Origin of the sequence: Nitrosomonas oligotropha, assembly GCF_900106555.1 — a bacterium.
GTDB classification, from domain to species: Bacteria; Pseudomonadota; Gammaproteobacteria; order Burkholderiales; family Nitrosomonadaceae; genus Nitrosomonas; species Nitrosomonas oligotropha_A.
Genome location: NZ_FNOE01000019.1, coordinates 1 through 57,671, shown reverse-complemented (window position 1 = coordinate 57,671; position 57,671 = coordinate 1). Strand labels below are relative to the sequence as shown.

The window sequence follows — 57,671 nt, the reverse complement described above, 5'->3', positions numbered from 1 at the left end:
GCAAGCACGAGTAGAGACCGGGCAAAAAATCAAGAAAGCAGCGCGGAGCTGTTGGATGTCGGTAAACTTGGACAGCGGAAATTCAATCCATTGGCGGGAGAATTGTTTGTATCCACGACATGGGCGCCTAAACAACCGCCAGTCAGCTTCGAACAGCAGGCTGCGCTGGCTGAACAAATAAAAAAAGCCACGCCTCCCCCCGCACCCACAGCACCGCCGCTACAGTTCAAATATAGCGGCAAGGCTGTTACGGACGACGAAACTTGGGTTTTTCTTTCGCAATCGGGAGAAAATTTCATTACCAAGATCGGTGGAAAAATTAATGACAAATACCGGTTGGATTCCATCAATGACAGTACAATTGCCGTCACTTATCTACCGCTCAATATAAAGCAGACGCTCACTATTAACAATAAAATCGCAGGAACGTTCCGATGAAAAGCTGGAGAATTTATATCCTCATTATTTTGCTCGCGACTACTGCAGGGTGCGCAATCAATAACCAAACATTCTTTACCCGGAACAAAGCATTTGACGAGGGGAAAAAGCTGGTAGCGCAGGGCCAATTTGAAAATGGCATGGCAAAATTGGAACAAGCGCAACGTGAGGAACCTGCGAATCAAGAAATACAGACAGTATCAATACGCCTGCGCGAAGAAGTGATAGGTAAACTTCAGTTTGAGGCCGAGAGCTTGCGCTTATCCGGTGATCTGGAGCGTGCAGAACAAGCATTTCAACGCATTTTAAATCTGTATCCATTCAATGAGCGCGCTAAGGAAGGCCTCGAATTGATTGCATTGGAACGCCGCCACATTGCCAGAGTTGATTCCGCTAAAGCCCTATTGGCACGCGGTGAACTTGCGCAAGCTGAAATACTCGTGCGAGCTATCTTACAAGAGAATCCGCAGCAATTACATGCGCGTCAATTGATTTCAGAAATCAATTTGCGGCTGACACGGCCTGAGGTCACTGATTTGGCATTGGAATCCGCTTTCAAGAAAGCGGTGACGATGGAATTCAAAGGCACTGATTTGAAAACTGTATTTGAACTGATGTCGCGGACTGCGGGTATCAATTTTGTTTTTGATAAAGACATCAGGCAAGATACCAAAATATCCATATTTGTCCGGCAAAATACGATCGAAGATATATTGAAGTTGATTCTTGCGACCAATCAATTAGCATACAAAGTGCTCAATAGTAATTCGTTATTGATTTATCCTAATACACCGGCGAAATTAAAAGATTACCAAGAATTGGTTGTGCGCAGCTTTCAAGTGGCGCATACCGATGTCAAACAGATGGTTGCGATGGTCAGAGGTATCGTTAAAGCCAAAGATATCTATGTCAATGAACAACTTAATCTGTTTATCATGCGTGATACACTGGAAGCTATTCGTTTAACCGAACGATTGGTGAGCCTGAATGATTATGCCGAACCCGAAGTTATGCTCGAAGTCATGATTTTGGATGTTTCGCGCACTAATAAATTTGTATTGGGACCCAATTTTCCTCAGTCGATGCAATTTAATTATGCTGGACAAGCAGTTCTTGGTGCTCCGGCGGCTCTACTCAGTAACTTTGGCTTTTCTGGACTTAAGAGTTTCGGTATGACTAGTCAAGCAAAAATTGATTTTTTGCAGAACCTTTCGACGGGAGATATATTGGCAAATCCCAGGGTGCGAGTAAATAACCGGGAGAAAGCAAAAATTCATGTAGGTACCAAGCAGCCTTTTTTCTCCGCTAACGTACAGCCTGGGGTGACCGCGATCGTTACTGCAACACCAACATTTATCGATGTGGGGGTTAAGTTGGATGTTGAGCCGCGTATTGGATTAAACGACGATGTAACACTCAAGGTTACTTTGGAGGTGAGTTCAGTTCTAGAAACGATACCAGGGCCTAATGGTGCAACCGCTCCTCGGGTCGGAACGCGCAATGCTGAAACTATCCTAACAATCAAAGATGGAGAAACGCAAGTTATAGCGGGACTGATTGATAATCGGGAAACAAGAAAGATTGGTGGTCTGATGGGATTATTAAATATTCCTGGATTGGATCGCTTAACGTCTAATCAAGATATTGAGAGAACAAAAAATGAAGTGGTATTACTGATTACGCCTCGTATTGTTCGCAATATCCCAAGACCAATCAATCTGGAAAACGAATATCATTTTGGTACGGCCAGCGAAGCGGGTAAATTGCCCATTACCATCAAGAAAACAGCGGCACAATCTCTATCCATCGCACCGGCTGGATCTGGCCGCGGTGTTGCGGCTGCGCTTCAGGATGCTTTTTCTCCGCCAGCCGAAGGTCAAGAACCGCCACCGAATCCATTTGCCAGTGTTGCAGCTTCCGCGTCCGGAACGCCTACGCTTACCCTTCAATCACCGACCAATGTAGGGCTGGGTAAGGAATTTTCTGTCAGTGTGCGACTGGTTGGCGCAAAAGCAACGGTTAATTCCGACTTAGTGTTGAATTATGAAGCGAGTTCGCTGGAAGCCCTGGATGGTGGGGATAAGTCAGGTACACGCGTGATCAAATTAGGTAAGGATCAGCCTTCCGGTCTGGCGGCGCAGCTTCGTTTCAAGGTGATCGCAGCTAACCCAGGTACAACGGAAATCAATATCCAGAATGTAAACGCGGAAGATATGGAAAATGGTCAAGCGGTCGAAGTGACGCCGCCGCCGCCAGTTAGTGTCAATATCAAATAATCGGCTTATGGCTGCATCCAGAGTTTCCGTGAAGCACAGAGGATTTACGCTGATTGAATTAATGATCGTGGTGGCAATCATGGCTATTTTAGCGACAGCCGCGTTGCCATTGCGGGAGCTCATGGTGAAACGCGAGAAGGAGCAGGAGTTGCGCGTTGCATTGCGCCAGATACGAACGGCCATTGATGCCTACAAGCAGGCTTCGGATGAGGGGCGTATCACCAAGAAGGCCGATGAATCGGGTTATCCACCCCGGCTGGAGGAATTATTCATGGGCGTGCCGGATATCAAGAGTCCGGACAAGAAGATTATTTATTTCCTGCGCCGCTTGCCCCCTGACCCGCTGTTTGTCGAACTGGATGTTGCCGGTGTTTCGGCGACTCCGGCTGCAGATACCTGGGGGAAGCGCAGTTACGAAAGCCCCTGGGATAGTCCCAAGGAGGGTGACGATGTTTATGATGTTTATTCACGTTCGGAAGCCATAGGCCTGAACGGTATTCCTTACCGGGAGTGGTGATGATAAACCTATCTGGGACCCGGAAATCCAGAGGATTTACCTTAATCGAACTGCTGGTGGTTATGGCGATTATCGCGACATTGTTGAGTATTGTCGCGCCGAAGTATTTTAATTCTATCGATAAAGCCAAAGAAGCCGTGTTGCGGCAGGACTTGGGTATTATGCGCAACGCCATCGATCAGTTCTATTCGGACTTTGGTAAATATCCTATTGACCTGGCCGAGCTGGTCGACAAACGCTATATGCGCAGCGTGCCGAAAGATCCCTTTACCGAAAGTGATAAAACCTGGGTCGAGGTTCCTCCCAAGAACGAAACGGAATCAGGCGTCTATGATGTTTATAGCGGCTACTCAGGAAGAGCCCTGGATGGATCGTACTATCAAGAATGGTAAATGACCGGGGCTTGCTCGAATTCTTGCGGTGCACATGATATGCCACGGCGGGCAAGCGGTTTTGTTTATCTTTGGGCTTTGTTCGGAGTCACTCTGGCGGGGATTGTCATGGCCGGGGTAGGTCAGGTGTGGCAGGTAAAAGCGCAGCGTGAGAAAGAGGCCGAATTGCTTTACGTAGGCGAACAATTTCGCAAAGCGATTATGTCCTACTACAACACTGGTACTAAACAATTTCCCGAAACTTTGGAGGAGTTGCTGGAGGATAAACGCACACCGGCCATCAAACGCCATTTGCGTAAAATCTATATGGACCCGATCACCAATACAGCGGAGTGGGGCACCATTGAAGAACCTCCGCCCGGCGGTAATACAGTGTCCGGTAACAGTCCGGCTGCCAGCCAGAATTCAACCGCGGGTAATACTGCAGTGCCGGGCGGTAACCCAGCATCGGGCAGTAACCAGCCCTCGGGCAATAGCCTGGTGCCCAATACTGGCCAGACATCCGGTAACGCAACGCCAAATCAGGCATCGAATAGCGCGACACCGAACAGCAGTCCTGGTATAGGTTCCAATCTCACTAAGAGAATCACCGGCGTATACAGCCTATCGGAAAAGAAACCCATCAAGAAAGATAAATTTCCCGAGCAATATGCTAAATTCTCAGAAGCATTAACTTACCGGGATTGGAAATTTACGTATAAACCCGGTGAGGGCGGCAGCTCATCGAAACCGGCCTCCAATCAATCCAAGCCGAACACGGCACCGGGAGCTTCACCGTCCAATTCCCCTTTTGCGCCGCAATCTTCCTCAGGCGCAGCTTCACCTTCTTCGCGTTCTTCGTCAGCGGGTAATGCTTCACCGTTTGCACCACAATCCGGTGCGCCATCAAACTCATCCGGATTTCCGATGGATTAATAACCGCAATTACCTAGTACAATTGTTCTGGCTTCTTAAGATGAAATATAGTGCAGTTGCACTAGGGAAGCGCCGATCAATGTCAACATCCTATTCTTAACGCAAGAAGAACTGGGGTGAGAAAGCTAAGAAAGCAGTGGAAGTAATTGCCTTTTCATTGAAACAGCCTGACGTGGTCAGTCCTGTCTCTTTCAAGTGCGTGCTTAAACAAGTCACTGCACAGTCAGGGCTAAAAGAAAGTGCTACGTCAAGCTTGCATTTAAAAAACTCATATATGAAAATTCTTGGATATAAATCCCCTTCGTTTTTTTGCATCCTAGTTTCTGCCCGCGGCCACAAGAGCTGTGGACATTTTCAATGACACAAAATGCAAGGAGATAAAAATGAGAAAGATATGTATTCTGGCTTTCGCCACAAGCATCGCATGGAGCGGTATTACTTTCGCTCAAGACCATGTTTCATGGGATTTATCGAATCAATCAAATAATCAGCCAATACAACCTGAAACCAAGGCCGAAGGGCCGCATTCGGTTTCAATTGAACTTGAATCGCCCTATAAGTTAATGCGCGATGGCAGTCAAGCCGATTTCTGGACGCCGGATCGCTATAGAAATGCCAAACCGATTCCTTAGGCCCAAAGCAACTGAAACTGATGCGATCAGCGAATACATGGAGTTTTCTGATCACGCTGAGCAGGTTAGCGAGCCTGGGTGTCCACCCGAAATCAAAGTGAAACGCAGTAAAGCTAAAATCTTTGAGCCAATAATCGAGCAAGACAACGATCATGAGGCTCAGATCTATAACGCTTTGGAATAAGATACTTATGCTTCAGGAGCAGTGAATGCCTATTTCACCAGTTCACGTGTAAGTCCTGCACCATCCGTTCAAAATTCCTATCCCTATCGGGCTAGTGGGAAGCTATTCTTTAGTGACAGTGTTGGCAATACCTATCAATGCTCAGCATCTGTTATTAGACCAAGGTTGGTTTTAACCGCTGGACACTGTGTACTTGACCCTGTTAAGAAGCAAAGGTATGTAAATTTCAAGTTTATTCCCGCGTATCACTCCGGTAGTGCACCTTATGGTCAATTTACCGCTACCTGGATTGTTACTGGGCTAACAATATTACTGGGAAATTGCCTAATTCTGGGGATTATGCCTTGCTTGAAATGCAAGATAATAGTCTAGGGCAAAAAATTGGGTCAGTTGTTGGTTACTTGGGCTATAGAACAAATGCGCTTGCTGGAAATCATGTAACCATGCTGGGATTTCCTTCATCCTTTGATTCAGGCAATGTTCTCCATCGAGTCGACTCTCAGAGTTTTAAATCCACCACTACTAATACGGTAGAATTTGGAAGTGACCTCACTCAGGAGTCTTCGGGAGGGCCATACATAGAAAATTTTGGCGAACTTTCCTCCGGACAATTCGTGTCAGGAATCGTGAATGCCATAGTTGGTGTAATGTCGTATGGCCCGACAGATACAAGTCAAAAGATTGCTGGATCGAGTAACTTGGATTCTCAATTTACCAATTCTTCTAAAACAGGCATTTTAGACGCTGCCTGCACTCATAAATCCGGAAATTGCTAATTTATCCAATCACCGGCAGTACTACAACTGCCGGTGGCTGAATAATTCTACGGGAAATGCCATGAAAAACTTACTAATCAGATCAGCGACATCGGCTGGCGGCCCCGCTGCCCGGCCTTAGGAAAATGCGGCTCAATGTGCGCTAGCAAAACTAGCTACTGTATTACCCATTCCATTTCGCTTAAAAAAGCCTCCCGACGCGCCCGGTGTTTCTTGCTACTGTAATCAAGATCTGCAAAGCTCGTTTGGTGTGACATGGCGTATTTAGTAAGTTATCAGGAAAAACTTTTATCCCAGACTTCAGGATTTGTTCAGCGTTTCCCAAAACATAACCAATCAATTATTTGAATGGGCTGCTATTTTTCAGCTTGCAATATTCCAGAATGCGCTGCAACACACCTTCCCAGAGATTTTAGCGCATACTCCCCGCTTCCAGCGCCGAGACGATGAGGTCTTCTGACTCAAACCAAAAAATCTCTGGAATAACCGGAGCGGCTCAGAATTCGCTGCCCCGGCTGTTATCGACGTCTTCCGGACTTACCAGACTGCCGCGATTTCCCCATGCGTTCCTGATATAAGACACTACTTGGGCAATCTCAGTATCGCGAATGAAATGCTGATACGGTGGCATGCCATGAGGTCTCGGATTACCAGCTGTGGCAGGAGGATACCCGCCATACAGCACGTTGCGGATGGTGTTCAGCGGGGGGCTCATGGTCACATTGCGGTTTCCAGCCAGCGGAGGATATATTTTCGGTATGCCTTCGCCTGATTGGCCGTGACAGTCCTGACAGTGTTTTTCATATACTTCTTGCCCGAGTGCTAGATACTGGCGCACCTGTTCCGGCATTTTGCGAGCTTTCCGGGGTGCTTTGGCGTCGCCTTTCTTCTCGCCCAGGGATTGAAGGTAAACCGCTATCGAACGGATATCATAGTCCGATAGATATTGCAGACTTTGCCGGACAATCGTGGCCATAGAGCCGGAAGTTACAGCATGGCTGTTTATCCCGGTGGACAGCAGTTCGACAATATCCTCGACCGGCCATTCACTCACCCCGGCTTCCAGCGGGGATATCAACGAGGGCGCATACCAGTAGGAGCCCATGATTTTACCGCCCGTCAGCTGATCGTCCTGGCTTGCTCCCCATACATTACGCGGAGTATGGCAGGCGTTGCAGTGTCCGAGCCCCTGAACCAGATAATTACCTCGGTTCCACTCATCGCTTTTCGATTTGTCCGGCTGATAGACGCCTTCATTGAAATACCACTTCCGCCAAAGATACAGGAGTGCCTGATTATCGTAAGGTGGATTGATCTTGTGCGGAGGATTGGTTTGTGCGATAGGCGGCAGCGAACGCAAATAGGCGAAGATTGCATCGGCGTCCGGCCGGGTAACCTTGGTATATTCGGTATACGGAAAAGCCGGGTACAAATTACGGCCATCCTTCGACTTTCCGTAATGCAGCGCCTGCCAGAAATCCTCGCCGCTCCAGCTGCCGATCCCTGTTTCTTTATCCGGCGTGATATTCGGTGTGACGAATTGACCGAAAGGCGTATTCAGCTTGCGCCCGCCCGCGTAAGGCTCGCCACCGCGCGTGGTATGGCACCCCATGCAGTTGCCTGCCCGGGCGAGATATTCTCCGCGCCGGACCTGTTCCGTATCGGAGTCAGTCAGCGGCTGAGCCGATGCCATTTGCACCAGGGACAGCAAACCGCCTGCAACGCAAACAATGATCCGCCATATGCTCGTTAATCTTGCTTCGCTTAAATTTCTCATCGTGTCACTTCCTTTCCGGACAAAATAGTCCGGCAACGCTGCGCCAATTCCGGAGTAAGTGCATCCGCTCCGGTGGATTGTCCCGATACCGGCAGCCCGGGCAGCCACTGCACCAGCGCATTAACTTCTTCCTGAGTCAGTTTCTTGGCTATTTCCGACATGCAATCCGGTATCTGGCCGCGCATGATTCCGCCATTGCGCCAGCCGCCGAATTGCGCCGCCAGATAGGCATGCGGCAAGCCCAGCAGGCCGGGAATGGTCGGTTGCACGCCCATCAGTTTTTCGCCATGACAAGCACTGCATGCCGGAAGATCGCGTTCGGGATCGCCGGAATACATCAGTGTTTCCACGGATTTGATTTCATCCGGTGTCAGTGCTGGTACTACCGGCTCCAGATAAGCGTAGGGCTGGGCAGCAAAATACTCTGCGATTTCCCGCATGTATTCATCCGACATGTTTTCGAGCAAAATGGCCATCGGCTGATAATAGCGCCGCCCATCACGAAAATTACGCAACTGATTAAAGAGATAACCGGCCGGTTTGCCCGCAATACGCGGGAAATAGGCATCCCGGTCTATCCGGTCAGCATCTCTGTGGCAGATGATGCAGGGTTTTACCCGCTCTTCCAGGGTATCGGATAGTCCGGATGATGACGGCTCGGCAGCACTTGCCAAGCCGGAGATCATCGCTAAAAAGATAAAAGCAAAAAACTTCATTGACATGGGTCCATGAAAAAAATTAAAACACCGGTAAATCTTCAGAATGCTTTCCTGAAGTTCCGTATTGGCGTCAAACTGTCTTGTGGAACGAGCGGTAAAACTGTCAACCATTCCAGCAGTTGACGTGCAGAATTGCGGTACAGTATTGCAGTGTATATCACTACCTGCAATCCAGACAACCGGGTGATATCCCTCCAGAAAACCTGGGGATACGCTGAGAAACTGCTATGTCCGCGGATGCTGCTTTGAAATCAAATTCAAAACATTTATTGATCACTCGCAAACGGTATGCTTTTTCTTCTGATTTTGCCTTGCCTGATCATCGCGCTACCTTTGCGGTTTGAGGTGACCGAGCGCCACCTCTTGCTGCACTTGTCATCCGGCTGAGAACGCGTTCTTAACGCTATTGGGGGTTCTGTAAGCGGAAGTTAAGGGCATTTTTCATTCCTTGGTTGCAGGAATTTCCTGAACATCAATCAGTTCAAATTTGTTATCGCCGAGATGTTTGAGTTTTGCTTGGTAATATGAGCCCAGTGCTTTGACTCGTTGGATAGTTAACATTCCTGTTTCCGCGACGAAAACTGAGTTGTCTTTCAGGTCTGCAGCTGCCGAGACTGTCAATTCAAACTTATCTTGCGCAAGCCCGCGATTAAAAACGATTGCGATAGGGGATGCGGCAATAGCAACTGAAGTATCGCTGTCGGCTTTGGACTCGAATAATTTGAGTTCGATGCGATATGCGCCGGTACTGCGGCCCAACGTATTGGATGCATTGAAAATAGACATTTCCAAATGATCGTGCAATCCGCCGTCGCTGCCGAATCCCCAACTACTTGTTCTGCTATTACTTCGTCCATTGCACTCATCGTCATTGCCAAAATCATGCTGACCGCTATTTGCCGCGCGGAATGGAACATACTGGACTGTCTGTTGGCATTTGAAGCATTTTTACGATTAACCACTCGTTATTCAACCCGCTTAATTTTTGCGAATGCATGCTGGTCACTGTAATTTTTAATGGATTCATCGATTATTAATTTCAGTAATCTGTTCAATTTTGTAAAAGCGCACTTCAACCAAACCTTAAAAAAAGGCCGTTGCAAGTTACTGCTATGGCACCAATTCCTGATTGAGTCGTGCCGGAAATTGACGGATCCTTAATGGCTAGGAAAAGATTATATTGTGTTACATTTTGATATGTTATATCATAACAAATATCAATTCTACTAATTTAAATCAAACTGATGCCAACTAATCGATTACCGGTGACTGTGCTTTCCGGGTTTCTAGGTGCGGGTAAAACGACCGTATTGAGTCATATTCTGAATAACCGGCAAAAACTGCGTGTTGCGGTTATTGTGAATGATATGAGTGAAATCAATATTGACGCTTCCATCATCGAGAAAGAAATTTCATTTAACCGCGCAGAAGAAAAACTCATTGAGATGAGCAATGGCTGCATTTGCTGTACGTTGCGCGAAGACTTGCTCATCGAAGTACGGCGGCTAGCCATCGAGAAAAAGTTCGATTATCTGGTCATTGAATCTACAGGTATATCCGAACCGTTACCGATTGCGGAAACATTTACATTCGCTGACGAAAAGGGAATCAGTCTGTCCGATATCGCCCGGCTCGATACGATGGTAACGGTTGTAGATGCGGTAAATTTCATGAAGGATTTTGAAGAAGCGAAAATGCTGCAGGAGACAGGGGAAAGCCTGGGAGAAGATGATGAGCGCAGTGTCGCTGATCTCCTGATTGATCAAGTGGAATTCTGTGATGTCATTTTGATCAATAAAATTGACTTGATCAGTCCGGGTGAATTAATTCAACTCCAAGGTATCTTGCGCAGTTTGAATACTGAAGCTGAAATGATTGCCATCCAAGATGGCCGAGTTGAATTGCGCAAGCTTTTAAACACCGGAAAATTCAGTTTTGAGCATGCCCAACAAGCGCCCGGCTGGTTAAAGGAGATGCGCGGCGAACATATACCTGAAACGGAAGAGTACGGCATCAGTAGTTTTGTTTATACAGCCAGGAAACCATTCCATCCACAACGATTCTACGATTTTATCCATCAACCTTGGTCAGAAGGAAAATTACTCCGGTCGAAGGGATATTTCTGGCTGGCAACCCGGCCGGACTATGCGGGACAGTGGAATCAAGCTGGTGGCATCGCGCACTATGGCTATGCCGGTATGTTTTGGAAAGCTGTACCTAGAAATGAATGGCCGCACGATGAAGATTATTTGAAATCGATACTGGAGAAATGGGAAGAGCCGCATGGAGACCGGCGGCAAGAATTGGTTTTTATCGGTCAGAATATTGATCAACAAGGAATATGCCAATGGCTGGATGAATGTTTAGTGACCGATGAAGAATCACAAGCAGGAGAGAAATATTGGTTAACCTTGGAAGATCCATTTCCCGCGTGGGATGATCAATAAGAATGGCTATGATTTTCAACTGAATTTATGGATCTGCACATAGAATTTCTCTAGCATGATATGCTTTTACCGGTTAATCACTAGCAGTATTTCTGAGCATTCCGAATACTGAAATTTTTAAAAATGTCAGTCGATATCGAACAAATCATCAAGAAATCACGGGAAGTTTGTGCGTCGGCAGGAACAAAATTAACGCACAAACGAAAGAATGTACTCATGGTGTTGTTGGCTTCTGCTACGCCACTTTCGGCTTATGAGATCGTGGATCGATACAAAGCGCAATTCCAGGAATCGTTACCGGTGATGTCCGTTTATCGCATGCTGGATTTCCTGATTCAGGAAAAACTGGTTCATAAACTGGAAACCGCCGGGCAGTATATGTCGTGTGCGCACATTGCATGTGATCATCAGCATGAGACACCGCAGTTTCTGATCTGTGACCGCTGTGGCAGTGTCAAGGAAGTCGGTATCAAGAAGCGCATCATCGAGGAGCTTGAGCGTAGCATTCAAAGTACCGGTTTTATGTTGGCACAAAAACAGCTGGAACTGCATGGAGTTTGTGAGCATTGCCAAAGCCATCCAGCGTGAACGGTGCCTCGTGGCTTGCTACTCAGCTTGTTGAAGGACTGTGGATACTGTAAAAAAATCATCGCCGATTCCGGTTTCCCTGCTGACTGGTTTTTTAGGCAGCGGCAAAACTACGGTGTTAAATCATTTGGTTCAGCAACCACTTTTCAGACGAACCCTGGTTGTGATTAACGAATTTGGTGCAATCAGTCTGGACCATTTGTTGGTTGCGCATAGCAATGAAACGTTGGTCATGGAAGTGGGGGATGGTTGTATCTGCTGCGCGATGCGCGGCGATTTGGCCAAGGTGCTGAAAGATATCACCTGGCGCTTTTCCCGCAATGGGGTACGCAACTACGACAGGGTGATCATCGAAGCCACCGGATTGGCTGATCCGGCTCCGATTTTACATACCTTAATGACGGACAAAAACATTACCGCGCATTATCGCTTGGATGCGGTTGTCACTACCGTTGATTGTATCCACGCGATGGATACACTGGATCATCATCCCGAAGCCGTAAAGCAGGCTGCAGTAGCAGACCGGATTATTTTGACCAAAAGTGATTTAATCGATGAACAGCAACGCCGTACGTTGCAACAGCGCTTGGCGATTCTGAATCCCGCCGCTACACAATTACTGGCTGTAAACGGTCAGGTGGATGGGCCATCGGTATTCAGTGCTAACTTATTTTCGATAGATCAAAAAACGCCGGATGTTGTCAGGTGGCTGAATGCGGAAGCGTATGCCGGAAATCCTTCAAGCCGATACAAATCTGTGCGGCATGATGCAGCGCAAACTTTGTATTCTTCCAAGAGATCCATCGTTAAACAACCGGATATTAACCGCCATGATGATCATATCCCGTCTTATTGTTTTACTTTTGACGAGCCGATCGATCCCGAATTGTTTGAGGGTTGGCTGGATTTGCTGATGACGGTCAAAGGCGCGGATATTTTGCGCATCAAAGGGATAGTGAATATGAGGAATCGTACGGGTCCGGTAGTTATTCATGGGGTTCAGCATATTTTTCATCCTCCGGTGGAATTGACCGGATGGCCATCGGATGACCGGCGCACCCGCATTGTATTCATCACCCGGAATGTCCCTCGTTCCGGGATCGAGGATACATTTTCCGCGTTGACCGGATGCGCGGCATTACCTACAAACACCCATTAGCGGTTTGCGCTAACGGAAGGGGTATTTTTTGCTTGTAATGCCTGAATATGCGCGACCGCGCAACGTGCTAATGCCTTTAGATCGTACCCGCCTTCCAACGCCGAAACAATGCGGCCGTGTGTATATTGATCAGCGATGACTTTGATCTGCCGCGTGATCCAGACATAGTCTTCGTCTTCAAGTTGCAGTTGCGCCATATCGTCGTCGCGATGCGCATCGAATCCGGCGGAGACGAAAATCATCTCCGGTTTGAAGCGGTCGAGTGCCGGTAACCAGTGATCGGTGACGGCTTGACGGAATGCCGCGCCGTTGCAGCCGCGCGGCAGCGGTACGTTGATCATGCGCTCGGTGGCGCTGTTTGCGCCGCTGTAGGGATAAAAGGGGTGCTGAAACGTCGAGCACAGCATGACGTGCGGGTTGTCGCGGAAAATCTCCTCGCTGCCGTTGCCGTGGTGCACGTCAAAATCCAAAATCGCAACGCGCTGCAAATGATGCTGTGCAATGGAATGCGCCACCCCGACCGCGATATTGTTGAACAGGCAGAATCCCATGGCACGATCCGATTCCGCATGATGACCGGGCGGGCGGACGGCGCAGAATGCATTATTGACAGTACCGGCCAGAACCAGATCGGTGGCCAGTACAACCGCCCCCGCTGCGTGTAACGCGGCACTGAGAGAAAAAGGATTCATCGCGGTATCCGCATCCAAGGCAATCAAACCGGCTGCCGGAGCAGCCTGACGGATGCTTTCAATATATTCCTGAGTATGCACGCGCGCCAATTGTTCCGTTGTGGCCAGCGGAGCCTCGTAGCGCTGCAATTGCGCCAGCAACCCGGTGGCTTTCAGCCCATTTTCAATGACGATTAAGCGCTGCGGGCACTCCGGATGGGCCATGCCCATGTCATGCTTGAGACAATCCGGATGTGTAATATATGCTGTTTGCACGCTATTCCCTGTTACGTTGAAATTCGATGTCGAGCGGAATCCTGGGTCATGCCGGCAGGTGCTGAAAGCCAAAGTTTATACAATCAAATGGCTATACCATGATAAATTATCACTATCCTGAATAATAGCTGTTATCTGTTACATTTAATTGCATTTTTTCGTCATATGAGGAGTCGTTGATGAATGAGTTTATTGCCAAAATATTGAAGTTTGTTTCGTTTGAATCACTGATGGAAAGAGGCTGGCTGGAAATTGCGCAAATTTTAATGCCGATTTTCCTTTTGGCTCTGGTATTTCTCGGATTGAGTTTCTATATCCAGCACAAACGCTGGAAAACGGCGGCGTCTATTGTGTGCGCTCTTCTAGCCCTGGTTTATTTGCCGTACGAGTTTTATCGTCAGTCGATGGTATCCGCGAGAGCGAATGCCAATGTCAGCGAGATTCAGGGCAATTTGCAGAGTTATTTGGATTCGGCCAGCTTATCGCACGCCAAGGGAATAGCGGATAAGGAAGCGGCTGCAAGTATTCTGGATGAGATGATTCATGGCCTGAATCAGGAGAAGAAAAAAGAGCTGGTGTTGATTTCCTGGCTGGTTGCGGAAAATGAAAAGTATGCGCTCAATCAGATTGACAGCAAGCAGAAATCGCTCGGCGATGACATAAAATCCAACTTGGCTGCGGCAAAAGTGGAAATTATCGACTCACGTCCCCCGGTTGATAAAATTTCCGACTCTATCGTTAAAAAACTGGATGATGACGTCAAAGTTTTAATTGAAAGAAAAATGCTGGGATTCAAGCAGGAAATCGATAGTTCACTGGATGGCTTTAAGGAAAGCATCAATACCTTCGTGCAGGGAGAGCTCAATAATTATCAAACAAGGTTAGCAGGCATTACGCAACAGAATGTCGATGAATTAAAAAATTATTCCAGCAGAGCCAATCAGGCGTTTGCTGAACAAGTCAATAAAATTAATCAGGTTTCGTTGAAAAAACTGGATGCAACCAAAGAAAGCATAGAGGGTGTTGGCGCTGCTTCGGATACAAATTTGAAGCATATCGCGCAGCAGGTCAAGCAGCTGTCGGCTTCGCTCGAGACCGCGCAGAAAAAGAACGATATTTTGTTTGAATATAACGAATGCATGCGAACGAAGGGGGTGTTGGATTTGGGTGGAAAAGGCGAGCAATGCAAATCAAAGTATCAGCAGGATTTATCTGGTTTGAAATAGTCAATTGCTGCCGGTCTGATGGCAGTTATTTGAGATAACCATCAGACCGTGTCGGCCATCGTCATGTGCGCAGCATGACCAGCATGGTCAGATAGAAGATGTACGCAGTTACAAAAACAATCCCTTCATTGCGCGATACCATCCGCTCGCTGCGGAATACCGGCAGGCAAGCAACGGCGACGATTGCCGCTAGCGGCAAATCGATCCATAAAATATCATCCTCAACGCCGATTCCACTAGGGGCGGCCAGCGTAGTCAAACCCAGGATCACCAGAATGTTGTAGATACTACTGCCGATCAAGTTGCCAACCGCCACGTCCCGGTCATTCCGGTAAGTGGCTACGAGTGTCGTTACCAGTTCCGGCGCGGATGTGCCGATGGCAACGATTGTCAATCCGATGAAAGCATCGGAGACGCCGTAAGTCTTGGCAATGTTCACCGCCCCCGCAACCAGCAAATCCGCACCCAATACTGTTAGCGCCATACCTGTGAACAATAGCAATGACTGTAGAGCATATTGCGGATACCGATGTGCTTTGGGAATGGGCTTCTCACCAAATTCCTCCGAAAATTCCTTCTTGGTTGCGGCACTTTCCTTGCGGCTTTCTTTGATCAGCAAGATTGTATAAAACACCGCCGCAAATACCAGCAACATACCTTCGATCCGGGACAGAACGCCGTCAAGCGACAGCAGAATCAAAATGAAAGCCGAGCCGATCATCACCGGCACATCGAGTTTGATACTCAGAAGCCGGATTGGCAGCGGGCGGATAACCGCACTCAGGCCCAGGATAAACAAAATGTTGAGGATATTGGTGCCAGCGATATTGCCGACCGCCAGCGAACCTTTATCCTCCGCGACCGCCGTGATGCCGACCGCCAGCTCGGGGGTGCTGGTTCCGATCGAAACGATGGTTAAGCCGATAACGATCGGACTGATACCGAGCATTGCCGCCACCCGGGTAGCGCTGCGCAGCAGCATCTCGGCTCCCAGGACGATGATTGTCAAGCCGCCGAGGAAGATGATGACCGGATGTAATTGGATCATCCGCTTTGCTTATCCGCTGCGGGAACCACGAGTACATCCGAAGAAATCCATTGCAAAACCCGGTTAAGGGAATTTTTGAACAGTGTATCGAACAAACCGGTGTTTTCACTGGAACCCATCACGACCAGATCAATCGCGTGCCGGCGGACATACCGGGTGAGTGAAGTTTCCAATGCTTCATCCACCGGTACGATGTGCCTGATTCGTAACCGGGGGATGCCGCTGCCGGTGACGAACCGCTCACAACGTTCATGAACTGCGGAACTGGCAAGTTTTAACGCTGCGCTTTCCGGCGCGGAACCCATCGCTTTGGGACGCTCATGTGCGTAAAACACATCCACGGCGGATTGCGGGAACCACTGCGCGGCGGCAAGCAACGCGGCACTGGAATTCCGGGATAAGTCGGTGACGGCGACAATATTGCGATACGGCCCATGGACACGATTGCGGACGATCAGCAGCGGCTGCTCCAATGTCTGCGACAATTTCTCGACAGTGGATCCTAGCAGAAAACGCCCGAGCGGTTCGTCCCGCGCTACGCCGGTTATCACTAATCCCGCGCCGGTTTGCCTGGCAACGAGGGTGATCGAATCCGCAGGCGCGGCTGAGCGGACCAACCGGATGTCGGTGCGCGATCCCATGTTCGCCAGATCCTGGTTTAACTGATGACGCGCATCGTGTTGCAAATCAAACGATTGATCGCCTGCGGCCCATGCCAGGATTTGATCCGGCGCGTCGGGAACATCGAAGACATTGAGCGCTGTCAGATGCGACTGCCAAGCCTGCGCCAGCTGGATAGACCGGTCGAGCGCGCGGTCGCAGCGCGGGCTTAGATCGGTTGCCAGCAGCAAATGCGCTGGCGGCGGGAAGGACGGTGAGGGGGGCGCATCTTTTTCCGTGCCCGGTTCGCCGGAAATGCGGCCGCCGGTTTGTATTCCGCCGAGCGTTGCCAATTCCGGAGAACGTGCATCGACGATTACCAAGAGATCCGTTGGCGCTTCGTCCAACACTCGTTTTGTGACGCTTCCCAGCAATAATTCTTCGGTAACGTGCGTGCCATGCTTGCCCATAACGATCAGATCGCAATCTTGACGTTCGGCTTGATTGAGGATGGCGCGCGTGGCGTCGCCGCACTCCACCTGCGCGTGATACTGAACTTCCGTCAAGCCTGCATTCCGGGCCAGCTCGTGCAGTAAATGCAACGCTTTCCTGCAGGCTTCGTGCCGGTAGCGTTTAATGTCATCTTGGGTGACGCCGGCGTAATTCAACAACCCTTCGAACGGCACGTCGAAGGCATGGAACAGCACGATACCGGCATCGGGAGCGATCTCACGGGTTATCCGGAGAGCAAGTTCCGAGGCCGGCGAAAAATCGATCGCCAGTAAAGCTTTCTTGTACGAGCCGTGGACGCCGGTTTTCACAATCAATACCGGGCAATGGCATTTGCGCAGCAGATGCGAGGCGGTCGAGCCAATTAGAAGCCGGCGCAATGCGTTATCCCCGCGGGAACCGGCAATGACAAGATCCGCGCTCGTTGAGGCGGCGCAAGTCGGAATCGCCGCAGTGGGCAATCCCTCCTCGACTAGAATTTCAGCAGTTACTCCGCGGTTGCGGGAAGTATCGGAAATGATCGAGTGCAATTCATTACGCTGCTTATCGACCAGTTTGCTCGTGACGGTGGCAGCCTGGTCTCCGATAAGATCCTGCAGCGAACCCAAAGCGTTCAGTCCGAGAGCATGCATGACCGTGCAGCGGGCTGAAGTTATCCGGGAAATATCGAAGCCTCGCTCGATGGCTTGCAAGGATGGGGATGACAAATCCGTTGCAACAAAGACATGGTTAATCAGTTTCATTAATAGCGCTCCTTTGCGTATGGAATATATGCAACCGGCTTTTCACAAACGGTCGATTCTGGCGATACGCAGGAAAGTTTTTTCCGCTTCAACGCACAGGAACAATAGTAAGCCCAAGCTGAGTATAGCCGCCCAGGAATGAATATCGAGCGCGACACTTTTGAAAAGATGATGCATCGGTGCTGTGTAGGTAAAGGCGAGTTGCAGTACGATCAGAATGCCGGATACCAGTAGAACCGCCGGGCTGCCGCGTAGCGTTTCCAGTCTGAATGCGTGCGCCGTAAAATGACGGACATTGAATAGGTAAAACAGTTCGCACACCACAATCATATTGACTGCGGCGGTGCGTGCCGTCTCGAGGCTGCTGCCGCGTTGCAATTCCCAATTGAAGATGGCGAATGTCGCGGCTACCATCAAAACGATCACAAACAGAATCCGCAACCCGAGTGCTTGCGTGATCAAAGGCTCGCCGGGCGGGCGTGGCGCAAGCGTCATGACACCCCGCTCCGCCGGTTCAAATGCCAAAGCCAATGCCAGCGTGACCGACGTGACCGTGTTTACCCATAGGATCTGACCGGCGGTTACCGGTAGCGGCAAACCAGCAAAGATCGCCAGCAGAATGACACCGGCTTCGCCGCCATTGGTAGGCAACATGTGCATCAGCGATTTCTTTATATTGTCGTAAACCACGCGGCCTTCGCGGATAGCGCTGGCAATCGTGGCGAAGTTGTCATCCGTCAAAACCAGATCGGATGCTTCGCGGGCAGCATCGGTGCCTTTTTGACCCATGGCGACTCCTATGTCAGCCGCCTTCAATGCCGGCGCGTCGTTTACACCGTCTCCGGTCATTGCCACGAGATGGCCTTGCGACTGCAAGGCGGTGATCAGCCGCAGTTTATGCTCCGGTGTGGCGCGGGCAAAGATGTCGGTGGTGAGCGCATGTTCACGTAACGCGCTGTCATCCAGGTTTTCGATCGCATCACCCGTCAGGGTTCGTCCGGAAACCAGGCCGAGCTGGCTGCCGATCGCCGCCGCCGTGATCGCATGATCGCCAGTCACCATCTTGACCCTCACACCCGCCGAGTGGCATTCGGCGACTGCTGCAATCGCTTCTTCCCGGGGCGGATCAATGATGCCCACCAACCCCAACAACTCAAAGCGAGGCGCGATGTCGCTAACTTCAATGTCTTGCCGGTTCTCTGTCCAGTGCGCTTGGGCGAGCGCTAATACCCGTTCACCTGCTTGAGCGGCGCGGGTGACGGCGGCTTCCCAGTAATCGCGATCGATAGCAGTGCCGCCGGATTGCGTTTTACAGAGCGAGAAGACGCGTTCCGGCGCGCCTTTCAAAAACAATAGGTGGCGTCCGCCGTGATCGTGATTCAACGTGACCATGTACTGACGCTCGGATTCGAACGGAATCGCGTCGACGCGAGGCCACTGCGGCGCAGCGCCGGACGGTTCCATGCCCGCTTTGTGAGCCAGCGTCATCAAGGCGCCTTCCGTCGGATCGCCGGTCAGCGTCCAGTTGTCGGCGGCATCATGATGAATCCGGGCGTCGTTGCAAAGCAGCGCGCATCGCGCCAAATCCTCGAATCCGGCAATGGCTGCCGGGTCGATACTGACGCCGTTGATGTGAAAACCGCCGTCCGGCGCATATCCTGCGCCTGACACCGTTATCTCGAAACCGGCCAATACCAGCCGGACGGCGGTCATTTCATTCCGGGTCAGCGTACCGGTTTTGTCGGTGCAGATCACCGAAACCGAGCCGAGGGTTTCGACTGCCGGCAGACGTCTGACAATGGTTTTCTTGCGCGCCATGACCCGGGTGCCGATCGCCAGCACGATTGTCACGATGGCCGGCATACCTTCGGGAATCGCGGCGACGGCCAGTCCGACAACTGCGAGAAACAAATCGAACAATGGAAGCTGAGCGATGTAATAACCGTACAACAGCGTTACTGCCGCGACCCCTAAAATGAAAGCGGTGATTTGCCGGGCGAACTGATCCAGCCGCCGTGTCAGGGGTGTTACCAGGCTTTTGACATCGCTGACCATCGCACCGATACGTCCGATTTCCGTAAGCACGCCGGTAGCGACAACAATGCCTTGCGCCTGGCCATAACTCACCAGCGTCCCGGAATAGCACATATTGGTCCGGTCCGCCAGATTGGCTTGCTGGGATACGGCGGCCGATTCCTTCTCGACCGGTGCCGATTCGCCCGTGAGAGCGGATTCGATGACTTGCAGATTCCGCGTATGAATCAGGCGCAAGTCAGCGGGAATTTTGTCGCCCGATTCCAGCAACACTAGATCGCCGGGAACCAGTTGTGCCGCATCGATGTGCTGGCGCTCACCGTCGCGCACGACCGCGGCGCGTGCCGCCAGCATACCGCGAACTGCATCGAGCGCCCGCTCAGCCTTACCTTCCTGGACGAATCCGATGACGGCGTTAATGACGACAACGCCAAGAATGACCAGCGCATCGACCAATCCGCCTAATGCAAGGGTAACCGACCCAGCCAGCAGCAGAACGTAGATCAGCGGATTGTGAAACTGCAAAAGGAATCTAAGCCACGCGGCCCGGCGGACTGGCTCCGGTAGACAGTTCTCGCCGAAATCGCTTAAGCGCTGAGCGGCCTCTTGCGCCGTCAACCCCGACTGCTTGGAAGTTTTCCAGAGGGCGGCGATTTCATCGGGCGGCAATGCATGCCATGCCAATCCGTGGAGGCTTTTGCCGGTTGATTTTTCATCGTGTTTCGCTGCGTCATTTTCCATCGTTATGTTGATTCCTCACCGTCAGTACATGGAACCTCGATCAAGGCGCGGGAAACCCAATCCGTATTGTAATCCTCATCCGGCGTGGAATAGCGCTCGCGCATTGGGCAATCAGCAGAGCGAGCGGCCTTATCGAGTAAGTTTGCGGCAACAACTGTGGCAATCGTGTTCAAATCATGAAACATAAGCGCTTGTGTGATGGGAGTGCCGGCTAAAATAAAACGCTATAGTGCAGGGTTTATGCTTGCGGGTAATTTCCTGCCAAGATGGAAATACGCGAAAATTTTACTGGCAATCACTGGTAGAGTAAACCTTGGTATGGCAATGATTCATTTAATCAATTAATTCCGAATGATAATCTCTCATCGCTGCAGGGATCGTTGTCGTTCTGACAATAAATGCTCATCAAACGGAATTGTAGCTGACGGACTCAATCAGTTGCTGTTGATGTTGCAAAGCTGATGTGGCGGTTAATCAATGGGTTAACATTATTATATTCAACAAAATCATATTTTTATACCTGGGTAAGCCAGCCGCCGCTCATGCAAAGCTCTTTAGAGTTGATTTAATTGATGCTATGTTTCGGAAATAAATAACGATGTAAGGAAATCGCATGGGGCAGGTGACTGAAATTGTAGGCCGCGGGCTGGCGCACTTCTTAACCAAGCCGGTTCGGCAGAGCGTTCAGGTGGCGACGATCAGTCAGGAAAAACTGGCAGCCACTTTGCAACCCGGCGACGTGCTTTTAGTGGAGGGGGATACTCGCGTCAGCGTAGCCATCAAATACCTTACGCAATCCACTTGGTCGCATGCCGCCATCTACATTGGTAACGTGCTGCCGCACAGCGCGCCTTGGCAGTTGCCCCAGGTATTGATAGAAGCCGATCTAAAGGAAGGTGTGCGCGCGATAACACTCGCTCACTATGCGCAGATGCATACCCGGATTTGCCGTCCTGTCGGTTTGAACGATGAGGATCGCAAGCGCGTGGTGGATTTTGTTATTGCGCGCATCGGCCAGCACTATGATCTCAAGCACATTTTCGACCTTTTGCGCTATTTGCTGCCGACAATGCCGGTTCCGACACGGTTCCGCAGACGTATGTTAGCGCTCGGCAGTGGAGATCCGACACGGGCGATCTGTTCGACGCTCATCGCGCAAGCGTTTGAGTCGGTGCGCTATCCGATATTGCCAGAGATTCAACGTACCTGGTCGGATGATCCGAGGCATACCGATTGCTACGCGGATATCTACCACATTCGTCATTATAGTTTGTACACCCCGCGCGATTTCGACATTTCGCCCTACTTCGACATTATTAAGCCGGTGATTGAAAATGGTTTTGACTACCGCTCACTGGCTTGGAGCGACAAAGATCGCGAACCTGGCTGTGAATAGGCGGAATGACGGTATCTCATCAAGAGTGAGGGATTGATAGCATGAAAAAATTGCTTGTTTGGGGTTTACTCAGTAGCTTTTTTATTCCATGTGCTGCGGTGGCTGCTGAATTGCCAAGCTTTTCCTCATCGGAGCGGATAGTGCGTATTCCACAGATCACTGTGAACAATAATGATCTGCTGTACGATGTTGAATTACAGCTGGATTTTGACAGTGGAAAATTTTCCATACTGAAGTACAGCGATACCGCGCCCAGCGGCATAGCGGAACTTAATCTACCGTTTAAACTGGCAATGGACCACACCGCACAGATCGGTAGCACTGGTCTGCAGATTCGTTTTTCCGATGTTACCGAGGATTCGCGTTGTCCGTCTGATATTGAATGCATCTGGTCAGGGCAGGTTGTTATCGCGATCGATGTTATTCGTGCCGGGAAGGATCCGGAAAAGATCACGCTGACTTCTCCGAATGTCTATCCTATCGTTCACGAACTTTCTGATTACAAATTGGAGCTGCTGGCAGTACAACCTTATCCTGCAACCGGCGCGGCCATTAAAAAGCAGGATTACAGAGTAATCCTGCGCGTTACCCCGCTACTTTGAAAAACCAAGACAAAGCTTGATCCGCCGCGCGATTAAGTAAATTCCACCCCGGTTTGCTGCAATCCGACCAGATTGATGTTCGTTGCATTCACATCAGAATTGGCTGCAATCTCCAATAATTGCGCCTGCGTTAACGTGCCGCCACTGCCTGTTAGCAATCCGGTATACAGATTGTGATCTGCGGGCGAAGGGGCGCTACCTACTACGTTCTTGTACACTGTATCCACAAAAGTGTCATTATCCAGATTGCCCAGCACACCGATCACCAGTTGCGAAACTTGCAGCATGCTTTGACCGGAATCGAACAAACCAAGCCCTATGCCGACATAGTCCGGGTGTGCTTGAATGGTTGGTGCATCGAATGCCGCGCCGATGAGCTTGACTGTGTTGCTGGCGGCTTGTCCGTTGCTGAGGTCGGTCGCGATTTTTTTGTCGGCAAATTGGAAGCGTTCGATACCGGTGAGCGTATCGTTGCCTTCCGCCCCGGAAACACTGAACCCCGAACTGGTTCCGTGTACCGTGTAATTTACACGGCTGCTGCTATAGATTGCAGTATCGACACCAAAGCCGCCACTCAGTGTGTCATTGCCGCCTAGACCATTTAACGTATCGTTGCCATCGGAGGCCAGAATAAAATCATCCCCGGATGTGCCTACCAGACTGTCAGAGCCATCAGTTCCTGAGAATATGTTACTGGGAACGGAACCGGTTTTGCCGGAGAAGTTTGTCGGAGAATTGATCCCGCTGGAGCTATCGGGGTTCAGTGACTTTATTCCATCGGTCGGTAATCCGGCATAAGTAATCTTGCCGCCGATCATGCCGGGAAAAGTCACGGTGCCGTGGCCGATAAATAAAAATCCATTCGGAATGATGTAATCGGGAGTAACGATGCCCAAATCCGCAAACCCCTGCGTCGCGACTAGCACCGATTTGTTGAGAGTCGCCTCGCTGGGAAGGTTCGTGGCGATATTATAAGTATGCGTGGTGACATCATCGGTTGAAGTGATGGTATGCCCCGCCCATTCATCCTGATCGTTGGCATCGCCAACAAACTCGATGAATTGAACGGTTCCCGCAGCATTTGAATATACTTCGTTAATATGGAATACGTGGAATGTCATTTTCTCCTCCCTTCCTTAAATCAGGTGTTTAGCAATCAATTAAAGACACCGGCATAATATACACGATAACCTAAAATGAAGAACAGTATCTTCATAACTGTAAATCTTGCCTTAATAGGATGATGCAGCGTACGGCGATATCAAAACAGGGCTATAAATATCCTGTCTCCGCAATTGCTTGAAATCGAATTTCGTTTTAACCGCCAACGTGATAATCTCGGCTATTCAAAAGCAGGTTTAATGCATTCGGTCTTGTTTAAACTCTCTAAGGAAACTCTGAAGACGATCAGGGAAAGCGAAATCAGGTGAAGAAGTGCAGTTTACGAGAGGTAAATGAGCATCTTGAACCTGATTTCAACGCAGCATGGCCGAGCGCAGTAGTTTTTCGGAACTTCCTAAGATCCGTGAATGATATCCAAACCTTCCGCTTATATGGCACAACAACAGACAAAAAAGCCGCTATTTTCCCTTGCAATACGAATTTTACTGCTGGCCGCGGCTTATTTTGCCGGAGGAAAACTTGGGCTGAGCCTGCCTTACATCGGTTCTAATGTCACGTTGTTCTGGCCGCCATCAGGGATTGCGCTGGCCGCACTCTTGGTTTGGGGAATATCGTGCTGGCCGGGAATATTGCTGGGTGCGCTTGCCATTAACCTGTCTGTCGGCGAACTTACTCCCGCAATCGCTCTGGAAATTTCCTTAGGTAATAGCGCGGGGCCGGTACTGGGTGCATTATTACTCAAAAGAGTGCTGGCGTTCTCGTACGGCTTAGCCGGCGGACGTGATGTGACCACTTTTTTGTTGATCGGGCCTGGCAGCATGTTACTGACTGCCAGCATTGGTGTCCTTGCGCTATATGCCGGTGGAATGCTGCCGGTTGATTTGATTTCCCAGGCTTGGATCGGCTGGTGGCTTGGAGACACTGTAGGCGTTCTGGTGTTCACTCCTCTGCTGCTGTTCTTAGCGGAATTCCGGCGAACTACGCAATTTCAATGGTCACGGCTCAAGCCGGAATTTGTCCTCGTGCTGGGGAGCTGTATCTGCTTAACCTGGCTGATATTCGGCGGTATTACGGCCATCAGTCAGCTCATGCTGCCGCTGGCTTTCCTGGTTTTTCCCCCTTTGATATGGGCGGGTTTACGTTTAAATGCATTAGAGACTTTCATTGTGGTTCTGGCGATTGCCTCGATTGCTGTCATGGGTACGACGAAAGGGTTCGGTCCTTTCTCCGGAGGGGATTTCCAGCTTGATCAATTAGTGTTATGTATTTTTGTTGCAACGATTACGCTCATCGCTTTTATGATGATCGGTATCCAGGCGAATCAGCGCCAAGCGGAGCAGCAATTGCAGGATAGTGAATCACGTTTGCGTCTGGCGCTGGCGGCGGCAAATCAGGGGTTGTACGATTTGAATGTGCAAACGGGGGAAGCGGTAGTCAGTCCCGAATATGCCCGCATGCTGCGTTATGATCCGCGATCTTTTGTGGAAACGAATACGCGCTGGTTAGAGCGCATGTATCCGGCGGACCGGGATGCCGTTTACCAAGTTTACAGCGACTACATCGGCGGTTTACGCGAAGATTACCGGGTGGAATTCCGGCAACTTACGCAGCAAGGTGAGTGGAAATGGATACTCTCGCTAGGAAAAATCGTTGAATGGAATCAGCAGGGTCAGCCGCTGCGCATGCTCGGCACGCATACGGATATCAGTGAACAAAAGCGCGCGGAAGAAGAAATTAATCAAGCCAGGAACCTGTTGCGCACGGTTATCGATGCCACGCCGGACTGGATTTTTGTAAAAGACAAACAGCATCGCTTTTTATTGGTGAACCAGGCTTTTGCCGATGGTTTGGGACTTAAACCGGAAGACTTGTTAGGCAGACCGGATACCGATTTCTGGCCGGACTATATCTGTTATGGCGATCCGGCTCGAAATATCCGCGGATTTCACGCCGATGACGACGAAGCATTTTCCGGCAAGCGCATCCGTAATCCGGCTGATCAAGCTACCCTCAGCAATGGGCAGTCCCGCTGGCTTGATACCATCAAATTACCGTTGCGCGGCAGTCACGATGAAATCATCGGCATCGTAGGGTTTGCGCACGATATCACCGAACGGCGCAGTATCGAATCGAAATACCGCACACTGATCGAACAAATCCCGGCCGTTACTTATACCGCCGCCATGGATCCCGATGTCCGCACCGTTTTCGTAAGTCCGCAACTCGAATTGCAGCTTGGTTTTAGCGTGCAAGAGTGGCTCGATAATCCACAGCTGTGGATACGGCAAATTCATGCGGATGACCGGGAGCGTATTGTGTCCGCTCTGTCGATCAGTCTGAAGGATGGCGCGGCGTATCATGCGGAATACCGGATTCATAAGAAGGATGGCGGTACTGCCTGGGTACGGGATGATGCGGTCTGGTTGAAAGACGAGGATGGAAAACCGGTGTTGTTGCAAGGCGTGATGCTGGATATTACGCACCAACGAAAAGCGGAAGAAGAATTAAGCACGGCTTTGGAAGAATTGAAAGTGTCTGAGCGCCATCAACGGGAATTGCGTGTGCTGGCAGAACGGGAACAAAGCCGCATGGGTGCATTACTGTCCGCCATGAACATGGGCATTTTGTTTGAAGACAATGAACACCGGGTGGAGTATGTCAATCCGGCATTCTTGCGGATGTGGGGTATCGGCGAGCAAGAGAATTTATTGAATAAGCCGGCCAGGACTATCCTCGATAGCTCCGGCGAGCGTTTTGCGCAACCCGGTCACGCTTCCAAGCATGTGCTGAATGCGCTGGATACGCATGAAATCAGCGAGCGTTGCGAACTCGAATTGAATAACGGACGGACGCTCACTCAATTATCGTATCCCGTGAATGACATCGAGGGACGGATTATCGGGCGTTTATGGATGTACGAGGATATTACGCAAGAGCGGCAAATCGCGCAGCAGCTGCTGTATCTGGCGGAGCGCGATCCGTTGACCGGTTTGTATAATCGCCACCGATTCCAGGAAGAACTGAATAATCTGATCGCCACTGCACTACGCAACCGGCAGAAATTTGCGCTACTGTATTTTGATCTGGATGATTTCAAATATATTAATGATACTTTCGGGCACAAAGCTGGTGATACCGTTCTGGTCCGGACAGCGGGCGAGATTTCCAGCATTGTGCGGCATATCGAAGTGTTTGCCCGCTTGGGGGGCGATGAATTTGCCATTCTCAGCCATCTGCAACCGGATGACGATTTGAGTATCCTTCCCGCTCGGATTGTAACCTCCATCTCATCGATCCCGCTGCATTTCCGTGACACCAATATCCGGCTGACAACCAGCGTCGGTGTCGCTATTTTCCCTGAGCACGGCGAAACAGCCGAAGATTTGGTGGCGCATGCGGATGCGGCGATGTATCAGGCCAAGAATCAGGGCAAGAATACCTGGGCTGTCTACGATCCTCAGCGTGATTCTTCGGAAGCCATGATGCACCGGCTGACTTGGTATAACCGGATTGCCCAGGCGCTGGAACAGAATCTTTTTGAAGTTCATTTCCAGGGTATCTACGAAACTGCTCACAATGCACTGACTCATTTAGAGATTCTCATCCGGATGCGCGATGTGAATGAACCGGCGCATTTGATCATGCCCGGTCAATTTATTCCCATAGCGGAAAAAAATGGCCAGATTGTCACGATCGACCGCTGGGTGATCAAACGCAGCATCGAACTGCTCAGTGAAAATCCGGAGATGCCACCCGTCGCGATCAATATTTCCGGCCGGACGTTTGACGATCCGGCGATTCCCCAGTACATCCGTAATCTGTTAAGCGAACTGCACGTGGATCCGGCACGGCTGATCATCGAATTGACGGAAACGGCGGCGGTGTCAGACATACAAGATGCGCAACGCTTCATCGAAGCGGTTCATCAAGCCGGTTGCTGTGTTTGTCTGGACGATTTTGGCAGCGGTTTTTCGACGTTTGGCTATCTGAAATACCTGGGGGTGGAAATTCTGAAAATCGACGGGTTGTTTATCCGCGATCTTCCCAATAACCGCGACAATCAGATTTTTGTCAAAGCCATGGTGGAAGTCGCGCGCGGGCTTGGCAAGTTAACCGTGGCGGAATTCGTTGAAGACGCCGCTACGCTGAGTATGGTGAAAAATCTGGGAGTCGATCTTGCGCAAGGCTATTATTTTGGCCGCCCGAGCGCGCAAATTCCCGTTAAATCTTGATATCAGAGTTCAGTCACGGCTTGGCTTCTTAGCCGAGTTCAGCGTTTATTCTGGCGATACGCGTTTCGCGCACACGTGCATTAATGGCCGCGGGCAATGCCGTGGCATCCGGGATGCGTTGGCGCAATTCGGCGGCAATGGCGCCGGCATCGACGCTTCTGGCCGCGGCATATGCTTGCTGGAATCGTTCGGCTTGAACATAAGGTTTGGTGGCATAGCCGGGGCGGCCGTGAAAATCGCACGCGCAAGCCTGCAAAAATTCTTCGAACCGGGCAGGCTTGCGGTAGGCATCGACTGCTTGCAGCATATCCGCCAGTGTGGACGGTTTCAGTTCTGCGGCGCGATGCACGTCGCCATGGTAACGGGCGACCAGTAAAGCCAGATCACGGGCATCCTTGGGTACCCGGATGCGTTCGCATACATTTTGCGTCAATTCGATGCTGCGCGCCTCGTGACCGATATGACGCGGCCACTCCTCGGGTGGCGTCGTGCCTTTGCCCAGATCATGCATCAGCGTGGCAAAGCGCACTGGCAACGAATAATCTTGCGCGGCGGCGTAATCGATCGCCAGCATGATATGCACACCGGTATCGATTTCCGGATGCGCGTGCGCCGGTTGCGGAACGCCGAACAATACATCGACTTCCGGCATGATGCGCGCTAATGCGCCGCATTCGCGCAACATGTGGAACATCCGGGACGGATTATTTTCCATCAAACCACGCGACAACTCCTGCCAAACGCGCTCCGGCACCAGCGCATCCACTTCGCCGTTATGCACCATGTCACTCATCAAGGCAAGTGTCTCTGGGGCAGCGTGAAAATTGAAACGCGCGGCAAACCGTGCTGCACGCAGAATGCGCACCGGGTCTTCGGAAAACGCGGGGCTGATATGACGCAGTATACCGGCTTCCAAGTCGGCTACACCGTTGAAAGGATCGATGATGTTGCCTTCTTCGTCCTTGGCGATCGAATTGATGGTCAAATCGCGCCGCGCCAGATCTTCCTGCAACGTGACTTGCGGTGAAGTGAATACTTCAAATCCTTTGTAGCCGCGCGAAATTTTCCGTTCCGTGCGTGCCAAGGCATATTGTTCATGCGTTTGCGGATGCAGGAAAACCGGGAAATCCTTGCCGACCGGACGATAACCGAGCTGTTCCATTTCCTCGGGTGAAGCGCCGACGACGACATAATCATGATCTTTGACCGGCAATCCCAGCAGTTCATCGCGAACCGAGCCGCCCACGAGGTAAGTTTTCACGGATTATTTCGCCCTGACAACACCCAGGCGCTGCTTGAGTGTCGGCGCATCTTGACCGTGATCGAGCACCTTGGCGTAATACATCGAATTTTTCAAAACCTTTTTAACGTAATCGCGCGTTTCGTTAAAAGGGATCGTCTCGGCATAAATCGCGCCTTCCAGCGGCATGGTATTGTCCCGCCAGCGTCTGGCGCGTCCGGGCCCGGCGTTATACGCAGCGGAAGCCAGCAGCGGCTGATTGTCCAACGTGCCGAGCACGTGCTTGAGATAATAGGTGCCCAGCTGCAAATTGGTATTCACGTCGACGGCCAGGTGCTGGCGGAAATTCGGTATGCCCAATTGCTTGGCCACCCACTCGGCGGTGGCGGGCATCAATTGCATCAAACCGGCTGCTCCGGCGTGCGATTTGATATCCGCAATAAAGCGGCTTTCTTGCCGGATCAAACCGTATACCCAAGCTTCGTCCAGTTCATGTTGCCGCAGAATCTTTTTGAGGGTTTCACGGTGTGGCGATAAGAAGCGCAAACTGAAATCGTGTTGCGCGACAGTACGGTTGGCAGTGTTGATCGCACGGTCATATAGACCTTGGCGGCGGGCGACTTCCGCTGCGGCCAGCAACTCGGTATCGCTGAAATTGCGGATAGTCCAGCTCCATTCCCGCAGCGCTTCGGTGCGCAAATTCATGCGCGAGAAAGCCAACGCACGTTGCAGACCGGGGTTACGCTCCATGGCGGATACTTCCGCGTTACTGACGCGATAAGTTTTGTCCGCGATGGTCAGAATAGTGCCCAGTTCTTCTCTGGCCAGCTGACCATAAAAACTGTGCTCGTTGCTGAGCGGAATAAAAATGTCGTTGGCATCCTGCGTTCTGCCTTTGGTTTTTAACGCACGCGCTTTCCAGTAGCGCCAGGTATCGATTTGCTGTTCGGCGGGCGACATCCGCTCGATGGTTTTCAGCACCTCGTCCCACTGGGCGGCGCGCAAAGCCGCGCGTACCTGCCACGCCAGCACGGTATCCGAAGGCGGATAATACGGCGTCATGTTTTGCGCTTCCCGGAACCAATCCAAAGCACGCGAATCATGCCGCATGGCGGCGCGATGTCCGAGTCTTCCGAGGAAATACGAACGATCGGATGGAGTCAGCTGATCCTTAACTTTCAACCATTGCACATACGCCGGGTTGGTATCGTTGCGCAGCAGGCGTAACAGAGCGAACAAGACAATTTCGCGGTCACTGCGCGTTTTGATTTTTCTTTTCAGGGTTTCCAGGTAACGCTGCGGATTCTTCGCGGCATTATTCAACTCGGCGCTGTTCAGCGCTTCAAGGCTGGGTAAATAGCGGTTTGCATGCGTGGCCACGCCGGTTTGATTTTCTTCCAATGCCAAGCGGATTCGCGTCCAGATGTCTTCGACTTTGATCTGACCGCTGGATATAAGCGCTTGGAAAACGGGCGTGCAGCTATCCGGTAGACTGGCCGGTGTAAACCATAACGCGCGAGCTTCGGGCAACACTGTACGGTCGTTGGTATTCAGGCGGCGCTGATAGTAATAGCACAATAATTCATTATCTTTATTCACCAGCAGCGGATATTCGGCGTCAAAAAGCGCCCATTGCTGATTCTTGCCCAGCATTTTGAGCCAGTCGCCGCGCATCCGGTCTGCAACCAAAGCGCCGTCGTAACGCGACAGGAAATAGCGGATATTCGCGTTATCGGTGGTGCGTAGCAGCATGCGTTGCTGGTAGTAATCCACATAAGGCCATAGCACATGACGTTGCAACCGCGCGGCGGATTCATCGAGACGCTTGGCATTGCCGGACTGGAATGCTTCCCGTGCAGTTAAGAAATCAGCATCCTGGCTGGCTGATGACGTTCCCCAATAAGCTAAAAGGATTAGTCCAACAAGATAATTTCTCATAGCTTTTAACCGGATAAACTCAAGGAAGGGTAGTTAAGAAACGGATGACGACTATTTTACAACGAATCAAGCGGGAAGAGCATTGCAAAGTACCGCTGCGGGATGGATGCAAGGATACGCACGTGGAACGGGTGATATGTTCCGGTCTGGCAAATCCTTCCGCCAAAAGCCGATAAACAGCCTGGCTTTGCAAGTGGCGCAAGACCCTGACGGGCTTCCGCCTAACGGGTTATTTATTCACAGTACAGCGGTTCTCGATATCCGCCATGATGGCATCGGCGTAACTGAGGTCTGATTTCACGATGGCGCCAAAGTAAGGGTGCCGGTAGAGATCGGTAAAATCGCGCATGAGATCGCACCAGTCTTCCAGCACAATGAACTCGTTGCTCCTGAGATGGTACGAGCTGATGCGCGGTTCAAGGAATGCCAGCGCCCATTGATTGACGCGCTCAATATCCGCGGGACTGAAATTCTGTGTGTCGTTGCGCTTTGCGCGCGCTATCAAGTCCGCAAGTTCTTGCTCCGATGCAACCGCCAGATGCGCTTGACTGATTAACCCCGCGAGCGATAGCTGATGCGCAATCTGAATCGCCTCGCGGTTCTGTTGCAGCTCAAATACCACCAGCACCATACCCGCGACCACGGCAAGGTTGGTAATGATGGTGATCAATCGTTCAAATTTCATTGGTACTCTTGATTGTTATTCTGCATCCAGTTTTTTCGGTATTTTTTTCCAGCGACGCTTATAGCTTGCTGTGCCATGGGATAGCTTCTATAACGCTTTTTTGTTTCTGGTTATTTTAGACTGTTACCGATAAGGCGTAACTGCATTATCAAGGCAGGAACATCGTCTTTAATGATGCTCCATAGCGTATCGTTATCAATTCCGAGATAACCGTGAATAAGCCGGTTGCGGGTTGCTATTACTTGCCGCCAAGGCACGGCACCAAAAGCTTTTTGTATTTCAACCGGTATATGTGTTGCGGCTTCTCCGATGAGTTCGAGATTTCGCACCGTCGCATCATAATTCAAACCCGAAGCCACAAACGCTGCTTGATCCAATCCTTCCGTATAAATCAGTACCCTTTCCGCAAAGCCAATCATATCATCGAGATAAAATCGCCATTCGCGTTCAGACATCAATCGCTTCCCTTTCAATAAAGGGCTTTAATTCAGAGCGCAATGCTTTCTCAGTGACCAAATCGACCGGGCGCCCTAGTTGATCTTCCAGCAGAAATTGCACGCCAAAATATTTCTTCGATGTCGCCGGTCCATCAAAAGCGATCACAATATCGATATCGCTATTTTCTTTTGCCTCATCGCGCGCAGTAGAGCCGAACAGAACCAGGCGTGTTACGCCGAAACGTTCGATCAAATCAGGCTTGAGTGTGCGTAAAGTGTCGAGAACTTGCTGGCGGTTCATCATGTTGTGTGATCAGAATTGACATTGTCGGAATGCCGCTATGCTACCGCATCGTCAACAAAATTTGCGAAATAACAGCATACTTAAGCAAGCAAAACTCAAAGAGTGAATCATGCGTTAAGCAATCGTTGTTGAAAAAGCAGGAAATAACTATTCGGCCTATGTTCCGGATTTACCGGGATGCGTTGCACCTGGATCGACCGTTGAAGAAACAGAACGGGAAATTCGCGAAGCCACCGAACTACATATCGAAGGAGTGATGGAAGACGGTTTACCCATACCGCAACCGACCAGCATCGTTCAATACATCGAAGTTCCTGCTTGATGGGATTTCACAGTGCATCAACTAGTCCCGAAGAAAGTGCTTCTTTCTTGCCAGGGCAACTGTATTACGGGTTGAATGTCTCTTTAGTTTTTACGATATATGCCACTTCACTGCCAATTGATGTCAATTCACCTTCCAGTAAAGCAATCTTTCTTTGATTGAGTGAAAATAGGCTTTTAGCAATCTGACCCCAATTAATCTTTACAAAATTTTCTGCAGTCTCTGCGGTTGAGACGACAATAGTTTGTAGTGTACTTTGATTAGTTTTCATCTTATGAAGGTTCATATGCCTTTGATACTGGCTTACTAAATACTCAATCTTTTCTTCTATTTCAGAAGGGGTTAGTTCACCTCTAGCTACTTCACTTATCCAGTTTCGTAAATCCAAAAATTTATGATGCGAGTCTGGATCATTGCGATACTCAAATATTTGCTCCCAAGGAGTTGACTCATCTGGAACTGGCAAAGATTTTAATACGATTTCCAGGGCCTGAGTTTTCTTACCGTGAGGCTCGCTAAAAGATACGATATCAAAGTTTAGAAGTGGACAGGTTTCTATTTTATATGACTGTCGAAGTCCAACGCTGATTGTCCTTAAAGTAGCATCCAACGTGAGCAGTAAAAGAGACCGAACTTCATCTTCCTTGCCTAATATAGCGGCTTTGAGTAAATGTGGTGTTACTTGATGCATTACATTGCGCTCTAAGCTAAGAGAGTGATTAAAATCGGGATCGTCAGGAAAATAAATTTCACTATTCTGAGGCTCAAAGACAAACTCTTGATTCTGTAGATATGTCAGCTCACTTGCAAGATATTCGTTTTCTTTTACATGTTGAACCCCTACCACGGCAATGCGCGAGAAAAGTAATGCGCATCGTTTGAGCATTGGGATGCTAATATCAGCAATACTTGTAACGGCCACATACTCTGCCATACCTACTTCCCTTTAAAGTACAACACTGGGCCAAGTCTTAAATCAAAAATATTGCGATAAATCAAGATTACACCACGTTTTTTTTCTCAACCCAATCCTTCACCCCTTCAAGCGCCCTAGGCAACTGCTCCGGTTGCGTACCCCCCGCCTGCGCCATGTCCGGCCGTCCCCCACCTTTGCCGCCGACTTGCTGGGCGACGAAGTTGACCAGCTCTCCGGCTTTGACTTTGCTGGTGAGGTCGGCGCTGACACCGGCGATCAGCGTGACTTTACCGTCGGCGACGGTACTGAGCACAATCGCGCAGGTTTTGAGTTTGTCTTTGAGTTGATCGAGCGTTTCGCGCAGGGTTTTGGCGTCGGCGTTTTCCAGGTTGGCAGCGAGCACTTTGACGCCGTTGATGTCGTGTGCTTGCGGTGCCAGATCGGCGCCTTGCGAGCTGGCCATTTTGGTTTTCAGGCGCGCCAGTTCTTTTTCGGTTTGCCGCACGTTGTCGATGATTTGCGCGATTTTTTGCGTGACTTCTTGCGGGTTGGCTTTTAACGCGTGCGCGATTTCGAGCAGTTGCGCTTCGCGTTGCTGCACGTAATCGATCGCGCCTTTTCCGGTGACTGCTTCAACGCGGCGGATACCGGCGGCAACGCCGGATTCGGCGACGATTTTGAACAGGCCGATTTGGCCGACTTGTGGCACGTGCGTGCCGCCGCAGAGCTCGGTGGAGAATTCACCCATGCCGATGACGCGCACCACATCTGTGTATTTCTCGCCGAACAGCGCCATCGCGCCGCGTTTGATCGCGTCGTCGTATGGCATTGTGGCGACTTCCACGACAGTGTTGTTGCGGACTTGTTCGTTAACTAAGCGCTCGGTTTCGCGGATTTCGTCGGCGCTCATCGGCGCGTTGTGCGAAAAATCGAAACGCAGCCGGTTGGAATCGACCAGCGAGCCTTTTTGCGTGACGTGCATGCCGAGCACTTTGCGCAGCGCGGCGTGCAGCAGATGCGTGGCGGAGTGGTTGTTGGCGGTGCTGACGCGAGTTTGCGGATTGACGCGCGCTTGCACGCTATCGCGGACCACCAACCGGCCGCTGCGCAGCAAGCCTTTGTGGCCGAACACACCGGCTTGGATTTTTTGCGTGTCGGTGACTTCAAAAGTGCCATTGGCGGCGAGCAATTCGCCACTGTCACCAGCCTGCCCGCCGGATTCAGCGTAGAACGGCGTTTGATCGAGCACCACCACGGCTTCGTCACCGGCTTCGACGAAATCGACCGCGCTGCCTTGTTTGTAGATCGCTAATACCTGCCCTTCGTGCTGTAACGTATCGTAACCGTAGAAGGTGGTTTGGCTGCCGGTGTATTCGATGCCTTCCTGCATGGTGAATTTGTTGGCGGCGCGCGCTTGTTCGCGCTGACGCGCCATGGCTTGTTCAAACCCGTCATGATCAACCGTGATGCCTCGCTCGCGGGCAATGTCGGCGGTCAGATCAATCGGGAAACCGAACGTATCGTACAGCCGGAATGCGGTTTCACCGTCGAGCACTTTGATTTTCTGGCTGAGTGCGGTTTCCAGAATTTGCATACCATTTTCCAGCGTTTCGGCGAAGCGCTCTTCTTCTTGCAGCAATACGGCAGCGACGCGTTTTTTGGCGGCGGTCAGTTCCGGATACGCTTGTCCCATCACTTGACTCAAATCTTCCACGAGTTGATGAAAGAAGGGTTGTTTCTGTCCCAGTTTGTAACCGTGACGGATGGCGCGGCGGATGATGCGGCGCAGCACGTAACCGCGGCCTTCGCTTCCCGGGATGACGCCGTCGGTGATCAGAAACGAACAGGCGCGGATATGATCGGCGATCACTTTGAGCGAATTGTCGGCGAGATTGCCGGTGCCGGTTGCTCGTGCCGCCGCTTTGATCAAGCTTTGAAACAGGTCGATGTCGTAATTGCTGTGCACATGCTGCATGACGGCGGAAATGCGTTCCAGTCCCATGCCGGTATCGACTGACGGTTTTGGCAACGGGTGCAGTGTTCCGGCGCTGTCGCGGTTGTACTGCATGAACACCAGATTCCAGATTTCGATGTAGCGGTCGCCATCGGCGTCAGGAGAGCCGGGCGGGCCGCCTGCCACATCCGGACCGTGGTCGTAAAAAATCTCGGAACAGGGGCCGCACGGGCCGGTATCGCCCATTTGCCAGAAGTTGTCAGTAGTGGCGATGCGCACCACGCGGGACGGCTCGACGCCAACTTCGTTCAACCAGATATCGGCGGCTTCATCGTCTTCCGCGTAAACTGTCACCCATAATTTCTCGCGCGGGATATTCAGCGTGCCCGTTAGAAAATCCCAGGCAAACAAAATGGCGTTGCGCTTGAAGTAATCGCCGAAACTGAAATTACCGAGCATCTCGAAGAAGGTGTGATGCCGCGCGGTATAACCGACATTTTCCAGGTCGTTGTGCTTGCCGCCTGCGCGTACGCAGCGCTGCGAACTGGCGGCGCGCACGTAAGGGCGCTTATCCTGGCCTAAAAATACATCCTTGAATTGCACCATACCGGCGTTGGTGAACAACAACGTCGGATCATTGCCGGGTACTAACGGACTGGAGGCGACGACGGTGTGACCGTGAGATTCAAAGAAATCAAGAAACTTTTGTCTAATTTCGCTGCTTTTCATATTTTTTGCTGTTGCTCGTATCGTTCTAGTTCAGTGACCGTTAAACCCAGCGCATCGCCCTTGACGATGGCCAGGCTTTTGACTTTAGCCCGGATGGTGATTTCTTCATTCATTTTGGGGAGATCGAATTCGGTGAGTACGGTAATCTCGCCGCTGCTGTCTTCCAGCACGTAGGATTTCAGGTTGACCAGCGGTAGGCGCGTGGGATTTTTCGGGATGCCTTTTAGTTTGACTTCCTGACCGTCAAAATTGACCGGTGCCGCATTGATTTCTTTGATCGGTGTGATCTCGCCGGCAAGAGCTGGGTCGCCGGTTGTGAGAATTGCCAGCATTAACATCATGTGCGCAAGCCATTTTTTCATGTGCTTTCCTCGCTAGCGTGTGATAAGACTTGTTGTATTATTTCCATGGAAAAACCCCTGTTCATCATGAATCGCGTTTGTTTGCCGCGCTCTTCCCGTGTGGCGGGCGGATGATCGAATTTCTTCCGCCAGATGTTTAATGCAGCCTCCAGCTCGGTTTCCTTGAGTGCTGGCAGGATACCGTCAATCAAATGACCGTCGATACCCTTGGTTTTTAATTCATGAACAATGCGCTGGCTGCCGAAACGGAAGCGGCGCGTCCGGGCGACTTGTTCAACCATGCGCTGCTCGGAAAGAAAACCTTGCTGCTCCAGTTTATCGAGTACCGCCGCCAGCGTTTCCGTTGCGAGGGAATCCCTGTGCGCGGCAAGTTTTTGCTCCAATTCCCGGCGTGAATATTCGCGTTGCGCCAGATAGCGCAGTGCGCGTATTTCGATGGGAGAGCGTGTATCCATGAAAGTTATTTTTCTTTTTCGATTTTTTCTTTCTCGGCTATTTCTTTGACCGGTTTGGCATAATCGGCAATGCCGACGATGGCTCTGATTTTTTGTTCGATTTCATGGGCCATTTCTTTGTGTTCCTTTAGATAATCGCGCACATTATCCTTGCCCTGGCCGATTTTCTCGCCTTGATACGCATACCAGGCACCCGATTTGTCGATCAGTTTATGCAATACACCCAACTCGATGATTTCGCTTTCACGCGAAATGCCTTCGCCGTAGAGGATATCGAAGTCCGCCTGTTTGAACGGCGGTGCGACTTTATTTTTAACCACTTTCACGCGCGTTTCGTTACCGATGGTTTCTTCGCCTTTTTTGATCGATCCGGTGCGGCGGATATCCAAGCGCACGGAGGCGTAAAATTTCAGCGCGTTACCGCCGGTAGTCGTTTCCGGATTGCCGAACATGACACCGATTTTCATGCGGATCTGGTTGATGAAGATGACCATGGTGTTGCTGCGTTTGATATTGGCGGTCAATTTGCGCAATGCTTGCGACATCAGCCGAGCTTGCAATCCCATTTGCGGATCGCCCATATCGCCTTCGATTTCCGCGCGCGGTGTCAGCGCCGCGACGGAATCCACCACGATGATGTCAACCGAGCCGGAGCGCACCAGCATATCGGCGATTTCCAGCGCTTGCTCGCCGTTATCCGGCTGAGAAATCAACAGTTCTTTGACATTGACGCCGATCTTCTGCGCATATTGCGGATCCAGTGCGTGCTCGGCATCGATAAAAGCGGCCGTCCCGCCCATTTTCTGCATTTCGGCAATGACTTGCAGGGTTAGCGTGGTTTTGCCGGATGATTCAGGACCATAGACTTCTATGATCCGCCCGCGCGGCAATCCGCCGACGCCCAATGCGATATCGAGCCCTAATGAACCGGTAGAAACGACCTGTATGTCATAGGCGACATCGTTGGCGCCCAGCCGCATGATGGAGCCTTTGCCAAATTGTTTTTCGATCTGGGCTAGCGCAGCGTCAAGCGCTTTACTTCTGTTTTCATCCATGATTTTTCCTGTTAAGAGTCGGGCAAATTATCGCATAACCTGTATTACATCAACGTAACTTGTTATGAAGTTGTTGGGCTTTGCAGAAATTGGCATAGTAAAAAACTCGAGTATCCGGCTTGCCTGCGATATAATTACATAATGTCGTTGAAGTGGCAGACATAAATACGTCACTGCTTTTAGTAAATTTTAATTGGTAACAGAGGGAGAATAGCTATCCGAGTCATTTTATTAGGCGGTCCTGGTGCCGGCAAAGGCACTCAGGCCAATTATATTAAGGAACATTTCGGTGTTCCGCAAATTTCTACCGGCGATATGTTGCGTAGCGCTGTGAAAGCAGGAACAGAATTAGGCGTCATGGCAAAAAAAATAATGGACGCCGGTGGATTGGTTTCAGACGACATTATCATCAATCTGGTCAAGGAACGTATTACACAACCTGATTGTTCAAGCGGTTTCCTGTTTGATGGTTTCCCACGTACGATTCCGCAAGCCGATGCTATGAAAGCAGCCGGTGTGCCGATTGATTTTGTTGTTGAAATTGATGTTGACGATGCGGAAATTGTTAAGCGTATGTCGGGCCGCAGAGTGCATCCCGCATCCGGACGGACTTATCATGTGGATTTTAATCCACCCAAAACCCATGACCAGGATGATGTGACTGGCGAGCCGTTGATACAACGCGATGACGATAAGGAAGAAACGGTCCGGAAACGTTTGCAAGTCTATCATGAGCAAACCGAGCCATTGGTTGAGTATTATTCAAAATGGTCGGCACATGGCGGGAAAGATGCGCCCCGCTACATCAAAGTAGCTGGCATAGGCACGGTTGAAGAAATACGTGATCTGATTTTCGCAGCATTGAAATAAGTTTTAGCCAGCCTCTTTTTTGATTCACGGAATGGATTCAAGACTCGGGACGCGGCAAGCCGCGCCTGAGTTTTTGTGCGTACAGATTCAGTAGAATGAAAATAGCATGCTTACGATTTGATTAATCAGGAGAAAATATATGGCAATTAAAAATGCATTTTATGCCCAATCCGGCGGCGTTACCGCAGTCATTAACGCTTCCGCCGCGGGCGTTCTGGAAACGGCGCGGCAGCATACCGATAAAATCGGGAATGTATACGCGGGCCGCAATGGAATTATCGGTGCGCTGACCGAAGATTTGATCGATACCAATGCCGATTCGGCAGCGGCGATTGCTGCACTGCGTCACACCCCATCGGGTGCTTTTGGTTCCTGCCGCTATAAATTAAAGAGTTTGGAACAAAACCGCCGCGAATATGAGCGCTTGATCGAGGTTTTTAAGGCGCATAATATCGGCTACTTTTTTTACAACGGCGGTGGTGATTCTGCCGATACCTGCTTGAAAGTCTCACAATTATCAGGCACCTTGGGCTATCCCATTCAAGCGATTCATGTGCCTAAAACCGTTGATAACGATTTGCCGATCACGGATTGTTGCCCGGGTTTTGGTTCGGTGGCTAAATATATTGCGGTATCCACCCGTGAAGCCAGCTTTGACGTAGCCAGTATGGCGAAGACTTCCACCAAAGTTTTTGTGCTGGAAGTCATGGGACGTCATGCAGGCTGGATTGCAGCAGCTGGTGGCTTGGCTTCAAGCCCGGATTGTGAGATTCCAATTGTCATTCTGTTTCCGGAAGTTACTTTCGATAAAGAAAAGTTTCTCGCCAAGGTGGACCGGTATGTGAAGGAATATGGCTACTGTTCGGTCGTGGTGTCGGAAGGTGTCAAAGGTGGCGATGGCAATTTCCTGTCCGATCAGGGACTGCGCGATGCGTTTGGTCATGCGCAACTCGGTGGTGTTGCCCCGGTAGTCGCGAATATCATCAAAGACGGTCTGGGTCTGAAATACCATTGGGGCGTTGCCGATTATCTGCAGCGCGCAGCGCGTCACGTCGCTTCTAAAACTGACGTTGAGCAAGCCTATGCAATGGGTAAAGCTGCCGTGGAATATGCACTGGCAGGACATAATTCGGTAATGCCGACGATTGTCCGTGAATCCAGCGCACCGTATAAGTGGTCGGTCGGTATGGCGCAGCTTTCCAGCGTGGCCAACGTTGAGAAAATGATGCCAGCTGATTTTATCACTGAAGATGGTTTCGGCATCAGCCCAGCCTGCCGTGAGTATTTGGCGCCGTTGATCGAAGGGGAAGATTATCCGCCGTACAAAAATGGTTTGCCGGATTATGTGCGGCTGAAGAATGTCGCAGTTGCTAAGAAATTGGGTGAGTTCAAATTATAATAATGGGGTATCAAGCAATTCGATCAGTGTTGTAATGAAGTCATACACCACTGATTTGGTTGTTAAGTAATCGTATATTCAAAAAAATTTGATGCATTCAAGTAGTAAGAACGGATAAAATACGCCCTGATTTTTTATTCAAGACAAGTGGTTAAGAGTGCGGGATTAATTAGATCAGAATTTCGCATGCAATTTTTATGGTCTGACTTTAATTGGAGTTCTCTATGGCTAGTGGTTTCGTTATCGCAATTTTTAGTGCGATTGTAGCCCTGATATTCAGTGGTATATGGATTAAGGGTATTTTTGATCAATCTACAGGCAACCAGCGGATGCAGGAAATTGCCAAGGCGATTCAAGAAGGCGCCTCTGCATATCTGAAGCGTCAATATATGACGATCGGTATGGTGGGTGCAGTTTTGTTTTTTGCGCTTTGGATAGCGTTAGGTTGGGATACGGCGATAGGTTTCGCTTTAGGTGCTATTCTCTCCGGTGCCGCTGGCTTCCTGGGAATGACTGTATCAGTTCAATCGAATGTGCGTACTGCTCAAGCTGCAACTATCGGATTGAATGAAGCACTGGCGATTGCTTTTCGCGGTGGCGCGGTCACGGGAATGCTGGTTGTTGGTCTAGGCTTGCTGGGTGTGGCCGGATACTGCGCGATGTTGTTTAACGGCGCTAATCCCGATCAAGCCGTCAGCGACATCATCAAGCCATTGGTTGGTTTTGCATTCGGCGGATCACTGATTTCTATTTTTGCCCGTTTGGGTGGCGGTATTTTCACCAAAGGCGCGGACGTTGGCGCGGATCTGGTGGGTAAAGTCGAAGCCGGTATTCCGGAGGATGACCCTCGCAATCCAGCTGTTATTGCCGACAATGTGGGCGATAACGTGGGCGATTGCGCCGGGATGGCTGCCGATCTGTTCGAAACCTATGCCGTTACGATCATCGCTACGATGATACTGGGCGCGTTGCTGTTTTCAGCAAACGCTCTCGATGCGGTAATTTATCCGCTGATGCTGGGCGCGGTTTCTATCGTTGCATCGATTGTCGGTTGTTACTACGTTAAGATGCGTGAAGGCGGTAAGATTATGAATGCGCTGTACCGCGGATTGGCAGTTGCTGGCGGTATCGCATTACTTGCTTATCTTCCTGTTACCGTTTGGTTTATGAGCGGTATGTCGCTTGATGTCGATGGCACGGAAATAGCAGGTGGTATGCTGGTGATGCGAGTATTCCTGGCGGCAGCGATTGGGTTGGTATTAACCGGCCTCATGGTTGTCATCACCGAATACTACACATCGACTGATTTTCAGCCGGTTCAACATGTTGCCGAAGCATCAACGACTGGTCATGCAATCAACATCATTGCCGGTTTGGGTGTTTCAATGCGCGCAACCGCAGCTCCGGTTCTCGCTGTTTGTATCAGTATTCTTCTGGCTTATGCACTGGCAGGCTTATACGGTATCGCGATCGCTGCGACATCGATGTTATCGATGACCGGTATCATTGTTGCCTTGGACGCATACGGCCCGATCACTGATAACGCGGGTGGTATTGCGGAAATGTCAGAAATGCCGGATTCAGTCCGTGCCATTACCGATCCATTGGATGCTGTTGGTAACACGACCAAAGCAGTGACCAAAGGTTATGCGATTGGCTCAGCAGGTTTGGCAGCGTTGGTGCTGTTTGCCGATTATACGCATGCGCTGGAGCATGCCGGGCACGCGATTACCTTCGATTTATCCAATCACATGGTGATTATTGGTCTGTTTATCGGCGGTATGATTCCTTACTTATTCGGTGCGATGTCGATGGAAGCTGTCGGACGTGCTGCTGGATCGGTAGTGATTGAAGTGCGCCGTCAGTTCAAGGAAATCCCCGGCATCATGGAAGGTACTGCTAAGCCAGATTACTCGCGCGCAGTGGATATGCTGACGAAAGCGGCGATCAAGGAAATGATGATTCCTTCATTGTTACCGGTACTGATTCCGCTGTTAGTCGGTGTGATTCTCGGACCGCAAGCGCTGGGTGGTGTATTGATGGGTTCCATCGTAACCGGTTTGTTCGTGGCTATTTCTATGACCACCGGTGGCGGTGCATGGGATAACGCTAAGAAATATATCGAAGATGGTCATTTCGGTGGCAAGGGTAGCGAAGCTCATAAAGCATCCGTGACAGGCGATACCGTGGGCGATCCTTATAAAGATACCGCGGGTCCTGCAATCAATCCATTGATTAAGATTATTAACATTGTGGCATTGCTGATAATTCCACTGCTGTAATAGCCGTAATCAAGTAATAACTTAAAAAGCACATCAGTTTACTGGTGTGCTTTTTTTTATGACTCAATTCCCTCCTTTTAAGAAAACTCCGGCTGGAAAATAGCAGCCTGAGAACTCAGCAACTACCCCGCAATATAACAGAGTTTAGCAATTTCTCTTTGAATGGGTTTATGGAAGTTACGCTTCCTTGAGTAATCCGTTTATTAATCAATAATATTTGCTGCAAATAATCGCCCTGGGTTAAGAAAGATGAGCTCACAGTGATTTTTCTCACAGCCTGAATTTCTCTCGATCACTATCATTCCGTCAACACAGTTCTTGTGCTGGTGTAATTACACAGGGGCGATTTTTATTTCTATTACCCATGACGATTCCCGTTTAAAGGAGAGAATTCAGATGAAACGCACTTTACCTAAATCGACTGATATGGAGCCAATCGCATTGGTCGGAATTGGTTGCCGTTTTCCTGGCGGAATAAGCGATACAAAAAGTTTCTGGGAGTTACTGGTCAGCAAAAAAGACGGAATTGTTGAAATTCCGGCTGAGCGTTGGAATTTACAGCGCTTCTACGATCCGGAGCCTAATAAACCCGGAAAAATTTATGTGCGGCAAGGCGGCTTCCTGCAACAACGCGTTGATGCATTCGATGCGTTGTTTTTTGGCATTGCTCCACGCGAAGCGGAATGCATGGACCCGCAGCAGCGCTTGCTGTTGGAGACAAGCTGGGAAGCACTGGAAGACGCCGGTATACCGCCGGATTCTTTAGCGGGCAGCAATACCGGTGTATTCATCGGTGCATTTACTCTCGACCATCAATTGACCCAGATGGGAAGCGGGAACAGGGATTTAATTGGTGCGCATACCGCAATCGGATCCACCATGACGATCCTCTCCAATCGCATCTCTTATGTCTTGGATTTGCGCGGTCCGAGCATGAGTGTCGATACGGCGTGCTCATCATCTCTGGTTTCGGCACACTTAGCTTGCCAAGCGATTTGGAATGGTGAGTGCGATTTGGCTATGGCTGGCGGTGTCAATATTATGACCCGCCCTGAATATCCGGTGGCCATGTGCAAAGGCGGATTCCTTGCAAAAGATGGGCGCAGTAAAAGCTTTGATGCGCGCGCCGATGGCTATGGCCGAGGCGAGGGATCTGGTGTCGTCGTACTGAAACGCTTATCTGCTGCAATAGCGGACGGCGACAATGTTTATGCCGTGATACGCGGCACCGGTGTGAATCAGGACGGCCATACCAATGGAATCACCGTGCCCAATCCGGAATCACAAGCGGCACTGATTCGTAATGTGTGTACCAGGTATAACCTTGATCCCAAACAAGTTCAGTATATCGAAGCGCATGGAACCGGCACGCCCGTAGGCGATCCGCTCGAAGCGAAAGCGCTGGGTTCGGTCATCGGTCTGGATAGAAAACCGGATGAGCGTTGTTTGGTGGGTTCGATAAAAGCAAATATCGGACATACCGAAGCGGCTGCCGGTGTGGCGGGCCTGATTAAAGCTTCGCTCTGCTTATCGCACCGGCTTGTTCCGCCGCAAGCAAATCTTGAAACACCGAATCCTGATATTCCGTTTGAGTCGCTTGGATTACGGTTACCTGAGAAGCTGGAGAAACTTGCTCCAGGTGTTGATCGTGTTTTAGCTTGCATTAATTCATTCGGTTACGGTGGAACGAATGCGCATGTGATTTTGGAAAATGCACCGAAATTGACTCGTACGCGTAAAGCGAAAAGTGTCGCTGGCAAACAATATGTTTTGCCGTTATCGGCCCGTAGCGAAGAAGCGCTTAAGAGTCTGGCGCGTTCCTGGTTTAACCGTTTATCGGAAAATACTGCGGAGTCTCTCGAAGATCTCTGCTATTCAGCGGCATGCCGCCGTAGTCACCATTCTCTCCGCGTTGCTTTTACCGGAAGCTCCAAACGTGAACTATGCGAGCAAATCGAATTGTTCATTGAACAAGGTAACGGCGAATGGCTGGCATCAGGTCAAGCACTGAATAAAGAGCAGTCTCAACCGGTCTTCGTATTCACCGGCATGGGGCCGCAGTGGTGGGCGATGGGCAGGGAGTTGTATCAGCAAGAACCAGTATTCCGTAACGAAGTTGATCAATGCGATGCGGTTTTTAAGAAAATCGCCGGCTGGTCTATTCTTGACGAGATGCTGGCTGATGAGCCGGTGTCCCGTATGAGCGATACTACGATCGCGCAAACCTCAAATTTTGTCATTCAAACAGGCTTGGTTGCGCTATGGCGCTCGCTGGGTGTTGAACCGGCAGCAATTGTCGGCCACAGCGTCGGCGAAGTGACCGCAGCCTACGTTGCCGGTGTGCTGACTTTGGAGGAAGCGATTAAGGTCAGTTACCATCGCAGCCAAATTCAGAAAAAGGCATCCGGACTGGGCAAGATGCTTGCCGTGGGTTTGGGGGCGGAACAATGCGCCGATTTGCTGAAACTGACTGAAGGCAAAGTTTCGATAGCAGCGATCAATAGCCCGACAACAGTGACCCTGGCAGGCGACGCGGAAAGCCTTGAAGCGATTGCTACCTACCTGACAACGATCGGAGAGTTTAATCGTTTCCTGCAAGTAGAGGTTCCATATCACAGTCATTACATGGAGGACTTAAAACCCGAAGTGCGGGAAAAACTGGCTGATTTGAAACCTGCGCTTCCTGCGTTGACATTGTATTCGACCGTGACGGGAGATCTCGTTACCGAGGTGGCCTATGATGCGGAATACTGGTGCGACAATATTCGTGAGCCGGTTTATTTCGCCAAAGCACTGGAAAGCTTATTGCGCGATGGTTATCGCGTATTTCTTGAGGTGGGCCCCCACCCGGTTTTGTCAACGGCGATAAAAGAATGCTGCCGCACGCAAAATATCGCACCGGTGACGTTCGCGTCAATGAAACGCGGCATACCTGAAAAACGGACTGTGCAGCTTGCTTTGGCCGGTTTGTATACCGCTGGATGTGCCATCGACTGGCCGCGGCTTTTTGCTGCAAACTCACGTTACGTCAAGATTCCAAGTTATCCGTGGCAACGTGAAGTTTATTGGCGTGAAGAGGAAAATTCCTTAACGGATCGAACGGGATTGCCTGCTCATCCGCTGCTGGATCATCGCTTGTCGGATCCGCGCCCAACTTGGCAGTATCAGTTAAATCATCAGTATTTGCCTTATCTTAAAGATCACCAAGTGGATGGCTTAGTCGTCATGCCTGGTGCGGCGTATGTTGAAGCCGGTTTGGCGCTGTATGCGGAATTATTCGTGAGCAATAGCTGCACATTAGCCAATTTGCAGTTTCACCAGGCATTGCTTCTGGGATCGGACCAAGATCCCGATCCAGTGGTGCATGTTACTTATGACCCGGATACCAAGGAATATGCCTTTTTTAGCCGGGAGCAAAAAAATCATCTGGATTGGCAGCTGCATTCCCTGTGTCAGTTAGCGGATACCCCTGCTGCGGCATCACCAACTGAAAGTCTTGCCGTAATCTCGGCACGTTGTAACGATCAAGTAAACATTTCCGAGTTGTATGTCAGTTTGAAACAGCGCGGATTGGATTACGGTCCTTGCTTCCGGACAATTACGGAATTGCAGCGCAAAGGCGCTGAAGTTCTGGCGCGGATTGCATTGCATCCCGATCTGGAAAAGGATTTTGCTGCTTACCGTTTGCACCCCACTCTACTGGATGGGTGCTTCCAGTCGCTGATCGCGTGTATGGATGGTGATGATCATTTTTATATGCCGATTGCGATCAGAAAGCTGACATTTCTCCAACCGGTCACCACACAATTGTGGTGCCATGGCAGTTTGAGCGAATTCAGTGCCGAAGGTATCGAAGGAAATCTGAGTTTATACGATGATCAAGGCCGTCTTTGCGTTCAGCTGGAAGGATTGCAATGCCGCGCGCTGGCGTCGCAACAAGAAAAACAAGTTGATCAGGTTAGCCGGTTGGCTTATGTATGGGATTGGCAGCAGCAAAATCTGAATTTAAGCAATACCCCAAGAAAAGGCACATGGCTGGTATTCAGCAGCGACAATGCGCTCTCCGAACAAGTTTGCATGGCATTGGAAAACGATAATGTAAATCGTGTCATTCCGGTTGATACGCGTTATGTTTATCAGCAACAAAATGCCGTGATCCAAACACTGGATGACAGTCAGTTAGCGCGTGCCAAAGCCGTGCTGCAAATCGCAAAGCAACACGATTGTGTTGGCATTGCTTATTTATGGGGGCTGCAAGCAGGCGCGGAGCCAAATGATCCAGTAGGTATCGGTCAAGCTTGCGTGGCCATGCAGATCATGCAGTTACTCAACGAGGTGTTTCAGCAAAATAGTCCACGCTTGTATTTTGTGACACAGGGCGTACAAGCGGTCAAAGATACCGATGCAATCAAATATCTGGTTCAGTCACCATTAGTTGGATTTGCCAGGGTTGCGCTGAATGAATTTCCAGGATTTCATTGTTCATTGATTGATCTGGATGAATCGAACGCTGCTAATCAAGCCGATCAGCTCAGATTGGAGCTGCTGACAAACAGCGATGAAGATGATGTTGCGTTTCGGAACCGGGAACGGTATGTCCATCGTTTGATACATAGAGATGCCGATTCTTCGTCAGAAGAAATGTCTCAGCAGGCGGCGGTCACTGCATCCAAAGTGGAAGCATTCCGTCTGGCTTGGGCGAACGAGCCGGTGTTTACGGAAATTGCCCGGTCAATCGCATTAAAAGCCGACGAAGTCGAAATTGAGCTGGATCATATTGACTTGACCGGATTGAGCCGGGAGTCCGTGCAGAGTGAAAAGCTACCGGCTTATTTTGCCACCGGCATTATCCGCAAAGTTGGCGAGGCGGTAACAGAATGGCGCGAGGGCGAGCAGGTTGCCGCGGTATGCAAAGGCATGCCGGCATCGCATAGTCTTGTGAAGAAAGATCAAATCTTTTCACTGGCTCAGTTGGCGGGCATTGCTAAAACCGGCATCGTCAAAGTCATGTCATCCGTAATTCCTGAATATTATTCGCTAAGCCATGTTGCCCGTGTTAAACCGGGTGAGATTGTTCTCATCGACGCAGACTTAGGCAATGGCGCGCTATGTTTCCACCGTGTCGCCCTTTGGCTGGGTGCCAATCCCGTACTCTACAGTGTAAACGACGAGCGCTTGCGTGACTTGGAAGCGCTGAGCGAGGTAGCGGTTTTTGATGCCCGGGAATCGGGTCTTGCAGGAATACTGTCAGCCGCATTCGATGTTTTTGCCGTCAGGGCATGGGTGCATTCGCACAGCAGCAGCCACAGCGTGCTGAAAAATATTGCGCGCCAAGCCAATGCGCATGAGGTTATTGCCGATCAACCCCAAGAGGTTGCGGGAACGGCGGAGTCAATACAGCATGGCGGTAATGCTTATGTCGGCGCCTTGGCGCTTGCACTTTCCGCACCGCTTCTATTCAACAAGCTCTTGACTGAACTGGGAACGTATATCCGCAAATATCCAATGGATGCAGCGGAGGTCAGCAGTGTTTCCGGGGAAGCCATGCTGGAAGCTTTGCGGTCTGTTTCTCAAACGGATGGGCTGCATTCAGTTGTGCTATCGCTTGAGAATCGGGAAAAGATTCCCGTCCAAGTAACCCGGAAAGAACCATCGTTTGTCGATCCTGCGGCTTCCTATCTGATCACGGGCGGTTTCGGCGGCTTTGGATTGGAAGTCGCGTATTGGCTGGTTAAACAAGGTGCGAAACACTTGGTCCTGGTGGGCAGACGCGGTGTCGCCGGGGAAGCCGCGCAGAATGCCATGAAACAATTGCATGGTAAGGGGGTGAACGTCTTGGCCGCTGCGGCTGATATTGCAGATGCTCAGCAAGTGTCGCGCCTTTTGACACAAATTGACGAAGCAATGCCGCCGCTGAAAGGTGTGTTTCATGGCGCCGCGGTGCTTGATGATGCGCCTATTCTGGACTTAACTCCGCAACGCATCGCTGCGGTGATGCAGGCGAAGGCTTTGAGTGCTTGGCATCTGCATCAATTGACACAAAATCATCCACTGGATTTCTTTGTCATGTGTTCCTCGGTGTCTGCACTGATCGGTAATGGCCGACAAGCCAATTATGCGGCGGCGAATACCTTCCTGGATGCGCTGTCTTGGCACCGGCAAGCCCTTGGATTGCCGTCCACGACGATCAATTGGGGGGCGATCAATACCGGCATGGCTGTGGATAGCGAAGAAGTGAAAAAACATCTGGCGCTGATGGGAATGAATACGCTCCCGGCCAAACAAGCGCTGGAATGCTGGAAATTCCTGCACGATAAAAAAGTTGCTCAGTACGGATTAATGGATGTGAGCTGGCCGCGCTGGCAGGAGTTTGAGCCAACGGGCGGGCAATCGCTACGTTTCCGGCATCTTGCCAATGTTGTTGCAAATGCGGCGGCTGTCACTTCACTGGCTAAGGAAATAAGTGTGCTATCGCCAGAAGAACAGCAGGTCAGACTGGAGGATTTATTGAATGAGCTGGTCGCAAAAACACTGCGTTTGCCGCGCAACAAAATTAATACCCAAGCATCGCTTTCCCAAATGGGAATTGATTCTCTGATGGCCGCCGAACTGCAAGCTGAAATCAATCAAGCTTTAGGGGTGAGGATTTCTACATTGGAACTGATGCGAGGGCAAAACCTCGAGCATCTTGCCCGGCTTCTGGCGGATAAAGCCAATCTATCGGCGGTGCCCGCCACAACGGCCAATCACGGTGGTGAATCATCCGAATTGATTGAACGGTTATCCGAACAGGATGTAACGATATTACTTAATCAATTGCTCGCTGAAGGGGAGACTGTTAATGAATAAGGTAAAAGATTTATCCGATGCGGAGAAACGGCAGTTATTGAAGCAGTTGCTTGCACGCAACGAGAAAAAAACGGAACGCGTATTAAATCCGGTCAGGAGTGCCGGATCAACGGATGATCCAACCAGTTTTAATGATTTCGCAGGTTTCAAGATGCTGCAGGAGCAGGCGGAAATCTTCCAGACGTTGGCGTTAAAGAATCCTTATTTTTGCGTGCATGAAGGTATTAGCGATCATGTGACCCATTTTGAAGGGAAAAAATACATTAATTATTCCGGTTATAACTACCTCGGTTTGTCTGGGCATCCGGAAGTATCGGCAGCGGCTAAAAATGCTATCGATCAATACGGCACCTCCGTATCGGCAAGCCGTATCGTATCCGGCGAGATCCCGCTGCATGCCGAACTGGAACAAGCGCTTGCAGAGATTCATGATACCGAGGCCGCGGTCGCTTTGGTGAGCGGCTATGCAACGAACGTATCGGTCATTAGCCATTTGTTCGGACCGAAGGATTTGATTGTGCACGATGCATTGATTCATAACAGCGTGATCACCGGATGCATCTTGTCCGGCGCCAAGCGCTTGGCTTTTCCGCATAACGATTGGAACGCGCTGGATCAAATGCTGCAAGAGAATCGTCATGCGCATGAGCGGGTGCTGATCATCATCGAAGGCGTGTACAGCATGGACGGGGATATTGCGGACTTGCCGCGTTTTATCGAAATAAAGAAACAGCATCAATGCTTGTTGATGGTGGACGAAGCGCATGCTGCCGGTGTACTCGGCCAGCGGGGTTACGGCTCGCACGATCACTTTGGCATCAAGGGCTCTGAAGTGGATATTTGGATGGGTACTTTGAGTAAATCATTCGGCAGTTGCGGTGGTTATATTTGCGGCACCAAGGCATTAATCGACAATATCAAATACAACGCTGCCGGTGCCATTCTCTTTAGTGTGGGAATTTCTCCAGCCAATACTGCGGCGGCTCTTGCTGCTGCACGAATCATTCAACGTGAGCCGGAGCGCGCGGCCCGGCTCAGAGCAAACTCGGAACTGTTCATTGAACGTGCCAGGGAAAATCAACTGGATACCGGCGATGCTTCCGGAACCGGCGTTATCCCGATCATTACAGGTAATTCGGTACTGTGTTTGAAATTGGGACAGTATTTATCCGACCGGGGGATCTACGTGCACCCCATTCTCTATCCGGCCGTTCCGGAATCGGCTGCGAGATTACGCTTTTTCATTACTTGCAACCTGACCGGAGAGGAAGTGATTTACACAGTGGATACTTTGGCAGCCGCGATGCGGATGCTGAAAGCGGATTGAGCTTTGTTGTGATTACTATTTTCTGATTTTTAAACCCATTGCTTCAATTATAGAGAGGATAAGACAATGATTCATCGATACACCGGATGGGTTGTAAACGCGCGGTGGTACATCCTGATTCTAATAGCCGGATTAGTCGTCATGGCTGGATACGGCATCAAGGATTTGCAATTCAAGTCGGATTACCGGATGTTTTTCAGTGATGATAACCCGCAACTGACCGCGCTGGAGAATCTGCAGAAAACCTATACACGGGATGACAATGTATTGCTGGTATTAACACCGGCCAAGGGGGATGTGTTCTCGCCGGAAATACTTACGATTGCGCAACAGTTGACCAAGGATCTCTGGCAAACACCCTATTCAACGCGCGTCGATTCGCTGGTTAATTTTCAGTATAGCCATGCGAACGGTGACGAAGTGACCGTGGAAGATTTGGTCGGGGATATCACGCAACTGACGCCCGAAGATCTGACGCGGATTAAATTGTACGCCCTGCAAGAGCCTTTGCTGGTTAATCGCTTGGTATCTCCCAACGCCAAAGTTATGGGCTTCAATGTGGTGATCCTGCGGCCAGGTATTAATCAGGACTCCGAAACGGTTGAAGTGACCCGGTATGTAAGGAAATTGGCTGATACGCTGCGGGCTGAGTATCCTGATCTGGATGTGCGGATTACCGGTTCCATTCTCATGGATACCGCATTCGCGGAATCCTCCGAATTGGATATGCGCACCCTGACGCCTGCCATGCTGACGATTATCGCGGTTGCTTTGTGGTTCTTCCTGAGATCATTCTGGGGCATGGTCACGGTGCTTCTCATGATGACGCTTGCTGTCATTGCCACAGTCGGCATGACAGGGTGGCTGGGCATTGCATTTTCCCCTTCGAGCATTCCTGCACCGACTATTTTGTTGACGTTAGTGGTAGCCAATTCCGTCCATTTATTGACGAGTTTTTACAAATCGGTGAATGATGGTGTGAATCCTCACGAGGCGATTGGAAATAGTATTGCCAAGAACTTTAAAGCCATTGTGTTTTGTAATTTTACGACGGTCATCGGTTTTCTCACGATGAATTCCAGTGAATCGCCACCGTTTCGTGATTTGGGAAATATTACGGCCATGGGGGTTGTGATTACTTTCTTCTTATCGATTGTATTGCAACCGGCTTTGATGGCAATTTTTCCAGCTGATGGACGTCCGCGATGGGGAAGTAACGAAGGATGGAAGAAATTCGCACATTTTGTGATCAACTATCGCCATTACTGCCTAATCGGCATGACAATCGCCGTTATCGCCCTTGCCACTGGCATCCGGTTAAATACGCTGGATGATGAATATGTGAAGTATTTTGATCCTTCCGTCGAATTCCGGCGCGATACCGATTACACATCGGATCATCTCACCGGCATCTACCGGATTGATTATTCATTGGAGAAAAACAATGGAGATAGAATCAGCGATCCGGATTTTTTGCAGCGCGTCGATGCATTCGTGCAATGGTATCGCCAGCAACCGGAAGTCACGCATGTATTTGCGGTTACCGATATTTTCAAACGCTTGAATCAGAATATGCATAGCGATGATTCGGCTTGGTATCGCCTCCCGGAAACCGCTGAAATGAGCGCGCAATTTCTACTGCTGTACGAGATGTCGCTGCCATACGGTTTGGATCTGAACGATCGCATCAATGTCAACAAATCGGCGACGAGAGTTTCAGTAACATTGCACAGCATATCGAGTCAGCAAGTGCTGGACTTGGAGGCGCGCGCGCAAGCATGGCTTAAGGTCAATGCGCCTAATTTTGCAAGACATGAAGGAACCGGCATCACGTTGCTGTTTGCGCACATCGGGCAACGTAATATTGCAAGCATGATCAATGGTTTGTTACTGGCCGCGGTCATCATTGCGTTGACACTGATCGCCGTGTTGCGCTCTGCAACGCTGGGTTTGCTAAGCCTTGTTCCTAACGTGATTCCATCGATCATGGTGTTCGGTGTATGGGGAATGCTGGTGGGGCAGATTGGTATGGCTTCTTCGGTCGTCGTCGCCATGACTCTCGGTATTCTGGTGGACGATACGGTGCATTTTCTGACGCAATATCAGTATGCGCGTAATCAAAAGGGATTGCTGCCCGAAGCTGCTGTGGAATACGCGTTCTCACAGATTGGCAATGCATTGTGGGTGACATCCTTTATCTTAATTCTCGGTTTTGCCATATTTGCGATCTCCAGCTTTAAGATCAATCAGGAAATGGGGATGTTAACAACGCTGATATTTGCCGTGGGATTGCTGGCGGATTTCGTACTGCTTCCTCCTATTCTGTTGTTTATCGAGGGTTTTAAAAAATCAGCCAAAGCAAGTTCGTTAGTCGAAAAAAAAGCAGTTTGAATAATTCATTCACTTATTACACAGGAGTACAGAAATGAAACTTAAAAGCTTAATATGCGGTGTTCTGTTGATGGCGGCTTTCCCCGCCCTGGCACAAACCGATGAAGAAAAAGGATATGCGATCCAAGCGGAGGCAAACCGGCGCGATAATGGTTATATTGATAGCATGCACGATGCGGTAATGACCTTAAAGAATGCGCAAGGTGAAGTCAGCACGCGCGAGTTTGTGGTGAAGACATTAGAAGTTGCAGACGACGGCGATAAAGAAATGGGTATATTCCATTCTCCCGCTGATGTGAAAGGTACCGCTGTATTAACCTTTTCTCACGGCACCAAACCGGATGACCAGTGGATTTATCTGCCATCGCTGAAACGCGTGAAACGGGTTGCAACCGTCAATAAATCAGGTCCCTTCGTTGGCAGTGAATTCGCTTTTGAAGATATTTCATCGTGGGAATTAGATAAATACCGCTATCGCTATCTTCGTGATGAAGAAATCGATGGCAACGATTGTTTCGTGGTTGAGAACTACCCGGTTTATGAGTATTCAGGCTATACAAAGCAAATCGAATGGTTGGATAAAAAGATGTACCAGCCGCGTAAGATCGAGTTTTATGACAGAAAAGGCGCACTGCTGAAAACACTGACCTTCAGCGACTATAATCAATATTTGGATCGCTATTGGCGCGCAGGTAAATTACAAATGGACAATGTGCAGAACGGTAAAAGTACTGAACTGCTGCGCAAAAATTATCGATTCAAGAATAATTTTAGTGACAGAGATTTCACTGAAAACGCGCTTAAAAACGTGAGATAACAGCATGATTGCAAAAGTTGCGCGATATATTCTATTTTCACTTTGGACCGTAGCGTTAGCAACTTTTGCACAGGCCGCTGATTTCTCAGGAAAGGCAGCTGTAGATACTCGATTTTTCACCGAACCGCCGATATTTGCACAGCAAAAAGATGGCGTGGCTTACCCTTCAGTGATGATACAACCGGAATTTCGCCATGACTGGGGATCGGGGAATAACCGCTTAACGGTTATTCCCTTTGCACGCTACGATAGCTTGGATAAACATCGTACACACTGGGATGTCCGCGAGTTTAGCTGGTTGCATATGCAGAAGAACTGGGATTTACTCGTGGGTGTGGGCAAAGTGTTCTGGGGCACCACTGAATCCAGACAACTCGTCGATATCATTAATCAATCCGACTTGATTGAGAAATTCAGCGGTGAAGAGAAACTCGGTCAACCGATGATGAATCTTAATTTGCCGACTGACTACGGTCATTTCAGCCTGTTTTACCTGCCGTATTTCCGCGAACGGACTTTTCCATCCTCCAATGGCCGTTTTTTATTTGATCCCCCCGTCCGTAATAGCGAAGGTAAATTGGATGGATTCAGTCATTGGCAACCCAGTTTCGCGGGCAGATGGAGTAAAACTTTTGGCGATTGGGATGTTGGCGTAGCCCATTTCTGGGGCGTGGGCCGTGAGCCGAGATTGGTCCCTTCATTCGGACAAGGGTTTACGCATCCGCCGACCGGATTGGTTCCAATTTATGACTTGATCCACCAAACCAGTATCGATGTTCAAGGGGTCTTAGGTAACTGGATCTGGAAAGCGGAAGCGATTACCCGGTCAGGCCAAGGAGACCGCTTTGCGGCAGCAGTGGTGGGATTTGAATACACGAAATACGGTGTTTTCGGCGGGAGCAAGGATGTCGGTTTTTTGCTGGAGTATCTGTATGACGGTCGGAGTTCGTTTGCACCGCCAACTCCATTTAATAACGATATTTTCTCCGGAATACGTGTTGTTTTTAACGATCCGCAGAATACCGAGTTTCTCTTTACTAACACGGTTGATCTAAACACACACGCCACTATACTGGGTTTTAATGCCAGCCGCCGGTTGGGTGAGAAGTGGAAGATTGAGCTCGAATCGCGATTTTTCGCCAATATATCCGCAACCAAAAATCCATTTGCGCCTCCCAAGGAGATTTTAACGGGTATGCGTAATGACGATTATATCCAGCTTAGAGTTGTGCGGCACTTCTAGGAGTATGAAGTGGTGGGCAAGATTTGCGGTACAGCACCAGTCTATGCGTCATTGGATGCAATTTTTTCTGACACATCATTTAGTTTCTTCTCCTGTATTGAAGTAAAAAATACCGATGTGCTTTATGCGGAAGAAAAAGCGCTAATGATGAAACAAGGCTTCAGCCAGCTAACGGATTTCTGTAAAGGCCGTTATTGCGCGCATCAGGCGTTGGAGAAAATAGGCTATTACGCTTTTCCAATATTGCGCGATGAATATGGCGCACCCATTTGGCCCGAGGGAATAACCGGCAGCATCAGTCATAGTGGTGATGCCGCTGCCGCCGTTGTTGCTCGTAAAACAAATATCCTGGGTATCGGCCTAGATCTGCAAAAACGCGAAATATTTCCTTCTGCGGTTTTATCGGTTCTTTTCCACGATGATGAGGTGGCCTCATTTTTAAGTATTCCTTCAGACTTAGCAGATTTATATGCTTATGCGATTTTCTCGGCAAAAGAGAGTGCTATCAAATGCTTTTATGCTACACGTCAATATCTCGCGCATTTGAACGAGATTGTGATTGCAATGGATTGGATAAACGGGACGTTCAGCGCATTCATTCCGGTAACTCAGAATTCTAAGTCATTCACTTCTGATCTCGAACTGATGGGGCGGGTGGGTTTTGACGAGCGTTATGTTTTTTCTGCGGCGTGGCTAATATAACAGGGTATTTTTAGAAAGCCTTGTTACGGATGAGGCAGTCAACGGGTGTTCATTGACAATTAGAATCCCTATCACACTTATTTAAAGTTTTTCGGCTGTTGCATCGAATAAACGAATCAAATCATTGAGAATTAATGAATATTTTAAATGGGAATGTGATTTTTCTCACTGAAGATTATCACCCAAGACACTATTCTGCTGATGTGCCTAGCAGGCCGATGAAGAGCTATTTGCGGTATTAAACAGACTGATTTATCGAAATAATGCGTTTCTCAACTGTTCATCGATTGCCATAAAGATGCTTTTTGACGGCCTACTCGAATCGAATCCATTTCCAATGGAGTCGATTGCTGCACAACATCATTTTTATATTTCTTATGGGAGTTTTTTAAGATGAAAAATCTTTCTTGGGTTACCTTGGCAATTATTTTAAGTTACGCACATTTTGCAGTTGCTTCTCAAGATTCAAATTCAAAAAACGAGGAAGATAAAATCGATTTTACAATAAATGGTAGTGGTTATTTGATGGCCAGTCCTATCATTAGCGAAGAAGATGGACTTGCAAGTCATATGAGCATGCGTGGTAAAAGTAAGCAACTGGGAGAAACGGTGATTAATGTGCTCGATGAAGTCAAAGTGAAACTGAATAATGGTGTGCCGGTAAATTGTATTACGCTCGAAGGCGATCAAGGCATTTTGGCCGTTCTTGTAAAGGCAAGAGGTGTTATTCAATTGGTAAAAAATGGCGATCAAGTTTTTACTAAAACTTCATCAATAAATGTGTGTATCGGTTCTAAGTGCTTCAATGAAGATGGCAGTATAAAAGAGGGATGTACATTCCAATCTATCGCCACGAATGAAATTATAGGCGGTACTGGAGAATTTGCCTGTGCTACAGGACATACAACCGATGTACATACCCGTACAGTACTGTCGATTAGTCCGAAAGGAGAACCTTTCGGTAGTATCTCAGGCTATACCTCTAAAGGCACATTACATAATCCCAAAAATTGTAATAATTGATTGACTTCATGAAAATGTAAGAAATCTCAGAGTTGTTTACAGATAGGTTGATTGAAATAAGCGGTGAGTATTTCATAAGGGGTGGCATTATTCAAACTCTTATGAGGCTTAACGGTATTGTAGAAATTAATGAAACGGAGAAGCTGAATGTGCCGATCGGCGCAGTCTTTAAAGTGAATCTTGCTGTGCCACATATCCATCAGGGTGCGGATAACCCGCTCAGCTTTACCGTTGGTTTGCGGACGATTGACACGAGTAAACTTCTGACCGATATCGTGCTGCCTACAAGTCTTGATGAAAGCATGGCCGTCAGTTCCTTTAAATTCTTTGCCGTTGTCAGAATAAGCATA

The 57,671-nt window shown here is 49.8% G+C and carries 47 protein-coding genes (1 of these 47 running past the window's edge); 27 read left to right on the top strand and 20 right to left on the bottom strand.

The features are described from left to right. The 8 genes from BLU57_RS10730 to BLU57_RS10695 form a co-directional block, all read left to right on the top strand. Positions 1-438: the 3' portion of a hypothetical protein gene (locus BLU57_RS10730; protein WP_090320481.1), read on the top strand. The gene continues 132 nt to the left of window position 1, outside the view; 438 of the gene's 570 nt are visible here — the last part of the coding sequence; its start codon lies off the left edge, out of view; it ends in the stop codon at positions 436-438. Then, positions 435-2,714 carry a secretin and TonB N-terminal domain-containing protein gene (locus tag BLU57_RS10725; RefSeq protein WP_090320478.1) on the top strand — a complete coding sequence of 760 codons (2,280 nt, stop codon included), beginning with the start codon at positions 435-437 and terminating at the stop codon, positions 2,712-2,714. Before BLU57_RS10730 ends, BLU57_RS10725 begins: the two co-directional genes overlap by 4 nt. 7 nt (positions 2,715-2,721) lie before the next feature. Further along, a complete protein-coding gene (locus tag BLU57_RS10720) occupies positions 2,722-3,231 on the top strand; it encodes a type II secretion system protein (RefSeq protein ID WP_090320475.1) in 510 nt (169 codons plus the stop codon). Beyond that, positions 3,231-3,623, top strand: coding sequence for a type II secretion system protein (locus tag BLU57_RS10715; RefSeq protein ID WP_090320473.1), 393 nt, complete (start codon positions 3,231-3,233; stop codon positions 3,621-3,623). Before BLU57_RS10720 ends, BLU57_RS10715 begins: the two co-directional genes overlap by 1 nt. A 39-nt stretch (positions 3,624-3,662) precedes the next feature. Beyond that, on the top strand, positions 3,663-4,538 hold the full coding sequence (locus BLU57_RS10710; RefSeq protein WP_090320511.1) for a type II secretion system protein: 876 nt from the start codon (positions 3,663-3,665) through the stop codon (positions 4,536-4,538). A gap of 383 nt (positions 4,539-4,921) precedes the next feature. After that, positions 4,922-5,170, top strand: coding sequence for a hypothetical protein (locus tag BLU57_RS10705; protein WP_090320470.1), 249 nt, complete (start codon positions 4,922-4,924; stop codon positions 5,168-5,170). A gap of 205 nt (positions 5,171-5,375) precedes the next feature. Continuing rightward, entirely contained in the window at positions 5,376-5,726 is a 351-nt protein-coding gene (locus BLU57_RS16865) for a trypsin-like serine peptidase (protein ID WP_143026967.1), read from the top strand. Further along, a complete protein-coding gene (locus BLU57_RS10695; RefSeq protein WP_143026966.1) occupies positions 5,699-6,130 on the top strand; it encodes a hypothetical protein in 432 nt (143 codons plus the stop codon). Before BLU57_RS16865 ends, BLU57_RS10695 begins: the two co-directional genes overlap by 28 nt. A 496-nt stretch (positions 6,131-6,626) precedes the next feature. Here BLU57_RS10695 and BLU57_RS10690 read toward each other — a convergent pair whose 3' ends face one another. The 3 genes from BLU57_RS10690 to BLU57_RS10680 all read right to left on the bottom strand — a co-directional run bounded on the left by BLU57_RS10690 (position 6,627) and on the right by BLU57_RS10680 (position 9,412). Beyond that, positions 6,627-7,907, bottom strand: coding sequence for a cytochrome c (locus BLU57_RS10690; RefSeq protein ID WP_090320461.1), 1,281 nt, complete (start codon positions 7,905-7,907; stop codon positions 6,627-6,629). Next, positions 7,904-8,623, bottom strand: coding sequence for a c-type cytochrome (locus BLU57_RS10685; protein ID WP_090320508.1), 720 nt, complete (start codon positions 8,621-8,623; stop codon positions 7,904-7,906). Before BLU57_RS10685 ends, BLU57_RS10690 begins: the two co-directional genes overlap by 4 nt. 444 nt (positions 8,624-9,067) lie before the next feature. Continuing rightward, positions 9,068-9,412, bottom strand: coding sequence for a hypothetical protein (locus BLU57_RS10680; protein WP_090320457.1), 345 nt, complete (start codon positions 9,410-9,412; stop codon positions 9,068-9,070). Between the two features lie 6 nt (positions 9,413-9,418). On the opposite strand from BLU57_RS10680, the gene BLU57_RS10675 reads away from it, so the two are divergent. From BLU57_RS10675 to BLU57_RS10660, 4 genes are all read left to right on the top strand, one after another. Then, positions 9,419-9,637 (top strand): hypothetical protein, encoded by a 219-nt coding sequence (locus tag BLU57_RS10675; RefSeq protein WP_090320454.1) that lies wholly within the window; start codon positions 9,419-9,421, stop codon positions 9,635-9,637. A gap of 233 nt (positions 9,638-9,870) precedes the next feature. Continuing rightward, positions 9,871-11,073 carry a zinc metallochaperone GTPase ZigA gene (gene zigA, locus BLU57_RS10670; protein WP_090320451.1) on the top strand — a complete coding sequence of 401 codons (1,203 nt, stop codon included), beginning with the start codon at positions 9,871-9,873 and terminating at the stop codon, positions 11,071-11,073. 123 nt (positions 11,074-11,196) lie between these two features. After that, complete coding sequence (locus tag BLU57_RS10665) at positions 11,197-11,661, top strand: Fur family transcriptional regulator (RefSeq protein WP_090320448.1); 465 nt, start codon at positions 11,197-11,199, stop codon at positions 11,659-11,661. A gap of 40 nt (positions 11,662-11,701) precedes the next feature. Beyond that, positions 11,702-12,820: a CobW family GTP-binding protein gene (locus tag BLU57_RS10660; protein ID WP_090320445.1), complete on the top strand. Its 1,119-nt coding sequence runs from the start codon at positions 11,702-11,704 to the stop codon at positions 12,818-12,820. On the opposite strand, the gene BLU57_RS10655 is transcribed toward BLU57_RS10660, so the two are convergent. Continuing rightward, positions 12,817-13,767 carry a histone deacetylase family protein gene (locus tag BLU57_RS10655; protein ID WP_090320442.1) on the bottom strand — a complete coding sequence of 317 codons (951 nt, stop codon included), beginning with the start codon at positions 13,765-13,767 and terminating at the stop codon, positions 12,817-12,819. The genes BLU57_RS10660 and BLU57_RS10655 overlap by 4 nt on opposite strands. A gap of 179 nt (positions 13,768-13,946) precedes the next feature. Here BLU57_RS10655 and BLU57_RS10650 point away from each other — a divergent pair, with 179 nt between their 5' ends. Beyond that, the gene (locus BLU57_RS10650; RefSeq protein ID WP_090320439.1) at positions 13,947-14,993 is read left to right on the top strand and encodes a hypothetical protein; all 1,047 of its coding nucleotides are present in this window, start codon (positions 13,947-13,949) and stop codon (positions 14,991-14,993) included. 61 nt (positions 14,994-15,054) lie between these two features. Here BLU57_RS10650 and BLU57_RS10645 read toward each other — a convergent pair whose 3' ends face one another. The 4 genes from BLU57_RS10645 to BLU57_RS10630 are packed head-to-tail and all read right to left on the bottom strand — an operon-like array spanning position 15,055 to position 20,854. Further along, a complete protein-coding gene (locus BLU57_RS10645) occupies positions 15,055-16,041 on the bottom strand; it encodes a calcium/sodium antiporter (protein WP_090320436.1) in 987 nt (328 codons plus the stop codon). After that, positions 16,038-17,894, bottom strand: coding sequence for a universal stress protein (locus tag BLU57_RS10640; protein ID WP_090320433.1), 1,857 nt, complete (start codon positions 17,892-17,894; stop codon positions 16,038-16,040). The genes BLU57_RS10645 and BLU57_RS10640 overlap by 4 nt, the downstream gene beginning before the upstream one ends. Before the next feature lie 42 nt (positions 17,895-17,936). Beyond that, positions 17,937-20,669 (bottom strand): cation-translocating P-type ATPase, encoded by a 2,733-nt coding sequence (locus BLU57_RS10635; RefSeq protein ID WP_090320431.1) that lies wholly within the window; start codon positions 20,667-20,669, stop codon positions 17,937-17,939. A gap of 2 nt (positions 20,670-20,671) precedes the next feature. Next, entirely contained in the window at positions 20,672-20,854 is a 183-nt protein-coding gene (locus BLU57_RS10630; protein WP_090320427.1) for a hypothetical protein, read from the bottom strand. Between the two features lie 428 nt (positions 20,855-21,282). Here BLU57_RS10630 and BLU57_RS10625 point away from each other — a divergent pair, with 428 nt between their 5' ends. Continuing rightward, a complete protein-coding gene (locus tag BLU57_RS10625) occupies positions 21,283-22,065 on the top strand; it encodes a YiiX/YebB-like N1pC/P60 family cysteine hydrolase (protein ID WP_090320424.1) in 783 nt (260 codons plus the stop codon). 41 nt (positions 22,066-22,106) lie between these two features. Beyond that, positions 22,107-22,667 carry a hypothetical protein gene (locus BLU57_RS10620; RefSeq protein WP_090320421.1) on the top strand — a complete coding sequence of 187 codons (561 nt, stop codon included), beginning with the start codon at positions 22,107-22,109 and terminating at the stop codon, positions 22,665-22,667. A 32-nt stretch (positions 22,668-22,699) separates the two neighbouring features. Here BLU57_RS10620 and BLU57_RS10615 read toward each other — a convergent pair whose 3' ends face one another. Next, complete coding sequence (locus tag BLU57_RS10615) at positions 22,700-23,788, bottom strand: calcium-binding protein (RefSeq protein WP_090320418.1); 1,089 nt, start codon at positions 23,786-23,788, stop codon at positions 22,700-22,702. A 408-nt stretch (positions 23,789-24,196) separates the two neighbouring features. On the opposite strand from BLU57_RS10615, the gene BLU57_RS10610 reads away from it, so the two are divergent. Continuing rightward, positions 24,197-28,021 carry a bifunctional diguanylate cyclase/phosphodiesterase gene (locus BLU57_RS10610; RefSeq protein ID WP_256206240.1) on the top strand — a complete coding sequence of 1,275 codons (3,825 nt, stop codon included), beginning with the start codon at positions 24,197-24,199 and terminating at the stop codon, positions 28,019-28,021. Positions 28,022-28,049: 28 nt separating this feature from the next. Here BLU57_RS10610 and BLU57_RS10605 read toward each other — a convergent pair whose 3' ends face one another. The 5 genes from BLU57_RS10605 to BLU57_RS10585 all read right to left on the bottom strand — a co-directional run bounded on the left by BLU57_RS10605 (position 28,050) and on the right by BLU57_RS10585 (position 32,625). Then, positions 28,050-29,282, bottom strand: a complete 1,233-nt coding sequence (locus tag BLU57_RS10605; protein WP_090320415.1) for a multifunctional CCA addition/repair protein — start codon at positions 29,280-29,282, stop codon at positions 28,050-28,052. Positions 29,283-29,285: 3 nt separating this feature from the next. Further along, positions 29,286-31,199 carry a lytic transglycosylase domain-containing protein gene (locus BLU57_RS10600; RefSeq protein WP_090320413.1) on the bottom strand — a complete coding sequence of 638 codons (1,914 nt, stop codon included), beginning with the start codon at positions 31,197-31,199 and terminating at the stop codon, positions 29,286-29,288. Between the two features lie 229 nt (positions 31,200-31,428). Further along, positions 31,429-31,884: a hypothetical protein gene (locus BLU57_RS10595; protein ID WP_090320410.1), complete on the bottom strand. Its 456-nt coding sequence runs from the start codon at positions 31,882-31,884 to the stop codon at positions 31,429-31,431. A gap of 110 nt (positions 31,885-31,994) precedes the next feature. Beyond that, complete coding sequence (locus BLU57_RS10590; RefSeq protein ID WP_090320407.1) at positions 31,995-32,339, bottom strand: HepT-like ribonuclease domain-containing protein; 345 nt, start codon at positions 32,337-32,339, stop codon at positions 31,995-31,997. Continuing rightward, positions 32,332-32,625 (bottom strand): nucleotidyltransferase family protein, encoded by a 294-nt coding sequence (locus tag BLU57_RS10585; protein ID WP_256206239.1) that lies wholly within the window; start codon positions 32,623-32,625, stop codon positions 32,332-32,334. The genes BLU57_RS10590 and BLU57_RS10585 overlap by 8 nt, the downstream gene beginning before the upstream one ends. A 121-nt stretch (positions 32,626-32,746) precedes the next feature. Here BLU57_RS10585 and BLU57_RS16860 point away from each other — a divergent pair, with 121 nt between their 5' ends. Further along, the gene (locus tag BLU57_RS16860) at positions 32,747-32,947 is read left to right on the top strand and encodes a type II toxin-antitoxin system HicB family antitoxin (protein ID WP_218131660.1); all 201 of its coding nucleotides are present in this window, start codon (positions 32,747-32,749) and stop codon (positions 32,945-32,947) included. Positions 32,948-33,011: 64 nt separating this feature from the next. Here the strand turns inward: BLU57_RS16860 and BLU57_RS10575 are convergent, their stop codons facing one another. The 5 genes from BLU57_RS10575 to recA form a co-directional block, all read right to left on the bottom strand. Further along, positions 33,012-33,881: a hypothetical protein gene (locus BLU57_RS10575; protein ID WP_090320404.1), complete on the bottom strand. Its 870-nt coding sequence runs from the start codon at positions 33,879-33,881 to the stop codon at positions 33,012-33,014. Positions 33,882-33,948: 67 nt separating this feature from the next. Next, positions 33,949-36,546, bottom strand: coding sequence for an alanine--tRNA ligase (gene alaS, locus BLU57_RS10570; protein WP_090320401.1), 2,598 nt, complete (start codon positions 36,544-36,546; stop codon positions 33,949-33,951). After that, on the bottom strand, positions 36,543-36,908 hold the full coding sequence (locus BLU57_RS10565) for a hypothetical protein (RefSeq protein WP_090320398.1): 366 nt from the start codon (positions 36,906-36,908) through the stop codon (positions 36,543-36,545). Before BLU57_RS10565 ends, alaS begins: the two co-directional genes overlap by 4 nt. After that, positions 36,905-37,363 (bottom strand): recombination regulator RecX, encoded by a 459-nt coding sequence (gene recX / locus BLU57_RS10560; protein WP_090320396.1) that lies wholly within the window; start codon positions 37,361-37,363, stop codon positions 36,905-36,907. The genes BLU57_RS10565 and recX overlap by 4 nt, the downstream gene beginning before the upstream one ends. 5 nt (positions 37,364-37,368) lie before the next feature. Continuing rightward, on the bottom strand, positions 37,369-38,418 hold the full coding sequence (gene recA / locus BLU57_RS10555) for a recombinase RecA (RefSeq protein ID WP_090320393.1): 1,050 nt from the start codon (positions 38,416-38,418) through the stop codon (positions 37,369-37,371). 216 nt (positions 38,419-38,634) lie between these two features. Between recA and adk the strand changes: the two genes are divergently transcribed. The 10 genes from adk (at position 38,635) to BLU57_RS10505 (ending at position 57,321) form a co-directional block, all read left to right on the top strand. After that, positions 38,635-39,288 carry an adenylate kinase gene (adk, locus tag BLU57_RS10550; RefSeq protein ID WP_090320390.1) on the top strand — a complete coding sequence of 218 codons (654 nt, stop codon included), beginning with the start codon at positions 38,635-38,637 and terminating at the stop codon, positions 39,286-39,288. A gap of 139 nt (positions 39,289-39,427) precedes the next feature. After that, the gene (locus BLU57_RS10545; RefSeq protein ID WP_090320387.1) at positions 39,428-40,687 is read left to right on the top strand and encodes a 6-phosphofructokinase; all 1,260 of its coding nucleotides are present in this window, start codon (positions 39,428-39,430) and stop codon (positions 40,685-40,687) included. 224 nt (positions 40,688-40,911) lie between these two features. Continuing rightward, positions 40,912-42,969: a sodium-translocating pyrophosphatase gene (locus tag BLU57_RS10540; protein WP_090320383.1), complete on the top strand. Its 2,058-nt coding sequence runs from the start codon at positions 40,912-40,914 to the stop codon at positions 42,967-42,969. Between the two features lie 396 nt (positions 42,970-43,365). Then, on the top strand, positions 43,366-49,818 hold the full coding sequence (locus tag BLU57_RS10535; protein WP_090320380.1) for a type I polyketide synthase: 6,453 nt from the start codon (positions 43,366-43,368) through the stop codon (positions 49,816-49,818). Next, positions 49,811-51,145 carry an aminotransferase class I/II-fold pyridoxal phosphate-dependent enzyme gene (locus tag BLU57_RS10530; protein ID WP_090320377.1) on the top strand — a complete coding sequence of 445 codons (1,335 nt, stop codon included), beginning with the start codon at positions 49,811-49,813 and terminating at the stop codon, positions 51,143-51,145. The genes BLU57_RS10535 and BLU57_RS10530 overlap by 8 nt, the downstream gene beginning before the upstream one ends. 66 nt (positions 51,146-51,211) lie before the next feature. Next, the gene (locus tag BLU57_RS10525; protein ID WP_090320374.1) at positions 51,212-53,536 is read left to right on the top strand and encodes an efflux RND transporter permease subunit; all 2,325 of its coding nucleotides are present in this window, start codon (positions 51,212-51,214) and stop codon (positions 53,534-53,536) included. Positions 53,537-53,570: 34 nt separating this feature from the next. Continuing rightward, on the top strand, positions 53,571-54,353 hold the full coding sequence (locus BLU57_RS10520; protein WP_090320371.1) for an outer membrane lipoprotein-sorting protein: 783 nt from the start codon (positions 53,571-53,573) through the stop codon (positions 54,351-54,353). Positions 54,354-54,357: 4 nt separating this feature from the next. Beyond that, positions 54,358-55,596: a hypothetical protein gene (locus BLU57_RS10515; RefSeq protein ID WP_090320368.1), complete on the top strand. Its 1,239-nt coding sequence runs from the start codon at positions 54,358-54,360 to the stop codon at positions 55,594-55,596. A 9-nt stretch (positions 55,597-55,605) separates the two neighbouring features. Continuing rightward, positions 55,606-56,298: a 4'-phosphopantetheinyl transferase family protein gene (locus tag BLU57_RS10510; RefSeq protein ID WP_090320365.1), complete on the top strand. Its 693-nt coding sequence runs from the start codon at positions 55,606-55,608 to the stop codon at positions 56,296-56,298. 393 nt (positions 56,299-56,691) lie between these two features. Further along, positions 56,692-57,321 carry a hypothetical protein gene (locus BLU57_RS10505; RefSeq protein ID WP_090320362.1) on the top strand — a complete coding sequence of 210 codons (630 nt, stop codon included), beginning with the start codon at positions 56,692-56,694 and terminating at the stop codon, positions 57,319-57,321. A gap of 26 nt (positions 57,322-57,347) precedes the next feature. Here BLU57_RS10505 and BLU57_RS10500 read toward each other — a convergent pair. Further along, on the bottom strand, positions 57,348-57,671 hold a 324-nt coding region (locus BLU57_RS10500; RefSeq protein ID WP_143026965.1), incomplete at its 5' end, for an integrase core domain-containing protein.

Bases quoted from the DNA above. Each gene is read 5' to 3' on its own strand.
- BLU57_RS10620 (WP_090320421.1), top strand. From the start codon at position 22,107: ATGAAAAAATTGCTTGTTTGGGGTTTACTCAGTAGCTTTTTTATTCCA.
- recA (WP_090320393.1), bottom strand. From the start codon at position 38,418: ATGGATGAAAACAGAAGTAAAGCGCTTGACGCTGCGCTAGCCCAGATC.
- BLU57_RS10625 (WP_090320424.1), top strand. From the start codon at position 21,283: ATGGGGCAGGTGACTGAAATTGTAGGCCGCGGGCTGGCGCACTTCTTA.
- BLU57_RS10515 (WP_090320368.1), top strand. From the start codon at position 54,358: ATGATTGCAAAAGTTGCGCGATATATTCTATTTTCACTTTGGACCGTA.
- BLU57_RS10590 (WP_090320407.1), bottom strand. From the start codon at position 32,339: ATGTCTGAACGCGAATGGCGATTTTATCTCGATGATATGATTGGCTTT.
- BLU57_RS10710 (WP_090320511.1), top strand. From the start codon at position 3,663: ATGCCACGGCGGGCAAGCGGTTTTGTTTATCTTTGGGCTTTGTTCGGA.
- zigA (WP_090320451.1), top strand. From the start codon at position 9,871: ATGCCAACTAATCGATTACCGGTGACTGTGCTTTCCGGGTTTCTAGGT.
- BLU57_RS10520 (WP_090320371.1), top strand. From the start codon at position 53,571: ATGAAACTTAAAAGCTTAATATGCGGTGTTCTGTTGATGGCGGCTTTC.
- BLU57_RS10575 (WP_090320404.1), bottom strand. From the start codon at position 33,881: ATGGCAGAGTATGTGGCCGTTACAAGTATTGCTGATATTAGCATCCCA.
- BLU57_RS10680 (WP_090320457.1), bottom strand. From the start codon at position 9,412: ATGTCTATTTTCAATGCATCCAATACGTTGGGCCGCAGTACCGGCGCA.
- BLU57_RS10635 (WP_090320431.1), bottom strand. From the start codon at position 20,669: ATGGAAAATGACGCAGCGAAACACGATGAAAAATCAACCGGCAAAAGC.
- BLU57_RS10615 (WP_090320418.1), bottom strand. From the start codon at position 23,788: ATGACATTCCACGTATTCCATATTAACGAAGTATATTCAAATGCTGCG.
- BLU57_RS10600 (WP_090320413.1), bottom strand. From the start codon at position 31,199: ATGAGAAATTATCTTGTTGGACTAATCCTTTTAGCTTATTGGGGAACG.
- BLU57_RS10545 (WP_090320387.1), top strand. From the start codon at position 39,428: ATGGCAATTAAAAATGCATTTTATGCCCAATCCGGCGGCGTTACCGCA.
- BLU57_RS10675 (WP_090320454.1), top strand. From the start codon at position 9,419: ATGATCGTGCAATCCGCCGTCGCTGCCGAATCCCCAACTACTTGTTCT.
- BLU57_RS10640 (WP_090320433.1), bottom strand. From the start codon at position 17,894: ATGAAACTGATTAACCATGTCTTTGTTGCAACGGATTTGTCATCCCCA.
- BLU57_RS10690 (WP_090320461.1), bottom strand. From the start codon at position 7,907: ATGAGAAATTTAAGCGAAGCAAGATTAACGAGCATATGGCGGATCATT.
- BLU57_RS10565 (WP_090320398.1), bottom strand. From the start codon at position 36,908: ATGAAAAAATGGCTTGCGCACATGATGTTAATGCTGGCAATTCTCACA.
- BLU57_RS10685 (WP_090320508.1), bottom strand. From the start codon at position 8,623: ATGAAGTTTTTTGCTTTTATCTTTTTAGCGATGATCTCCGGCTTGGCA.
- BLU57_RS10650 (WP_090320439.1), top strand. From the start codon at position 13,947: ATGAATGAGTTTATTGCCAAAATATTGAAGTTTGTTTCGTTTGAATCA.
- BLU57_RS10530 (WP_090320377.1), top strand. From the start codon at position 49,811: ATGAATAAGGTAAAAGATTTATCCGATGCGGAGAAACGGCAGTTATTG.
- BLU57_RS10630 (WP_090320427.1), bottom strand. From the start codon at position 20,854: ATGTTTCATGATTTGAACACGATTGCCACAGTTGTTGCCGCAAACTTA.
- recX (WP_090320396.1), bottom strand. From the start codon at position 37,363: ATGGATACACGCTCTCCCATCGAAATACGCGCACTGCGCTATCTGGCG.
- BLU57_RS10585 (WP_256206239.1), bottom strand. From the start codon at position 32,625: ATGATGAACCGCCAGCAAGTTCTCGACACTTTACGCACACTCAAGCCT.
- BLU57_RS10720 (WP_090320475.1), top strand. From the start codon at position 2,722: ATGGCTGCATCCAGAGTTTCCGTGAAGCACAGAGGATTTACGCTGATT.
- BLU57_RS10610 (WP_256206240.1), top strand. From the start codon at position 24,197: ATGATATCCAAACCTTCCGCTTATATGGCACAACAACAGACAAAAAAG.
- BLU57_RS10725 (WP_090320478.1), top strand. From the start codon at position 435: ATGAAAAGCTGGAGAATTTATATCCTCATTATTTTGCTCGCGACTACT.
- BLU57_RS10705 (WP_090320470.1), top strand. From the start codon at position 4,922: ATGAGAAAGATATGTATTCTGGCTTTCGCCACAAGCATCGCATGGAGC.
- BLU57_RS10540 (WP_090320383.1), top strand. From the start codon at position 40,912: ATGGCTAGTGGTTTCGTTATCGCAATTTTTAGTGCGATTGTAGCCCTG.
- BLU57_RS10595 (WP_090320410.1), bottom strand. From the start codon at position 31,884: ATGAAATTTGAACGATTGATCACCATCATTACCAACCTTGCCGTGGTC.
- BLU57_RS10525 (WP_090320374.1), top strand. From the start codon at position 51,212: ATGATTCATCGATACACCGGATGGGTTGTAAACGCGCGGTGGTACATC.
- BLU57_RS10715 (WP_090320473.1), top strand. From the start codon at position 3,231: ATGATAAACCTATCTGGGACCCGGAAATCCAGAGGATTTACCTTAATC.
- BLU57_RS10665 (WP_090320448.1), top strand. From the start codon at position 11,197: ATGTCAGTCGATATCGAACAAATCATCAAGAAATCACGGGAAGTTTGT.
- BLU57_RS10505 (WP_090320362.1), top strand. From the start codon at position 56,692: ATGAAAAATCTTTCTTGGGTTACCTTGGCAATTATTTTAAGTTACGCA.
- BLU57_RS10535 (WP_090320380.1), top strand. From the start codon at position 43,366: ATGAAACGCACTTTACCTAAATCGACTGATATGGAGCCAATCGCATTG.
- BLU57_RS10645 (WP_090320436.1), bottom strand. From the start codon at position 16,041: ATGATCCAATTACATCCGGTCATCATCTTCCTCGGCGGCTTGACAATC.
- alaS (WP_090320401.1), bottom strand. From the start codon at position 36,546: ATGAAAAGCAGCGAAATTAGACAAAAGTTTCTTGATTTCTTTGAATCT.